The organism is Actinopolyspora biskrensis (assembly GCF_013408175.1).
GTDB classification, from domain to species: Bacteria; Actinomycetota; Actinomycetes; order Mycobacteriales; family Pseudonocardiaceae; genus Actinopolyspora; species Actinopolyspora biskrensis.
The window spans coordinates 401,832-458,159 of the sequence record NZ_JACBYW010000001.1 but is presented as its reverse complement, the minus strand read 5'-3'; the positions used below and the strand labels follow the sequence as shown (position 1 = coordinate 458,159).

Sequence of the window (56,328 nt, the reverse complement as noted above, 5' to 3'; positions counted from 1 at the left end):
TCGGGTCGCCGAGGAAGCACCGGAGGCGGAGGCGGTTCCGGACACGCTGACACCGCAGATTCCCGTGATCCTGGACCTGCTGGCCGCTCTCGGGGTCGACACCGCCGAGGCCGAGGGGTACGAGGCCGACGACGTAATCGCGACGCTGGCGGAGGCGGAACGGGACGACCCGGTGGAGGTGATCACCGGGGACCGCGACCTCTTCCAGCTGGTGCGGAACGAGCCCACCCCCACCCGGGTGGTCTACATGGGAGGCGGGCTCAACAAACTCCAGGACTACGGTCCCGCGGAGCTGGCCGAACGCTACGGCCTGCCGGACGAGGGCACCGGAAGGGCCTACGCGGACATGGCGGTGCTGCGCGGGGACCCCTCGGACGGGCTGGCCGGGGTAGCCGGGATCGGGGAGAAAACCGCGGCGAAACTCGTCTCCCGGTTCGGCTCGCTGGAGGAACTGCTGGAAGCCGCCGCGAACGGCGACACGGGACTGACCCCGCGCGACAGGGAGAAACTCGTCGAGGCGAGCGAGTACCTCGCCGCCGCGCCGAGTGTGGTGCGCGCGGTCACCGACGCACCGGTCGAGCACAGCCTGCCCACGGACATTCGGCGCGACGAGCCCGTCGACGCCGCGAGAGTCTCCGAGCTGCAGCGCGACCGGGGGCTCGGCAGCTCGGTGGACCGGCTCGTCGCGGCACTCGGCTGACCCCTCGGGACACGAGCCGTCCGCCGCGTTCCTTCAGAAGTGCGTGCCGCACCAGGCCCGCTCGAGGGTGGCGAACAAGCGGTCCGCGGGGTCGAGGGCCTTCGGATCGTGCGCTTCGATCAGGTTCGCCTCCGCCAGAGTGGACGGACGTGCCTCACCGAACAGCAGCGAGGCGAGCTCGGCGACGTCGACGCTCAGCTGCGGGTCCCGCTCGGTGGGCTCAGCCCCGTCCGGGCCGACCAGGTAGCAGCCGGCGTTGTCCGGTAACAGCCCGTCCCGCACCTCGAGCACCACCGGTTCGGCCGTGCCGTAGTCGCGTTCCCGGAGCATCGCCGGCACGTCGACGGGACGCACCCACAGTCCGTCGTAGACATCGCGGACCCGGCTCTGGCGGCTGTCCGTCAGCCACCACTCCAGGGGCTCGTCGATCGGACGCTCGATGGCCACCACCTCGTCGGCCAGATCGACCCCGAGCAGGAACCACCACAACGCGGCCGTGGCCGCCGGACCGGCCGCGTGCAGATCCAGCAGGCGCAGAGTCGTGCGCCCGTCCCCGAAGCGGTAGTCGTTGCCGCTGGGCACCCACACGGCGAAACCGTCGTCGATGCCGTTCGGGTCACTGTGGACCGCGATCACCGCGTGGTCCCCGTTCGAGTCCCGTCGGCGGAGATGTGTCAGCCACCAGCTCGGCGGGCGCGCGATCATCCCGGCCCGCACGACTCCGAGGCCGCGGTACAGCCCGGGCAGGATCTCCGCCGCCTCGTCCACACCGACCAGCCTGACCCGGCCACCACCGGGAGCCCGGTCGCGTGGCGCCGCCCGCGCGGTCTCCAGGGCCACGGTTCTGGACCTGGTGGCCACCCCGTAACCGAAACGCCCGTAGATCGCGGTTTCCGAGGCGTGCAGCATGACCGCCGCCTCACCACGCCGGCGGACCTCGTCCAGCTGGGCACGCATGAGCTCGGTGAGCACGCCGCGGCGCGTCAGGTCGGCGCGGACCCCCACGGCGGTCACGGCCGCCGCGGGCAGCTCCGCACCGCCGGGCAGGGCCAGCGAACTGGCGAAGGACATGGTCGTCCCGGCCAGTTGCCCACCGATGTGGTCCCCCCACACCCGGCCGGGCTCGTAGCGCTCGGCCAGGAGCCGCCACCCCTCGTCCGTGACCGTCGGGGCGTTCAACGCCTTCCGGAAGAGGTCGTTCGAAGCGCGGAACTCGGACTCGGTGAGGGGACGGACATCATGTTCGGTCACTCCCCCATGATGCCTACCGCCACCCCGGAATCTCGAACGGTTTCACTTCACCGACCGCAGGTCCCGCTCCGGCGACCCCACGACGGCCTCGAGGCTGCCTCGGATCGGCCGGACTCGATCAGCCGGGACGCTCGACGGCGTAGGTGCCCTCCTCGTCCTGCACCACGACCCGGACCCGCTCGTCGTCCCCACCGGTGGAGACTTCGCAGGTGAAGCTGTGCCCGGGGCGGACGGGTTGGCCGGAAGGGCAGGAGACCGACTCGACGCCCTCCATTCCGTAGGAGTCGCGCACGATCTGACGCACCCCGGCCTGCACCGACCCCGCGTCGAGCACGCTCCGATAGAACCAGCCGGGGGCCACGAAGCCCAGAAACGCCACCACCAGAGCCACCAGCACCGTGAAAGCGGCGAAAAACCACGGCCGGAGCTTTCTTCCTCGACCGGAGGAAGCCGCGTACGTTCCGGGCAGTGCCGCACCCCCGGCGGAGCAGTCCCACGACTCCCCGCCCGGCCAGGCGCCGGAAGTCCCGGGAGCGGTGCCGGCGGTCTCCCTGCCGTCTCCACCACCCGGAGGTCCGTACGCACGGTACGGGTCCCCCTCCCACTGGCTCCCGGACGGCGTCGCCGGGTCCGGCCACCCCTCCGGACTCCGGTGCGGAGGGGTGCCACGAGGATCACTCATTCACCCCTCCGGAGGAAACTCGATCGTGTTGGCTCGGCCGACATCGAGATCCGATCCAACCACAGCCGAGGCGCCGGACGGCAGGTGGGCGGCGCTCGGGGACGCTCGTCGAAGCGGTCTTCCCCCGGGACCTACGACAACCCGAGCGGAAGGCACCGGTCGGGATCAGACGGAACCGGCCGCGACCACCCCGCGCCTGATCCCGCTGAGCGCCTTGTTCGCGGCCGAACCGACCGGATCCTCGCGGCCCACGACCTCGCGGATCTGATCCAGCAGGTCGATCACCTGACGACACCAGCGCACGAAGTCGCCCGCGGACAGCTCGTGCCCGGCCGTGGCCGAAGCGGTCAGCACCTTCTCCAGCGAATCCCCCCTGGCCCAGCGGTAGACCGGCCAGGCGAATCCCGGATCGGGCTCACGGGTGCGATCCAGTTTGTGCCTGCGCTCGTCGTCCTCCAACTCGGCCCACAGCTCCCAGGTGGCCGACAGCGCGTCCGCCACGGCGCCCGGGGGCACCTCCGGAGCCGAGGGGGAGTCACCGCGTGCCTCGTAGACCAGTGAGGAAACCACGGCGGCCAGCTGGGCCGGTTCGAGGGCCCGCCACTTGCCCACCCGCAGGCACTCGGCCACCAACAGGTCCGACTCGCTGTAGATCCTGGACAGGCGCTTGCCGAACTCGGTAACCGGATCGTCCGGCTGATACGGGTCCAGGTAGTGCCGTTCCTCCAACAGGGCCGTGATCCGGTCGAACGACCGAACGAGGGAGTTCGTCGTGGCGGCCACCTTGTTCCTGATCTGTTCGGTCTCCCTGCGCAGCCTTTCGTGCCGCTCGGCCCACCTGGCGTGGCTCTCCCGCTCGGCGCAGCCGTGACAGGGGTGCGAACGCATGGCCCGCCGCAGACTCGCCAGCTCCTGGTCGCTGTTCGTGTCCGCGCCCTTGTTCTTCCCGCGCCGCCCCCCGCTGGTGCTCACGCCGGTCTCGCGCAACGTGTTCGCCAGATTGCGCCGCGACTTCGGCGAACGGACGTCGACGTACTTGGGCAACTTGATCCTGTCCTGGGCCTCGACCGGGTTGGTGAAGTCGGCCACCGACACCCGTCCGGCCCAGCGGTCCTCCGTGACGACCAGCGGACGCGGCTCCTCCATCGGATCAAGGCCGGGATCGATCACCACGGCCAGCCCGGAACGCCGCCCCGATGGAATCACGATCACGTCACCCTTGCGGAGCTTCTCCAGGGACTTGGCGGCCTCGGCCCGCTTGGCCGCCTTGTTCTGCTTCGCGAGCTCCTTCTCCCGCTCGGAAATGCGTCGGCGCAGCTCGAAGTACTCGGCGAAATCACCCTGATCGCAGTGCATCGCCTCGGCATAGCCCTCGAGCGCCTCGGTGTTGCGCTCCACCCGACGGGACTGGCCGACCACCGAACGGTCGGCCTGGAACTGCGCGAAGGACTGCTCCAGCAGCTCCCGAGCCGCTTCGGAGCCGACCCGCCCGACGAGGTTGACCGCCATGTTGTAGCCGGGGCGGAAGGAGGAGTGCAGCGGATAGGTACGTGTCGAGGCGAGCCCCGCGACCTGCTTGGGGTCCATCCCCGGCTGCCACACGACCACGGCATGGCCCTCGACGTCGATACCGCGGCGTCCCGCCCTTCCGGTGAGCTGCGTGTACTCCCCGGGGGTCAGATCGACGTGCGACTCGCCGTTGAACTTGACCAACCGCTCCAGCACGACCGTGCGCGCGGGCATGTTGATCCCGAGGGCGAGAGTTTCCGTGGCGAAAACCGCCTTGACCAGCCCGCGGACGAACAGCTCCTCGACGGTTTCCTTGAAGGCGGGAAGCAGTCCCGCGTGGTGTGCTGCCACTCCACGCTCCAGGGCCTCCCGCCACTCCCAGTACCCGAGCACCTCCAGATCGCTCTCGGGGAGCGTACTGGTGTACTCCTCGATCACCTCGCGGATCTCGGCCAGGTCGTCTTCGGTGGTCAGCCGCAGACCTGCCCGGACGCACTGGGCCACGGCAGCGTCACAGCCCGCACGGCTGAAGATGAACACGATGGCCGGGAGCAGCTCGGCGTCCTCGAGCTGGGTGAGCACGTCCACCCGCGAAGGCTGGAAGAACCTGTTCCCCCGGTGCTGAACCCGCTTCTTGCCGTCCGGCCCGCGGCGCACCTTGCCCGGCGCTCCCCTGCTGCGACCGAGCTCCCCGGTGTGACGCAGCAGCTCGGGGTTGATCTTCAGCTCCCGGTTCTCCGTCTCACCGCCGAACAGGTCGAACATGCTGCTTCCCACCAGCATGTGCTGCCACAGCGGAACCGGGCGGTGCTCGTCGACCACGACGGTGGTGTCCCCGCGCACCTCGACCAGCCACTCGCCGAACTCCTCGGCGTTGCTCACCGTCGCCGACAGGCTCGCGAGCTGCACGTGCTCGGGCAGGTGCAGGATCACTTCCTCCCAGACCGCCCCCCGGAAGCGGTCCGCCAGGTAGTGCACCTCGTCCATCACCACGTAGCCGAGCGTGTCGAGGGTGCTCGAACCGGCGTAGAGCATGTTGCGCAGCACCTCGGTGGTCATCACGACCACCTGCGCGTTGCCGTTGATCGAGGTGTCGCCGGTCAGCAGCCCCACCGAGGCGGAACCGTAACGTTCACAGAAGTCGGTGTACTTCTGGTTGGAAAGCGCCTTGATCGGAGTGGTGTAGAAGCACTTGTGCCCTCCCCCGAGGGCGAGGTTCACCGCGAACTCACCGACTACGGTCTTGCCCGCCCCCGTCGGGGCGCAGACCAGCACCCCGTGCCCGTCCTCCAGGGCCTGGCAGGCGGTCCGCTGGAACGCGTCCAGTTCGAAGGACACGTCCATCGTGAACGCGTTCAGGCGCGGGTGGGCACCGCGGGCACGGTGGTCGTCGGTACGGGCCTTCGCCGGATCCACCGGTGCGGCGCCTGTCTCCGTGGTTTCGGTACGGCTGTCAGCCACACTCCCAGACTTTCATATCCGCCCCGGGAATGTGCCAATCGCGGTGACATTCACCGCACGGGAGGCGCGGGGAGCCCGCACGTCGCGCGCACGGCCTCCCCGCTCCGCGGTCTCGGGGCTCCGATTCGCCGGCCGGACGGGGGCTCCCCGGCGCGGCGGCGCCGAAACGAGCCCCCACGGGCCCCGAGCGGAAACCTCGATCAGGTCGCCTCGTCGTCCCCGTGAGTCGCCGACGACGTACCGGTCGTGCTCAGCTCGGAAGCACGGGGGTCCACGTCCGAGGGAGCGTCGGGGTCCTCCGCCGAGTCCTGCTCACGCTGCTTGCGTTCCTTGGAGCGGTCGTGGGAGTGGCATATCAGCAACGCGACGGAGTACAGGACGCACAGCGCCGCGCCGAGCACCAGCATGGAAATCGGGTCCTGCGGGGTGGCCACGGCGGCGAAGATGAACAGGGCGAACACGCTTCCCCGCCACCAGCCGCGCAGCTGGGCGTAGCTGACCACGCCCGCCCTGTTGAGCATCACCATGACGAGGGGGAGTTCGAAGCTGATACCGAAGAACAACAGCATCAGCAGCACGAAGTTGATGTACTCGCCACCGGTGAGGGCGGTGAAGAACTCGTCCCCACCGAAACCCACCATGAAGGTGAGCCCCTTCGGAACCACGAAGTAGGCCAGCAGCGCTCCCGCGACGAACAGCAGGCTGCCGATACCGACGAAGATCCTGGCGAACTTGCGCTCCTTCGAGTGCAGCCCGGGAGCGATGAAGGCCCAGAACTGGTACAACCAGACCGGACTCAACAACACCGCGCCCAGCGCGAGACCGACCTTGAGCTGAAGCATGAACACTTCGAACGGCCGGGTCTGCATGAGCTGGCACTCGCCGTTCGGGGTCATCCGAGCGCTCTCGGGCAACGAGCAGTACGGCCCGGTGATGAGGTCCCCGAGACTCGGCAGAACGAACAACTGGTTCGAGAACCACCAGAATCCGAATACCCCGCCGATCAGCACCCAGAGCAACGCCACCCCGAGCCGATGACGCAGCTCGTAAAGGTGATCGACGAGGCTCATGGTCCCGTCGGGATTGCGGCGGCGGCTGTACTTGTTCCGATCGCGACCGAATCGTTTACGACTACGACGCGGACTGTCTTCCACCGTCACAGCCCCGGATCAGTTCGTGGCGTCGTTGCGGTACGCGCTCTCGGCCGGGCGCTCACCGTTCACCCGGTCCGCCCCCGGAGCGGCGAAACCGTCACGCTGCGGTTCTCCAGTGGTGAGCTGCTGTGGTTGCTCCTGCTCGGTCTTGGACCGCGAGGCGGTTTCCTCGTCCTGCTTCATGCCACGCGTCTCGGCCTTGAACACCCGGGCAGACTGCCCCAGCGACCTGGCCAGTTGCGGCAGCTTGGTGGCACCGAACAACAGCACCAAGACACCGACGATCAGAACCAGCTCCCACCCACCGGGAAAACTCATGTCCGCACACCTCTCTCAAGCCTGCTGCCACGGAAATACTACGCCCTAGCCGTCTGTTCTCAACAGCTTCGATCCGGTCGACGCCGCCGCAGCGCCACCCCGATACCGGCGACCCTGGCACGCAACAGTCCCGCCCTGTCGGCGAGATCGGTCGTCACCGCGGAACGGACGGCGTGGAACCGCCGCACCGAACGCAGCGTGACCAGCAACGAAGCCGTCAACAACACCAGGGCCAGCACCAGCAGCCCCGCCATGAACGCATAAGGCACGAGCAACACGGTAACCCCCTCAGGTGGACAACAGGTGACCAGAGCGTTCCAGTGCCGCGTACGCACGTTGTCGCACCTCAGTGGCCAGATCCTCGGGAGCCGTCACCCTTCCGCGCCCCCCGAGCCCCAGCACCAGCCGAACAATCCATGCCCGATCGGAGTAACGCAGCACCACCCTGGTCCGGCCGTCCGGGAGATCCGCCCGTTCGTCGACCGGGTAGTACTCGGCGACCCAACGTGCCTCCGGCTGCAGTTCCAGCTCCGCGCTCGGCTGGTCCGGCAGCGGCCGGAACGGACCGGCCGAGAAGTCCGTGCTCCGCGCCTCGGCCGGCGGCCGGGCGTACTCGTCGAGCGACTCGGCCTCGTCCACCCGATCCAGCCGGAACAGCCGAACCCCGCGGGAACGGCGGCACCACGCCTCCAGATACCCCCGTCCCTCGAGCAGCACCAGTCGCATGGGATCGACAGTGCGCTCGGTGATCTCGTCCCTGGACGCCGTGTAGTACCGGATCCGCAGCGCCCTGCGGTGCTTGACCGCCCACTCCACCGTCCCACCGGTATCGGCGGAAACGGGCCCGGGGGAGTCGTTCAGACCGACGACCACCCCGGAGGGGTTAGCCCGCCCGGCCGCGTTCTCCACCTTGGCGAGCGCGCGCCGCACCGCGTCCGTGTCCGCGATGCCGGGGGTCTCCGAAAGCGCACGCAGCGCCACCTGCAGGGACGTGGCCTCCTGACCGGTCAGCCGCAGCGGTTTGCGCATCCCCGCGTCGTAGACGACGGTCACGGTGTCCCCGCTGAACGAGAGGTCGATCAGATCACCGGGTCCGTAGCCGGGGAGTCCGCACATCCAGAGCAGTTCCAGATCGCGCCGCAACTGCTGCTCGCCCACCCCGAAATCGGCCGCCACCTCCGAGACGGCCACGCCGGGCCTGCTCACCAGGTAGGGCACCAACGCCAACAGCCGCGGCAACCGCTCGATCGTGCTATTGCCCACGGTTCTCACCTCCGACGGCGGCCAGGGTGGCCAGATGGGCCTCGCGGACGGCCGTCCGCAGGGATTCCGGCTCCAGCACCGCGACGTCCGGGCCGTACCCCGCGATCCACCCGACGGCCGTTTCCGGGTTGTCCAGCTCGAGGCGAACCTCCTGCCCGGCCACGCCGTCGAGCTCCCGCTCCCCGAGAACCTCGGCGTGGCGCCGTACGCCCTGAGCACGCCCGCGAGCCGTCCAGAGCCGCACCGAGGTCCGGGCAGGCACCGTCGGCTCGGCACCGGTCACCAGATCCAGCAGGTTCACCTCGGGCGGGCAGCACACCTGCCCCTCCTCCCCGAACGAGCGCACGGACCCGCTGATCCGGGACAGGCGGAAACAGCGTGCCGCACCGCGGTCCCTGTCGTGTCCGACCACGTACCAGCGGCCCCGCCAGGCCACCACTCCCCACGGTTCGACCGAGCGCCGTCGCGCCACGTTGTCCACCGGCCTGCGGTAGTCGAAAACCACTGGACGCCCCTGCCGGACGGCCGTCAGCAACGGCACGAACGCCGGTTCGTCGGCGCGGACCTTGGGTTCGATCGGCGCGGGGGCGGCGTCGTCGACATCGACCCCCGCGGCGCGCAACTTGCGCAGGGCACCACGCGCGGCGTTGCCCAGTTCGGGTGATTCCCACAGCCTGGAGGCCAGGGCAACGGCCGCCGCCTCGTCGGGTTCCAGCTCGATGTCGCCCAGCTCGTAGTCGCGGCGAGCTATCCGGTAACCGTCGATCCCGTCGAAGAAGGAGTTGCGTCCCGTCTCGAGCGGAACCCCCAGATCACGCAGCTCGGCCTTGTCCCGCTCGAACTTCCGGTAGAAGGCTTCGTCGCTGGTCGTCTCGGCATAGCCGGGAACGATGTCCCTGATCCGTTCCGCCGTCAGGTACTGACGAGTCGACAGCAGACACAGCACCAGGTTGACCAGGCGTTCGACCCGCGGGATCCCCACCGGGCCAACTCTAGTAGAGCTTTTCCGGTTCGGTCCCCGCAGGTGCTCGCTCGGCGGAGCCCCCGCTGCCCCGTGAGCGGCCACCCCTGCCCCCCGGGGAGCGGTCGACGAAACGCGGGCAGGAGGCCGCTGTCGCTCGGTGCCGGCCTCACAGCGGAGGCTCGTGGCCGGACCAGGGCCGTGCCCCTTCCAGCTGGGCCGCCAGCCGGAAGAGCATTCCCTCCCCCGCGAGGGGGCCGACGAACTGGACCCCCAGGGGAAGCCCTTCGGGGTTCCAGTACAGCGGAACCGACATGGCCGGTCTGCCCGTTATGTTGGCCAGCTGGGTGTACGGAACGTGACGCAGATTCTTCCGCGCGACCCGGTCCACGGCACCGCTGGAACGCAGCAGCCCGCCCAGCCGCAACGCGAGGCCGGCGCGTCCCGCGGCACGCAGCGCCGGTGGAGTGTCCAGCTCCCCCACCCGCACCGGAGGCCCGGCCAGTCCGGGTGTGAGCAGCAGGTCGTGACCGCGGTGGAACTCGGCGAGCTTTCGCGTGTAGTCGTGCCAACCGTCCAACAGCGCGCTGTACTCGGGAGCGCCGACGGCCCGGCCCGCGGCGGCCAGCAGGCGGCTGTCCAGTTCGAAGGCCCGCTCCGGAGCTCCGGCGATCCGTGCGGCCTCGTCGAGGGACACGGCCAGTTTGACCGACCAGGCACGCAGGAAGTCCACGGACAACGCGTCCAGGTCGACGGGTGGCTCCACCGGCTCGACGTGGTGGCCCAGCGACTCCAGCAGTCGCGCCGCGTCGGTCAACGCCTCCACGGCATGGGGGTGCGGACGTCCCAGCGCGGAGCGTGCGGTGAAACCGATCCGCAGCTTTCCCGGTTCGAGCGCTGTCTCGGCGGAGAAGGAACGCGGAGGTTCGGCCGGAGCGTAGGGCCCGGCCGCGCTCCCGCCGGCGACGCTGTCGAGCGCGGCCGCGCTGTCCCGCACGGTCCGCGAGACCACACCGTCCAACGCGGCCCCGTGGAAGTTCTCCGCACGATCGGGCCCCGCGGGCACCAGTCCTCTCCCCGGTTTGAGGCCGAAGACCCCGCAGGAGGCGGCGGGGATCCGAATCGAACCACCACCGTCGCTGGCGGCCGCGACCGGAACGATTCCCGCGGCCACGGCGGCGGCGGCGCCTCCGGAGGACCCTCCGGGGGTCCGGTCCGGGGACCAGGGGTTGCGGGTGGGCCCGAAGGCCTCCGGTTCCGTGACCGGCTTGGCCCCGAACTCCGGGGAGTTGGTCCGGCCGAACGGCACCAGCCCCGCGTCCAACCAACGACGCACCACTTCGGCCGTGTCAGCCCGCGGGACCTCCGCCAGCGCCCTGGTTCCCGCGGAGGAGGGATGCCCGGCCAGCTCCTGCTGCAGGTCCTTGAGCAGGAAGGGGACGCCGGCCAGTTCGCCCCGGCCCGCTCCGGCCGCCAGTCCCCGGGCGGTTTCCTCCGTCGTCCTGGTGACCGCGTTGATCCGGTCGTTGACCCGCGCACAGCGTGCGAGCGCCGCGTCCAGCGGCTCGGATGCCGAGACGGCGCCCTCGCGGACCAGTCCGGCCAAGCCCACACCGTCGTGTTCGCGGTATTCCGAGTAGTCCACGCCGCCCCTTTCGTCCACGCCGTCCGCGCCGAACGCGTCCGGGCGTACCGAACAGGGCGCGGATCACAACGAGTGGATCAGACGTTCCACCCGCTCGTCCACCGCACGGAACGGGTCCTTGCACAGCACGGTGCGCTGTGCCTGGTCGTTGAGTTTGAGGTGCACCCAGTCGACCGTGAAGTCCCTGCCAGCCCCCTGGGCCGCCGCGATGAAGTCACCGCGCAGCTTCGCCCTGGTGCTCTGCGGAGGCGTGTCCTTGGCCGCTTCGATGTCGCCGTCGTTGGTAGCACGGTCCACCAGGTCCTTGCGCTGCAGCATCTCGAACAGACCACGGCTGCGCCGCATGTCGTGGTAGGCGAGGTCGAGCTGGGCTATCCGCGGGCTCGACAGCTCCAGGCCGTGCTTGTCGCGGTAGCGCTCCAGCAGCCGGTGCTTGATGGCCCAGTCCACTTCCCTGTCGATCAGCGAGTAGTCCTGGTACTCCACCGCGTCCAGCGCACGTCCCCACAGGTCCATGATCCGATCGGTCATGGGGTCGGAGCCGCGTTTCGCCACGTAGTCCACCGCGCGGCCGTAGTACTCCCGCTGGATGTCCAGCGCGGAGGCCTCCCTGCCCCCTGCCAGCCGGACCGGCCGACGTCCGGTGAGGTCGTGGCTGATCTCCCTGATGGCCCGGATCGGGTTGTCCAGGCTGAAGTCGTGGAACTGCACGCCCTGCTCGACCATTTCGAGCACCAGGTTCACCACCCCCACCTTCAGCAGGGTCGTGACCTCGGACATGTTCGAGTCCCCGACGATGACGTGCAGTCTGCGGTACCGCTCGGCATCGGCGTGCGGCTCGTCGCGGGTGTTGATGATGGGGCGGGAACGCGTCGTGGCGCTGGAGACGCCCTCCCAGATGTGCTCGGCGCGCTGGGACAGGCAGTAGGTGGCCCCGCGGGGTGTCTGCAGCACCTTGCCCGCACCGCAGATCAACTGGCGCGTGACCAGGAACGGAAGCAGCACGTCCGCGATGCGGGAGAACTCCCCCGAACGACCGACGAGGTAGTTCTCGTGGCAGCCGTAGGAGTTGCCCGCCGAGTCCGTGTTGTTCTTGAACAGGAAGATGTCCCCGCCGATGCCCTCTTCGGCCAGCCTGCGTTCGGCATCGGTCAGCAGATCCTCGAGTATCCGCTCACCGGCCTTGTCGTGGGTGACGAGTTGGACGAGATCGTCGCACTCGGCCGTCGCGTACTCGGGGTGCGAGCCGACGTCGAGATAGAGCCTGGCGCCGTTGCGCAGGAACACGTTCGAGGAACGGCCCCACGACACGACCTTGCGGAACAGGTATCTGGCCACCTCGTCCGGGGAGAGCCTGCGTTGCCCGTGGAACGTACAGGTCACTCCGAACTCGGTCTCGATGCCGAAGATCCTCCGTTGCATGCCTCCACGGTAGGCCTCTTTGTCGAACTCGGCGGTCCGCCGTTCGGGGACGGAAGTCACAGATTCCCCGCGAAATCATCACACAGGGTGCACGTTCCCGGGTTCCGAACCGCGACGCGGACTCCCCGAGCCACGACCGGTCCGAGCCGGTCGTGGCTCCGAAGACCACGGGCCCCCGTCGTGGCCCCGGACGGCACCCGGGACGGCATCAGGTCGCCGAGCTGCCGTTTTCCGCGCCCGGAGTCCCGCTCTCACCGTCAGAGGCGCTCTCGTCCCCGGCTCCCGAGCCCGAAGAGCCGTCCCCTTCGCTCGGAAGCAGCTCGCGCAACGCCGCCCCGGTGATGCGACGGAACGTGCGGTGCGGCCTGGACCGTTCCAGCACGGCCACTTCGAGCTGGGAGACTCCCAGTTCGCGGGATCCCTCACCACCGGCGACCAGCGCGCGCACGGCCTCCCGGATCGCCGGTTCCAGCTCCATGCCGTCGGTGAAGGACTCCTTCAGCGCGGAAGTGACGGTCTCGGCCTGGCCGCCCATCGCCACGTACTGCGGCTCGTCGACGATGGAACCGTCGTAAGTCAGCCGGTAGAGCTGGTCGGCGTCCGGTGTGGCACCCACCTCCGCGACGCAGATCTCCACCTCGAACGGCTTGACCTGCTCGGTGAAGATCGCGCCGAGCGTCTGCGCGTAGGTGTTCGCCAGGGCACGTCCGGTGACGTCACGGCGGTCGTAGGAGTACCCGCGCACATCGGCCATCCTGATACCGGCCATGCGCAGGTTCTCGAACTCGCTGTAGCGCCCCACCGCCGCGAAACCGATGCGGTCGTAGATCTCCGAGATCTTGTGCAGGGTGGTCGAGGGGTTCTCTGCAACGAACAGCACCCCGCCCGCGTACTTGAGCACCACCACACTACGTCCCCGAGCGATGCCCTTTCGGGCCAGCTCGGAGCGTTCGCGCATCAGCTGCTCTGGCGAGGTGTAGAAGGGCATCGTCACGGCTGTGCACTCCTGGCTCGAATCGTGCTGTGCCGAGTCGGCACATGGCGCTTGCTCCGCACACACTGCGGCGAACGACGAGGACGGGTGCCCCGAACCGTGGGTCCGGGGTCACCCGCGGCGATGATTCGGCGGCTCAACCACCCGGGTTCTGCTTACGCCCGGCGACCACCTCTTCGGCGACGGCGGCGGTGCGTTCCTCGGACAGCCGCACGGCTCCTTCCGCCCCGGTGATGGTCACCACCGTCGGGTAGATCCGCCTGGCGACGTCGGGCCCTCCGGTCGCGCTGTCGTCGTCAGCGGCGTCGTAGAGGGATTCCAAGGCGTTGCGCACCGCGGAATCGATGTCGGCCTCCGGGTCGTGGCGCTTCTTCAGCGCGGACTTGGCGAACACCGATCCCGAACCCACCGCGTGGTATCCCGCGCTCTCGTCGTAACGCCCGCCGGTGATGTCGTAGGTGACGATCCTTCCGGCCCGTTCCGGGTCCTCGGAGGCGGTGTCGTATCCGGCGAACAACGGCATGACGGCCAGCCCGGCCATCGCTCCCTCGAGATTGCCACGCAGCATGGTGGCGAGCTTGTTGGCCTTGCCGTCCAGCGAGAGGGAGACCCCCTCGATCTTCTCGTAGTGCTCCAGTTCGACCGCGTACAGCCGCACCATCTCGAGTGCGATGCCCGCGGTCCCGGCTATCCCGACCGCGGAGTAGTCGTCGGTCACGTAGAGCTTGTCCATGTCCCGCTGCGCGATGAGGTTGCCCATGGTGGAACGGCGGTCGCCCGCGAGCAGGACGCCGCCCCGGAAGGTCAGAGCGACGATGGTCGTCCCGTGCGGGGCCTCCGCCGAAACATCGGCGTTGTCGGAAAGCTGTGGCATCAACTCGGGGGCCGCGTCTCGGAGGAACTCCGTGAACGAGGCGGATCCGGGGGTGAAGTACGCGGGGGGCAGGGCCTGACCCGGGTGGCCCCGAGTCGAGCTGGAATCCATGGGCGACATCGTCTCCTGCTCGAAGTAACTGGCGTCACATGGTCGGTCGTGCACACTCTATGCGGTGCGCACGCACGCCGGTCGGCCCTCCGGGCCGACCGGCGTCGTACGGAACGATCTACTGTCCACCCTTCTGGACGTAGGCACGCACGAAGTCCTCGGCGTTCTCCTCCAGGACATCGTCGATCTCGTCCAGGATGGTGTCCACGTCCTCGCCGAGCTTCTCGCGACGCTCCTGCCCGGCGGATTCAGCACCGTTCTCCTCGTTTTCCTCGTTGTCTCCGCCGCCGTGCCGCTCAACCTTTTCCTGGGACATCTCGCCTCCCGGTGGTCTTGTCGAGGATGCCCGTCCGAGCGGGGAGCACCCGCCGAACTCCGATGTCCCGGACGCCTCCGGCGCCCGAACCGAACATCGAAACATCCTGGTGTGAACACTACCTAGTCAACCGGCTGCACGCCCAGATCCGAACGGTGACTTTCCGATCTTTTCCGCACGTGGGAGTCACCCTTTCGGAGGTCATCCTCCGGTGAGCGAGTCCACCAGGTCCTCGGCGCTGCTCGCGGCCTCGAGCAACTCCCCGACGTGGGCCTTGGTCCCGCGCAGCGGTTCCAGGGTCGGAATCCGCACCAGGGAGTCCCGACCCAGGTCGAAGATCACCGAGTCCCACGAGGCCGCGGCCACCTCGTTGGGGTAGTGCTCGAGGCAGCGCCCCCGGAAGTAGGCCCTGGTGTCCTCCGGCGGGTTCGTCACCGCCGAGCGCACCTCCTCCTCGGAGAGGATCCGCTTCATCGAACCGCGGCTGACCAGCCTGTTGTACAGCCCCTTGTCCATCCGCACGTCGGCGTACTGCAGGTCGATCATGTGCAGCCGGGGGGAGCTCCAACCGAGGTTGTCCCTGCTGCGGTAGTTCTCCAGTATCTTCAGCTTGGCCGGCCAGTCGAGGCGGTCGGCGCAGTCCATCGGATCGTTGCCGAGCATGTCGAGGGTCTCGCCCCACGTGCGGACCACGTCCCTGGCCGACTCCCCGCCGTGCGACTCCACGTACGCGGCGGCCCGTTCGTGGTATGCCCGCTGCAGGTCCAGCCCGGTGAACCGACGGCCGTCGGCGAGCTCCACCTTCTGGCTGAGCTCGGGATCGTAACTGATCAGGTGAACTGCCTTGACCGGATCCGCCAGCCTGAGATCGTCGAAGCGGTACCCGTCCTCGATCATGTCCAGGATCAGGGCCGTCGTTCCCAGCTTCAGGTAGGTCGCGGTCTCGGCGAGGTTGGCGTCACCGAGGATGACGTGCAGCCTGCGGTACCTGTCCGCGTCGGCGTGCGGCTCGTCCCTGGTGTTGATGATGCCGCGCTTGAGCGTGGTCTCCAGCCCCACCTCGACCTCGATGTAGTCCGAACGCTGCGAGAGCTGGAACCCGGGCTTCTCACCGACCTGGCCCAGTCCGACCCGCCCCGAACCGCAGACGATCTGCCTGGAGACGAAGAACGGTGTCAGCCCCGCGATGACGGCCGTGAACGGTGTGTCCCGCGAGCACAGGTAGTTCTCGTGCGTGCCGTAGCTGGCGCCCTTGCCGTCGACGTTGTTCTTGTAGAGCTGGACCGGAGAGGTCCCCGGAACGCTGGCGGCGCGGCGCGCCGCCTCCTCCATGACACGTTCGCCCGCCTTGTCCCACAACACCGCGTCCCGCGGGTTGGTGACCTCCGGCGCGGAGTACTCCGGGTGAGCGTGATCGACGTAGAGACGTGCCCCGTTGGTCAGTATGACGTTGGCCGCCCCCAGGTCGTCGCCTTCCGAGCCGTTCGTCTGTGCCGTCGACGCACCCATGTCGAATCCACGCGCGTCACGCAACGGCGACTCGACCTCGTAGTCCCACCGCGCACGACGGGCACGCGGAATGTCGGCCGCCGCCGCGTAGGCGAGCACGATGTGGGTGGAGGTCAACACCGGGTTCGCCGTAGCGTCCCCCGGCACGGTGATCCCGTACTCCACCTCGGTTCCCATGATCCGGCGCATGGTACTCAGCCTACGGGTTCAGCCCGGCGAACGAATCCCTGACGAACCGCCGTGGCCGAACGGAGCAGCCGCGGACGCTGTCACCATCGTGAGCGTGACTACCGGTGACGAACCGGTCGCGATCTACGACCGGAACGGCGGAGTGGTCGGCTCCGCCCCGCGCAGGAGGATGCGCGCCGAGGGGCTGTGGCACGCGGCCGCCTCGGTGCTGGTCCGGTCCACCGACCTGAACGCGGTCTACGTGCACCGCAGGACGGCGGACAAGGACGTCTACCCCGGGATGTACGACTGCTGGGCCGGAGGGGTCGTGGCAGCGGGTGAGCACCCCGACACCACGGCGCGCAGGGAACTGGCCGAAGAGCTCGGCGTCGGTTCCGCCCCTCGTTTCCTGTTCCACACCAGGCACGAGCTGGGCAGCATCCGGTTCCACGCGTTCCTCTACGAGACCTTCTGGGACGGGCCGATCGTCCATCAACCCGCGGAAGTGGCCGAGGGCCGGTGGGTGCCGCTGTCCGAGCTGCGGCGGCACCTGGACGATCCGGACCGACCGCTGGTACCGGACGGGAGGCAGTTCGTCGAGGAGTGGTTCGAGTTCCGCGGTCGCTGACCCCCCGCGGAACGGGCCGGGCCGGCCCGTGCTGCGGGAGGTGCTGCGCGCACTGCCCGGCTGGACGCGAAGCTGAGCGCCGCAGTGCGGAGTGATCCCGCGGAGCAGGGGCGGAACGTTCTTCCTGGAGCGGCTCCGGAGTGACGGTTTCGCGCGAAACGTTCCGAAAGCTGGTGGCACGTCCCTTCGGCGCTCCCGGCACCGGAACACCCAACCGATCAACCGGCACCGCCGTGGGTTCCCGGTCGAGTGCCCGGCTGGGACGGCCCCGACGTCGTGCGGAGAACCGCTGCCCGGTTCCGGGGAGCCCGCCCTCGGGCACCGCCCGAGTTCCCGCCGCGCAACCGCCCGAGCCAAGCATCCCGAACAGCGCGGTCAATGCCAGGGGAGCGCCGACCGCTCCCCCCAGTAGGTCGCCGGATCCCCGGCGGCCGCGGCCAACTCGTCCAGATCGCGCTCTTCCAGCGTCAACGAGCAGGCGGCCAGGTTGCTGCGCAACTGCCCCACGCTGGCCGCGCCGAGCAGCACCGTGTCGGCCCAGGGCTGCGCCAGCACGTGCGCCAGGGCCACCGCATCGGCGCCGGCGCCGTGCCTGCCCGCGACCGCGGCCAACGGTTCCGGTGGGCGCACCGCCAGCCTGCCGTTGGCCAGTGTCTCCTTCACCAGCACCGTCCAACCGCCCTCGTGGGCGTACCGCAGGGCCTTGCCCGCCGAGGGTTCCAGGGAGTTCCAGGTGGACTGCACAGCACCGAACAACTGGCTCCCACCGACGCGCAGTTCCCAGGCCGCCTCGATCGCGTCGGCCTGAGCGGCTCCACTGGTGGATATCCCCAGTCGAACCCCGCTGTCCCTGAGCCGCGCCAGTTCCCGCTGCAGGTCGGCGTCCTCGAACAGCGGGCTGTCCCTGGTCAGGGAGTGCACCTGGTACAGCCGGAGATGCCTGCCGAGCAGCTCGCGCGTGGCGGGCCACTGCTGTCTGAACCGCTCCAGCGAGTGCTCCTTGGTCTCGTGCACTTCTGTTTCGAGCCGCCATTCGGCGACGTAGACGTAGCCCCACTTGCTGGAGACGACCACGTCCTCGTGGCCGCGGTCGCGCAACCACTCGGCCAGGAACCGCTCGGCGCTGCCGTAGGAGCGCGCGGTGTCCACCCGCCGGATCCCCTCCGCGTAGGCGGCGTCCAGCACTTGCCTGGTCCGCTCGCGCATCGCGTCCACCGTGCGCGAGCCGGGCAGCACGTCGGTTCGTCCGACGTTGATGTAGGCGGGCCTGCCCAACGCGGCCAGCCCGACACCGAGGCGTTCCAGTCGCCCGTTCGCAGCACCCGTCATGCGCCGTAACCTAACTTCCGTACGTCGATGGCGACACCGGACAAGCGGAGGGGCGCCGCCCGTTCGGACGACGCCCCTCTCGAACTTCCCGCCCGAACCGGCTCGGAAACCGATCCGGTGCTCGGGCGAACGACGGTTACAGGTACTGACCGGTGTTGGTGGCGGTGTCTATGGCACGTCCCGACTCCTGGTTCTTGCCGCTGACCAGCGTCCGGATGTAAACGATCCGCTCCCCCTTCTTACCGGAGATGCGCGCCCAGTCGTCCGGGTTGGTCGTGTTGGGCAGGTCCTCGTTCTCGGCGAACTCGTCGACGATCGCGTCCTGCAGGTTCTGGATCCGTATCCCGGACTGGCCGGTCTCGATCGCCGATTTGATGGCCGCCTTCTTCGCCCGGTCCACGATGTTCTGGATCATCGCCCCGGAGTTGAAGTCCTTGAAGTACAGGACCTCCTTGTCCCCGTTGGCGTAGGTGACCTCGAGGAAGCGATTCTCGTCGGTCTCGGCGTACATCCGCTCGACCGTGGTCTGGATCATCGCGTCCATGCAGGTCGGCTGATCACCGCCGAACTCGCGCAGATCGTCCTCGTGGATGGGCAGCTCGCTGGTCAGGTACTTGGCGAAGATGTCCTTGGCCGATTCGGCGTCCGGACGCTCGATCTTGATCTTCACGTCCAGCCGTCCCGGACGCAGGATGGCGGGATCGATCATGTCCTCCCGGTTGGAGGCACCGATCACGATGACGTTCTCCAGGCCCTCGACACCGTCGATCTCGCTGAGCAGCTGGGGAACGATCGTGGTCTCCACGTCCGAGGAGACTCCGCTGCCCCTCGTCCGGAAGATCGAGTCCATCTCGTCGAAGAACACGATCACCGGCGTGCCTTCGGAGGCCTTCTCCCTGGCACGCTGGAAGATCAGCCGGATGTGCCGCTCGGTCTCGCCCACGAACTTGTTCAGCAGCTCGGGACCCTTGATGTTGAGGAAGTAGGACTTCGCCTGACCGTCCTCGTCACCCCGGTTCGCGGCGACCTTCTTGGCCAGTGAATTGGCGACCGCCTTGGCGATCAGGGTCTTGCCGCACCCGGGCGGCCCGTACAGCAGCACTCCCTTGGGCGGGGAGAGCTTGTACTGCACGTACAGCTCCGAGTGCAGGAACGGGAGCTCCACGGCGTCCCTGATCTCCTCGATCTGACCGCCGAGACCACCGATGTCCTCGTACTGGACGTCGGGAACCTCCTCGAGCGTGAGGTCCTCGACGTCGGCCTTGGGCACCGTGTCGTAGGCGTATCCGACCTTGCTGTCCACCAGCACCGAGTCACCGGACTTGAGTCCGGATTCGACCATCGGAGGGGTGAGCCAAACCACCCGCTCGTCGTCGCTGTGACCGGTGACCAGTGCACGCCGAGGCTGGTCGACGTCCACGGAAGGCAGCACCTCGCGAAAAGTGCACACCTCGCCGGTACGTTCGAAAGTTCCGGCCTCGACCACCGTCAACGCCTCGTTGAGGCGAACCGACTGGCCGAGTTGCAGCTCCTCCACATTCACGTTCGGCGATACGGCGACGCGCATTTTCCGTCCCGAGGTGAACACGTCGGCCGTGTTGTCCTCGTAGCTGGCGAGGAAGACCCCGTACCCGCTCGGTGGCTGGGCGAGTCGGTCGACTTCCTCGCGCAGGGCGGTCAACTGGCTGCGCGCTTCTTTGAGAGTCTCGGTGAGTTTGGCGTTCCGTTCAGTGAGTTGACTCACTCTCTCGGATGCCTCGGCCAGCCGCTGCTCCAACAACCGCACCTGCTGAGGGGACTCGTTGAGCCTGCTGCGGAGCGAGGCGACCTCGTCCTCCAACTCGCGGATCTGGTCGTTCGTTTCCGCGTTGCTGCGGGCACCCTGCCCAACACCCTCTTCGGGTCGGCTGTCGGGACGGTCGTGCTGCATATCGGCACCCTCCTCCCGTGTTCGTACCACCACGGTACCGGCGATCAACGACAACGCGAGGTCATCGAATCCCGCTAGACGGCCCAGAGTGCCACAGAAGACGGCCACGCCACATGAACCACGCCACTCCGGAACCGCTTTCCTTCCAGCGGAGCGTCCGCCGGCGACCACGATACGTTTTGTCCCGTTGGTCCGTTCGGGAGAGCACAGCGGCGGCGGAACGCCCCGGGGGGACGGCGCACACACCTGCTGTCGTCACACACCCGTTCACACCCCACCGGGCGGACATCCGTGTGGTATCCGATCCGTGACCCGGGTTCGCCCCTCGGACGCCGACCCCGCCCACATAACGGGACTCCTGGGCGGAGTTCCTCCCGCATTCCGGACAAGCCCGTGCGGCCGGACCGAACCCGACAGCTCCCGACACCCCACTGACACGAGAAGTGCTCACAACGGCCGTGCGAGTCGCACAGGACCGGTTTCGCGGGCCGAATTCACCGACTACCCACGTTCACGGGCGGAGGTTCTGTTCTACTTGACGATCGATCGCCTCCACCAGTCACGTCCCCGTTCGGAGGAACCGATGTCCCACCCGCCACAGCACCCCGCGCCTGGCGGGCGCCCTCGGCCCCCCGGCGACGAAAGCACGACCGGCCGAACCGGATCCATCGGGGACGTCGGCGCCCCGGGCCCCTGGGGACGCTTCCCCGGCGAGTCCGCGCACGGGGAGCCGCCGCGGGAGGGCTCGCGCGCGGGAGGAGGAGCGGAAGAAGGGGCCCGGAGCTGGACCAACCCCGCTCTCGGTCCACACGCGCACCTGACCCGTCCCGACGCCCTTCCCGAGGTCGACCCGCCGCCCCGCAAATCGCGTCGCTCGTGGATGTACGCGCTGCTGGCCGCGGTCCCGGTCGCTGCACTGCTGGCCGGCTACTTCCTGTTGTTCGCGACCGACCGAGGTGCCCCGCGGGAGACCGCCACGCGGGTGGTGGACAAAATCAACTCGGGACGTTTCGCCGCGCTCGACGGCGAGCTGTGCGATTCGAACGCTCCGGAACTGCGGCGCCAGCTCGATCAGCTCAGCACGGGCCGGTTCGAGCTGAGCCTGGGGGAGGTCGACGCCGACGGTGACACGGCCACGGCCAGGGTGCGCGGAACCTACACCGTCGCCGGGGCGTCCCAACGCGTCGATCAGCCCCTGGGGCTGCGACTGGAGAACGGCAAGTGGAAGGTCTGCGATCTCGCCCCGTAGCGGATCGCGCACGAGACGCGGCAGGACCGCCGAAACGAGGAACGGATGACATACCCGCAGCAGCCCGGTCAGAACGATCCCCGGGGGCAGCAGCAGTGGGGCGCGCAGAATCCCTACGGGCAGCCCGGTTCCCAGGGGCAGCAGTGGGGACAGCCCCAGCAGCCGTACGGCCAGCACCCGGGGGGTGACCCGCAGCAGCAGTGGGGCCAGCAGTACGGCCAGCCCCAGCAACCGTACGGTCAGCCGGACCCCTACGGGCAACAACCGGGCGGCCAGTACCCCGCATCCGGGCCGCAGCAGGCATGGCCGCAGCAGGGCTGGGGGCAGCCGCAGCCCGGGCAGCAGTGGGGCCAGATGCCCCCGGGACACCCCGGTCCGCCCATGGCGGGACCACCCAACAAGAAGTCCAAGCTGCCCTGGATCCTCGGAGGCACCGGCGGCGGCCTCCTGATCATCGGCGGCATCGTCGCCCTCGTGCTCGTCCTCACCGGCGGGAACACCCCGGAAGAGGTCGCCAACCGCTACATGAGCCTCTACAAGGAGCAAATATCGAATCCTCAGAACCCCCCGCTCGAAAAGTACAAGGAAATCGCGTGCAGCGACATGCAGAAAGATCTGGACGAGTCCATCGAAAATCAGAAAGAGAGCGATGCTGATCTCCCCCAGGAAACTCTGGACAAGATAAAGAAGACCACCATCGAACTCAAGGAGGTCAACCACACCGAAGAAAGCGGTTCCTTCACTCTGGAATTCAACCACCCCGAGGAAAGCGATTCCCAAACCACCGAGTTCGAACTCAAGAAAGAAGACGACGGCTGGAAGGTGTGCGGACCTGTCCAGAACAGCTCGAACTGATCACGGCCGATCACCGGAACCGGACGAAACACGTCAGCGTCCCCGGACGAAACACGACAGCGGAGTCCCGCCCCGCTCGACCGTCGCAAACACCGAACTCCTCGGAGAGGTTCGATGAACTACCCGCAGCAACCAGGGCACAACGATCCCTGGGGCCAGCAACCAGCCCAGCCGAACCCCTACGGACAACCGGGCGGGCAGTACCCGCAGAGCGGGCAGCAACCGGCCTGGGGCCAGCAGCCCGGCGGCCCACAACAACCCTGGGACCAGCAGCAGGCCTGGGGGCAACAACAGCAGCAGGCCTGGGCTCAGCAACAGCAGCAACCGTGGGGCCAACAACCCGGCCAACCCTGGCCACAACAGGCCTACCCCGGCCAGCAGCACCCCTACGGACAGCCCGGCGCACCTCCCCCCACCGGCAACAAGTCCAAACTCCCCTGGATCCTCGGCGGCACCGGCGGCGGAATCCTCGTGATAGGCGCGATCACGGCGCTGATCGTGGGACTGAGCTCGGGACCGGGGGACCCCGAGGAGACCGCCCGGAAGTACGTCGACTCGTTCAACGAGAAGAACGCGAGCCGGATCGCGAACCTGTCCTGCTCGAAATCCGGAAAGAACCCGCTCGAGCAGGGCATGAGCCAGTACGGCGCGTCCGGCATCGATACCAGTGAGCTGCTCGACAAGATGCAGTTCGACGTGAGCCTGGAGAACGTGACCAGGGAGTCCGACGAAAGGGCCGTCGCCGAGATCAGCGGAGAAGCAACCATGGAGCTGACCGCCCTCGGGGAAACCCGGTCCCAGTCGATTCCCATGGACCTCAGCGTGAACATGACCGTGGAGGACGGGTCCTGGAAGATGTGCGGGATGCAGGAATCCGGTCCCACGGGCTCAACGGGCTGAACCGACCGGCGGTTCTTCGCCCGACGAGGCGAGCGCTTGAGTCACCCACCCCAACGTTCCCTCAACGATCCGGCCCGCGCCGGGGAGAATCAGCGGTCCGCAGCAGGCCGTCCGGGACCGGCAACCGGGCGGCCCCGGACGTCGCCGGCCTCCGGGCCCGGCCGGCGGACCGGACTCGCTAGCCGCGGCTGGGCCTGCGGTGCACCCTCAGTGGCGTCACCCCGTCGGCCAGCCTTCGGGTGACCAGCAAAAACGCCGTGTGCGCCACCATGCGGTGCTCCGGGCGCACCGCCATTCCCACCGCGTGCCACGGGCGGAGCAGGGTTTCCCAGGACTGCGGCTCGGTCCAGCCCTGCTGCTCCCGCAGCGCCTCGGTGACGGTGGAGAGCTGCGTCGTGGTCGCCACGTACACGGCCAGCACACCGCCGGGGACGAGAGCACCGTGCACGGCCTCCAGCGCCTCCCAGGGCGAGACCATGTCCAGCACGACGCGGTCCACCTCGCCGCCGGAGTACTCGGTCACGTCGCCCACGTGCAGGGTCCAGTTGTCGGGCCGGTCCCCGAAGAAGTGCCGCACGTTGCGCTCGGCGTAGTCGGCGTGGTCGGCGCGGACCTCCCACGACTCCACGCTTCCCTCGTTGCCCACGGCACGCAGCAGGGAGCAGGTCAACGCACCCGATCCGGCACCCGCCTCGAGCACCCGGGCCCCCGGGCGGATGTCGCCCCACATCAGGATCTGCGCGGCGTCCTTGGGGTAGATGACCTGGGCGCCACGCGGCATCGACAGCACGTAGTCGGACAGCAGTGGACGCACGGCCAGGTAGGACGTGCCCCCGGCCGAGGTGACCACCGACCCCTCGGGCAGGCCGATCAGGGCGTCGTGCGAAAGCACACCGTGCTGGGTGTGGTACTCGCCTCCCGCCTGGAGCACGATCGTTTTGCGTCGTCCCTTCGGGTCGGTCAGTTGAACTCGATCCCCCGGCCCGAACGGCCCGCTGACGCTGCTCACCTGTGCCTTACCTCCCTTGACTTCCTCTCCGCCCCGGGGACGGAGATTCCTGTCGGGCTCGCGCCCGATGGTTCCTGCTTCGTTGCCGAGTGCCGAAGGGAGGGCCCTTGCGGACTCACACCGGCTCCACGGGCTTCGCCGGGCTACGGCCCGGCTACCGCTTTCCTCCCCGGCCCGAAGGCCGGGCTGCCACCGATCGAAGACCTGGTGAATGTGTACTGCTGTCCCGTGCGGACACGGCAGGCCATCATCCCAGACGCCGCGCGGGGCCCGAGGAGCAGTCAGGGGTTCGTCCCGCGTCGCCTGGCCGCCGCGCGCAGCTCGGACCGCCGCAGCACCCCGCACGGTTTGCCGTCCTGGTCCACCACGAGGAACTGGCCCACCGAAACACTGCCGACGCGGTGCAGCACCGCCTCGGGCGATTCGCTGTCCAGCAGCACCGTTTCGGGTCTGATCTCCTCGGCCGCGCGTTCGGCCGGTTCCCGCGGGGAGGTCTCGGACAGCCGCACCGCCTTGTCCCCGTCCAGCAGTCCGACAGCGACCCCGTCGGCCCGGACCAGCACCACCCCGCGCCCGGCGGCGGCCAGCAGCGCGTCTCCCACCGGGCTCTCCGCGGGCAGCTGCAGAACCGGCCGCAGCAGATCGCGCAGCTCCATCCCCCGGGGCCAGCGCTCACGCCGTCCGGCGAAGTACTCCGATGCGGCCCCCGCGATCACGAACCACGCCATGAGCACGCAGACGGCCAGGCGCAACCAGCGTCCCTGCGCCTCGGTGAGCATCCCGGCCAGTGCCCAGCAGAGCAGCCCCACCGCCACGGCTCCGGCCCCGACGACGGCTGCGACGGTGCCGCGGTGCCGGTCCTCGGTCAGCTTCCAGGTGGCCGCGCGCACCATGCGGCCGCCGTCGAGCGGCAGGCCGGGCAGCAGGTTGAAAACCCCCACCGCCAGATTGGCCACGCAGGTCTGCGCGACGAGCAGCCACACGGCCCCGTGCGGTTGCAGCGCGAACCACCCCACGCCGGTGCACGCGGCGAGGGCGAGCGAAACGGCGGGCCCGGCGGCCGCGATCAGTCCCTCCCGGAACGGGGTGGGCGGGGTCCGCGCGATCTCGGAGATCCCGCCGAGAAGAAACAGTCGGACCCTGCGCACCGGCAGTCCCAGCCGCAGGGCCACCAGGCAGTGTCCGAGCTCGTGCAGCAGGACCGAACCCGCGAGGAAAACGGTGAAAGCGGCGGCGACCAGGGCGCTGGTCCAGACACCGGATCCGGGCAGCAGTCGCCCGACCAGCGGTGTGTAGAGCAGCACGATCACGGCCGCCCCCAACCACCAGGACGGGGACAGCAGCACGGGAACTCCGGAGACCCGGCATAGCTGCAGTCCCGCCGTGCCGGTTCCGGTGCGCTCGCCTCCCGCTGTGGTGGCCATGCGGAAAGCCTAGAACGAAGCGCGCGGGCCGTTTCGATCCCACCGGCACGATTCCGGCGTGTCGGTCGTCTCGGCTCCCGCGGCGCGTTCCCGCACGGACCGCCGCCCGGGCGGGGAGCTCGCACCGCGATCCTGTGGACGGCGCCGCTCCGGCGAACCTCAACGACCGCTCCGACGAAGTCCTACTATGGTGCTCGTCCATGGCGCAATCGGCCCGGAGTGACCACCCCACCAATCCCTCCCCCGCGGAACAGCCGCAGCAGGACCGCCCGCGCCGCCTCGCCCTGTCGCCGTCCCGAGCCGGCGACTTCAAGCAGTGCCCGTTGCTGTACCGCTTCCGGGCGGTGGACCGGCTGCCCGAAACTCCGACGAGAGCCCAGGCGCGGGGCACGGTCGTGCACAGCGTCCTGGAACGGCTGTTCGAGCTGCCCGCCGACCAGCGGGACCGCGACACCGCCGCCGAGCTGCTGGCCCCGGCCTGGCGCGAGCTCAGCGCCGAACAGCCCGAGCTGGCCGAGCTGTTCACCGGTGAACCGGAGCTGAACGACTGGCTGAAGTCCGCGGGTGAACTGCTGGAGTCGTACTTCGAGCTGGAGGACCCGCAGCGCATCGAGCCGGAGTCCTGCGAGCAGCGCGTGGAGACCGAGCTGGAGAGCGGGCTCGTGCTGCGCGGGTTCATCGACCGGGTGGACGTGGCTCCCACGGGCGAGGTGCGGCTGGTCGACTACAAGACCGGTTCCGCGCCGCGACAGCTCAACGAGGCCAAGGCCCTGTTCCAGATGAAATTCTACGCCCTGGCGCTGTGGCGCAGCCGCGGGGAACTGCCCCGGCAGCTGCTGCTGATGTACCTGGCCGACCGGCAGTCACTGGCCTACACGCCGGACGAGGCGGAGCTGAACAGGTTCGAACGCACCTTGGAGGCGATCTGGCAGGCCATCCTCCGGGCGGGACGCACCGGCGATTTCCGGCCGAGTCCCTCCCGGCTGTGCGGATTCTGCGACTTCAAACCCATCTGCCCCGCGCACGGCGGCACGGCTCCGCCGTACCCCGGTTGGCCCGGGACGCGGGAGGACGCCGAGACTCCGTCCACTCCGGACGGATGAACCGAACTTCCGTGGCATCATCGTCGCCCGAGGCGGAAGAGTCCCGCTCCAGGAAGGAAGACCCCGTGGACAGCACCCACACCGACGAGGTGTTCTACGAACCGCTCGGCCAGGGCCGGTACCGCGCGACCGAGCACACCGTGGGGCCGTGGTCGGACAAGGCGCAGCACCTCGGTCCGGTCGCCGCACTGCTCGTCCGCGAGATCGAGCACCACGCACCGGAGGCGGGGAGCGGGATCCGACGGGTGGCCGTCGACGTGCTCGGGCCCGTGCCGGTCGACGAGGTCACGGTGCGGACCGAGACGCTCCGCCCCGGACGTTCCGTCGAACTGATCTCCGCGGAGATCTCGGCCGGGGACCGGGTGGCCGCCACGGCACGTGCCTGGCGGATGCGGCGGTCCGACACGGCCGATGTGGCCGCTGACCACGCTCCCCGCCCGAGCGCGCCGGAGTCGTGCGGCCCCATGCCGCTACCCGGGGGGTGGTCCGGCGGATACGCGAAGGCGCTCGACTGGCGGATGGACACGCTCGCACGGGAGGACGCCGACGGAGTCGCTGTCTGGGGCAGGCAGCGGATGCCGTTGATCGCGGGGGAGGAGCCGAGCCCGCTGCAGCGCCTGTTCGCCGTCGCCGACTGCGCCAGCGGCGTGTCCAGCGCCCTCCCGTTCGAGCGGTGGGCGTTCGCCAACACCGACCTGACGGTCCACCTGACGCGGGAACCGGTCGGCGAGTGGATCGGGCTGGACGCGCGCATGGCGCTCGGCGCGGACGGGGCCGGGCTGACCCAGACCGTCCTGCACGACACCGAGGGCCCGGTGGGGCGCTGCGCTCAGGCACTTCTCCCGACCAGGCTCTGAACGGGACCCGCCGAGTCCGGTGCGCCCGTTCGGCCGTGGCAGCTCGCCGGGGTTTCGGCGCGGGCAGCGCCGAAACACACCATCCGAGCGGCTCGCACCGCCGCGGGATCAGTCCTCGTACGGGTCGTAGTTCGCGGCGCTGCCGTTGTTCGCGGGAGCCTGGGCCGGGTCGACCAGGGCGAACCTGGCTCCCGTGGGGTCACGGAGCACGGCCGCCCTTCCCAGCCGGGAGTCGTACGGGTCCACCCGCACTCGTGCGTGCGTCTCGACGGCACGGCGCACCGCCTCGTCGGTGCCGACCTTCGCCGCCACCCCGAGGTAGAGCAGCCAGTGGGGGTGCGTCTCCGCGTCGATGTGCTCGCGGATCATGCTCACCCTGGCCAGCACCGACTCCTCGCCCAGGTACCAGACCGAGTAGTCGAGTTGGTTCTCCGTGCCGAACTGGGATGAGGTGTAACCGAACAGCTCCTGGAAGAACAGATCGGCCGTCTGGGCCTTGATGGTCACCAGCTCGGCCCACATGAGCGTCCCCGGCAGCCCGACGTCGAACTGCCAGGAGGACTCCGGCTCGAGCAACCCGAACTCGGCTTCCGAAGGCCCCTCCAGGACCACCTTGGTTCCGATACCGCCGAGTTTGCTGGGCGGTACGGTGACGGTGGCTCCTTTCTCCTCGGCCTGCTCACAGGCCGCTCGGCAGTCACTCGTGGCCAGGAACAGCCGCCACTTCGCGGTTTCCGGGGCGTCAGCCGCGCGCAGGCTGGCCACCGGAAAGCCGTCGTGCAGCGCCACCAGGTGGTGACCGTTCTCCGAGTCGCGTCGTTGCTCGTACTCCCATCCGAACAATCCCGCGTAGAACTCACGTGCGCTGTCGAGGTCGGAGGTCACCAACTCGATCCAGCAGGGCGTTCCCGCGTACAGTTGCCATTTCGGCGGCGCCGAGTCCACAGGGACCACACCCATAAGGTCCTCCCCGAGCGGTTTCGCGATCTTTCGCAAACGCATTATCCGCCGAAAAGAACTCGCCGTGTGGCGTTTCGGTCACGATCCGATCACTCTGCGAGCCCCGCGCTCGGAGCACGACCGGGCCCCGCCGCGGCAGCCCGGAACCCGCTCAAAGGTAGCGGTAGACGTCCTGCGGGGACAGTCCGCGCGCGAGCAGGATCACCTGCAGCCGGTAGAGCAGCTGGGAGGCCTCCTCCGCGAGCTGCTCGTCCGACTCGTGCTCGGCGGCCAGCCACACCTCGCCCGCCTCTTCCAGAACCTTCTTCCCCTGGAAGTGGACGCCTGCGTCGAGAGCGGCGACCGTGGAGGATCCCTCGGGGCGGGTACGGGCACGTTGTTCGAGCTCGCTGAACAGCTCGTCGAAGGTCTTCACGACCCGTGATCCTTGCATCCCGCTCCCACCGGGAAGACACCGGCCGCCGGGCCGGTGCTCCGGCTCGTCTCAGCTTCGCGCGAACAGCGCGGCCAGCTCGTCGAGATCGACCCCTTCGAGGGAGTCCCGCAGCACGCAGCCCGAATCAGGGGCGAGCGGCACCTCGCAGGCGACCCCGAGGACCGTGCAGCCCGCCGCCACCGCGGAGGCGACCCCGGTGGGCGAGTCCTCGACCGCGACGCAGTGCGCCGGATCCACGCCGAGTTCCCCGCAGGCCCGCAGGTACGGCTCCGGGTCCGGTTTGTTGCGACCGTCCACCTCGTCTCCGCAAACGGTCACGTCGAAGGTGTCCGGCCCGATGGTGCGCAGTGCTATGTCGGTCAACGACCTGATGGTCGAGGTCACCAACGCCGTCGGGATCCCGTTGGAGGTCACGGCGCGCAGCGCGCTCTCGGCGCCGGGGCGCCAGCTCAGGTCGGACGCGAGCATCTCGGACATGCGGGCGATGACGCGTTCCGCGGCGGCGGCGATATCGGTCGGCTCCGTGGACATGCCCAGGTCGGTCAGCAGCAGGCTCATGCTGCGGGCCATGTTCGAGCCGACCATTCGAGCCCTGGCCGCGTCGCTGATCTCGGCGCCGTTGGCGGCGGCGAAATCGTCCATCGCGATCGTCCATAGCTTCTCGGAGTCGACGAGGGTGCCGTCCATGTCGAACAACACGGCCGCGGGAAGGACCTGCGAGTCCGCCCGCGACGACCGCGCGTCGCGAATGCTGGTATCGGACATCGGCCGGGCCTAACCGTACGCTCTTTCCGAGGCACGCCGTCCGGAGACCGCGTTCAGCGCGCGAAGATCGTTCGACATGGTTCCAGCCTAGTGGTTCGCTCACCGTGCGCAGCGTGTGGTGTGAGCAGGGCCACGAGCCACTGCGGAGCGGCCGGGACGGTCGGTTCCGGCCCAAGCTCCTCCCCGGCCGGAGCGCAGCAGCCGCGCAATCGCCGGCGGCCTCCGCTGCTAGGCTTTGATCGCGGGGGAGTTCCTCGGGAGGGCGACCATGAGCCAGCACCGGCGGCGTTCCACGATCGCGCGCCGAATCTCCTTCGTCGGAGCGTGCGTGTGCATGCTCCTCGCCATGCTGACCAGTCGCCTGGCCGTCGCCGACGGCTTCACCGGGCAATTCCCGTGGGCCGGGCACTGGGTCACCTCCGTCGCGCTCGGCGCGGTCTCGTTCGCGCTCGGCTTCTTCTACTTCGGCCGCCGGAGCGGCGACACCGAGTAGTCCGTTCCGGTTGAGCGCGCCGCCGTGGTCACGACCGCTGCGGCCAGCGGGCTCCGTTCTCCCAGTAGGTGCGGATGCTCTCCAGCGGGCGCCCCTTGGTCTCCGGAGCGAAGCGCAGCACGAACAGCCAGGAGAACGCCGCCAGCGCGAGGAAGATCACGAAGGTGCTCACGCCGCCTATCCCCTGCATCAGCGGCAGGAACAGCTGGGCCACGACCAGGTTCGCGACCAGGTTGGACGCCAGCAGCAACGAGGCGCCGAGGGTGCGCAAGCGGGCGGGGAAGCTTTCCGAGGCGAAGACCCACACCATCGAACCGAACCCGAAGTTGTACCCGGCCGTGAACAGCAGGATCGCCACGAATCCCCACACCGAGCCGGTGCTGAGCGACCCGGTGGCGAACACGGTGATCATCATGACGCCGGCGAGCATCATCGCGGCGATCCCACCGAGCAGCAGCGGGCGACGCCCGATCCGGTCCACCGCGAACAGCGAACCGACCGTGGCCACCAGCGCTGCCGCCTGCACGACGGCGGGCAGGCCCAGGATCGTCGCGTAGCCCTCGAAACCCATCTCCTCGAAGATGATCGGGCTGTAGTAGGTGATCGCGTTGATACCGGTGATCTGCACGAGGAAACCGATCATCAGGACGAACATCGTGGCCGTCGAGTAAGGCTTGCGGAACATCTCGCTGAGGTGCCCACCGCGTTCCGCGGATATGTCGGCGCTGATCTCGGCCAGCTCCCGGTCCGCGTCAGCGGCCGGATCGACCTGTCGCAGCGTCGCGCGAGCTTCCTCGTGCCGTCCCTTCATCAGGTACCAGCGGGGCGTGTCGGGTAACCGGATCAGCAGGAACAGGATGAGTATCGAGGGCACGGCCGAGAGGGCGAGCATGAGACGCCAGTTGCCGGAGGAGGCCAGGGCCCAGTCGACGAGGTAGGCCAGCAGGATGCCGCTGACGGTGGCGACCTGATAACCGACCACCAGGGCGCCGCGGATGGCTGCCGGCGCCGACTCCGCCAGGAAGATCGGGGTCACCACCAGTGACAATCCGATGCTGACGCCGAGGAAGAACCGGGAGATGTCCAGCCAGAGGATCTCGGTGGTCAGACCCGACCAGGTGGCGAACACGGCGTACCCCAGCACGACCAGCAGCATCGACTTCTGGCGGCCGATGGCCGTGGCCAGTTTGCCGCCGATGAGCGCACCGACGATGTTGCCGGCCACCAGGACCGTGGTGACCGTGCCCTGCATGGCGGGCGAGAGGGCCATCTCCTCGGTGATGAACAGCAACGCACCGGAGATGTTGCCGATGTCGTAGCCGTAGATGACCCCGAGCGTGGCCGCGGCCACGGCGATCTTCCAACCCATGGACGAGGTCACGCGGGACCTCGCCGCTTCGGTGGAGGGACTGTCGGACATGAACCCGTTTCCTCTCACTGGTCGGTGATGCGGTCGCTACGCGGTTCCGAGGTCACCGGCGTTGTCGTGCCGCTGAGCACCGCGAGCAGGCGCAGCGTCTCGTGAGTGATCGCCTCGCGCCCCGCGCCGAGGTATCGGCGCGGATCGACGCCGTCGGGGTGAGTCGCCAGGGAGTCCCGCACCGCCGCGGTGAACTCCTTGTTGAGCTGGGTGGCGATGTTGATCTTGCCCATTCCCGACCGGACCGCGGCGCACAAGTCGTCGTCGGCCACCCCCGAGGACCCGTGCAGCACCAGCGGGACGGTCAGCGCCGCGTGCAACCGTTCGATCAGGGCGAAGTCCAGCTCCGCGTCGCGGGTGAGCATGGCGTGGGAGGTCCCCACGGCCACCGCCAGGGCGTCGACACCGGTGTCGCGCACGAACCGCGCTGCCTCCCCGGGGTCGGTGCGCGCCCCGGGGACGTGCACCCCGCCCTTGCCGCCGACCTCCCCGAGTTCGGCCTCGACCCACACGCCGTTGTCGTGGCAGTACCGTGCGACGCGCTCCGTCTCCCGGACGTTGTCGTCGTAGTCCAGGGTGGACGCGTCGAACATGACCGAGGAGAATCCGAGCGTCACGGCGCTTTCCACCAGCTCCGCGGTTTCCGCGTGGTCGAGGTGCACCGCGACGGGGGTGCGCGCCGTCCGCGCGGTCGCCAGCATCGCCGCCCCGACCGGCTCCAGGGCACCGTGGTAGCGGACCGCGTTCTGGCTGACCTGCAGGATGACCGGGCAGTGCGACCGCTCGGCCGCGGCGACGACAGCAGCCGCGTGTTCCAGCTGGATCACGTTGAACGCCGGGCAGCACTGTCCCGACTCGCGCGCCGCGGTGACGAGGTCACCCGTGGGAACCAGCGCCATGGAACTCCTCCTGTCCGTCTACAGTGCTCACTCTTGCGGCACGGAGTTCGCCGCGGTAGTGGCTCTCGTCGATGTCGCCCGCCACCGGTGCGGCAACGGCCGATGTGGACGCGGCGACGGCCTCGCGCAACCTGTCGGGCCACCGCGTTCCGTTCCGCAGCCCGGCCGCCAGCGCGGCCACCACCGCGTCGCCCGCCCCGGTCGGGTTCCCGGGGACCGTCCTCGACGGGCTCGCGCGCCAGCTCCCCGCACCGGTCACGGCGAGCAACCCGTCGCTCCCCAGCGAGACCACGACGTCGCGCGCACCCAGCTCCCGCAGCGCCGTAGCGCCCTCCACGGGATCGGCCGTCGAGGTCAGTTCGGCGAGTTCCTCGGCATTGGGCTTGACGATGTCGGGACCGCCCGTCACTCCGGCGCGCAGCGCGTCCCCGGACGTGTCCAGCACGGTCGGCACCCCCTGCTCCGCGAGCATCGCGACGAGCTGGGCGTACTCGCTGCCCGCGACCCCGGGAGGCAGGCTGCCCGCGAACACCACCACGCTCGCCGACGCGCCCACCCGGCGCACGAGTTCGCTCAGCTCCGCCCACTCCTGGGAGCGCACCGTCGGACCGGGCTCGTTGAGCAGTGTGGCCTGACCGTCCTCACCAGACACGAGCGTCACCGTGCGGCGCGACTCCCCGGCGATCTCGACGAGATCACGGGGCAGCTCCGCGGCCTCGAGATCACCCCGGACGAGTGCACCCGTGGTTCCACCGACCGCCGCCACGACACGCGTCTCGTGCCCCAACCGGCGCAGTACCCGGGCCACGTTGACGCCCTTGCCACCGGCCCGCTGGCGCACCGATCGAACGCGGTGCGCGTGGTTCGGAACCAGCCGGTCGAGACCGTAGGTCACGTCAAGGGCCGGGTTCGCCGTCACCGTCACGATCACGACCGCACCTCCCCGTCTTCCGTGCCGTCCCACCCGGCTTGATTCAGGTGGTCTCCAGCACGACCGAACGGTTCAGGTGACGCGGCCGGTCCGGGTCGAGACCACGACGGAACGCGAGGGCGACCGCGAGCCGCTGAGCGGCCACGAGCTCGACCATCGGGTCCGCGCTGGTGGGCACGAACGCCGCCCCCGTTGCCCGCACCTCGTCGGCGAGTCCGTCAGGCGCGGCACCGAACATCCAGGTCGCGCGACCGTGCTCGGCGATGCTGATCGGACCGTGCCGGTACTCCAGTGCCGGGTAGGACTCGGTCCACCCGTTGGCGGCCTCGCGGATCTTGAGCGCGGCCTCGTGAGCGAGCCCCACGGTCCATCCGCGTCCCAGGAAGCTGATCTGCTCCGCGTCCAGCAGGGCGCTTTCCGGTGTCTCGGCGAGGAGCTGCTCGGCCTGCTCGACCACGCCGGTGAGGTCCTCGCCGTTGTGCGCCCGCAGCAAGGCCAGCGCGGTGGTCGCGAAGCGGGTCTGAACGACGGAGCGCTCGTCGCAGAACGACAAGTCGACCACGTGTCCGGCTCCTCCCGCGACCGCATCCGGGACTCCTGTCAGGACAGCAGTGGCCACGTGACCGTCCAGATCGCCGAGGACCCGCAGCACCTCGGTGGTCGTGCCGGACCGGGTGATGGCGACGACGCGGTCGTAGTCGCGGGTGCGCGGAAACTCCGAGGCCGCGAAGGCGTCGGTCACGCCCGCGCCCGAGAGCTCCCGGAGGGCGGCGTAGGACTGCGCCATGAACCAGGAAGTCCCGCAGCCGAGGACGGCAACCCGCTCACCGGCTTCGGGAAGGCCCTCGGCAGCGGTCGCCGCGATTCGCTCGGCCTGCCGCCAGCACTCCGGTTGGGTGGCGATCTCCGCCTGCACGAACGATTCCGCCATCACGCGTCCTTCCCCTGCCGTCGACTACCGGGTGAGGCGGCACGATCACACCGGCGCCTCGATCAGAGGAAACAGTAGGGTGCTCGAAATTGCAATGTCAATCGAAACTTTGAGCAACTTCAAGCATAAAGTCGGGCGAACCTGCGGAGTGCCCCGTCACACGACCTGGACCTGCGTGCCCTCGCCCCGGAAGGCGCTCACCAGCTCGTCCGTGGCCCCCTCGTTGGTGATCAGCGTGTGCACGCCACTGCTCCGGCAGATGCGCGCGAACGCGCGGTGCCCGAGCTTCGAGCTGTCGGCGACGACGGCGACGTGGGCGGCTCGCGAGGCCATGAGCTGGTTGATGCTGGCCTCACCCTCGTGATGGGCGTAGGCCCCCAGCGTGGGATCGATCGCGTCCACACCGAGGAACAGGAGGTCCAGCGTGATCTCGTCGAGAACACGGGTGCCCAGCGGACCGGCCAGTTCGAACGAGTGCTGCCGTGCCACTCCCCCGGTGACCACGATCTTGATGTGCGGGCGCACGACCAGCTCGTTGGCGATGTTGAGCGCGTTGGTCACCACCGTCAGCGACGGGCTCTCACCGCGTTCCGGCAGGTCCGTTCGGGTTGCGATCGCCCGCGCGACCTCGGTGGTGGTCGTGCCGCCGTTGAGACCGACGACCATGCCCGGTCGCACCAGTCGCGCGGCCGCGGCACTGATCCGCTGCTTCTCGGGGGCGTGCCGGGCGCTCTTGTGGCGCAGCGGGAGGTCGTAGGCGACGTTGGAGGCCACCGCCCCGCCACGGGTCCGCGACAGCAGTTGCTGCTCGGCGAGCTGGTCCAGATCACGGCGGACGGTCGCCGCCGAGACGTCCAGTTCCGCGGCCATCTCGTCGACGTCGACGCGTTCACGCTGACCGACGAGGTCGAGCAGTGTGCTGAGCCGCTCGTGCCGATTCACCTGACTCTCCCTTCCCGGTGGCCCCACCCGCGGAGAGCAACGTGCTCCCGCGCTCAGCGGACCGGCGTCGCCCGTGGACTCCTGTGGACGCTGCCGCCGAATTCGTCTGTTCGGACGATAGCAATACGGCAACACTCTGTGTGAAAGTGCTTTAACTAACGAGATATCAATCATTATCAATCAGGAGTCTGCTATGTCCGATGACGAAACCAGCAACGGGCCGCTCTCGCGGCGAGCGATGCTGCGCACCAGCGCCGCGACGGCCGCCGGTATCGGACTGACGGGTCTCGGCACGGCGCAGGCGACCTCGGCCTCCCCCGACGGGGAGGACACGGCTCCCGCGCGCAAGGGCAGGTCGATGATGGGGGTGCCCTTCGAAGCCCACGAGACCGTGCGGATGGGCATCATCGGGCTGGGCAACCGGGGCAGTGCCATGCTCACGCAGATCCTGGCCGTGCCCGGCGTCCGGGTCACCGCGCTGTGCGACGTGGATGTTCCCGCTGTCCGCCGCGCCGCCAAGGGGATCACCGACCACGGCGATCCCGCCCCGGCGCGGTACACCCGTGGCGAGAACGACTTCGAGAACCTGTGCGCCCGGGAGGACGTGGACTTCGTCTACGTCGCCACCCCCTGGGAGTGGCACGTTCCGATGGCATCGGCGGCCATGCGCGGCGGCAAGCACGTGGGGGTGGAGTGTCCGATCGCGCCCTCGATCAAGGACCTGTGGGAACTCGTCGACACCTCCGAACGCACCCGCAGGCACTGCATCCAGCTGGAGAACTGCTGCTACGGCCGCAACGAGATGCGCGTGCTTCGCATGGTCCACGAGGAGAAGTTCGGCACGCTGCTCCACGGCGCGGGTGGATACATCCACGACCTGCGCGAACTGCTGTTCTCCGACAGCTACTACGCCGACGAGTGGCGGCGGGCGTGGCACGCCGAGCGCGACGGAGACCTCTACCCCACGCACGGCCTCGGCCCGGTGGCCTCCTACATGGACATCAATCGCGGCGACCGGCTGGTACGTCTGACCTCGATGGGCTCCCCCGCGGCGAGTCTGTCCGAGTACCGGGCGCGCAACGTCCCCGAGACCGACGAGGCGTGGCACGAGGACTACGTCAAGGGTGACGTCACCATGAGCCTGATCCAGACGGAGCGGGGGCGCGTCATCCACCTCGTGCACGACGTCTCGAGCCCGCACCCCTACAGCAGGCTCAACCACCTCGGCGGCAGCAGGGGCGTGTTCGAGGACTACCCGACCCGCATCTACCTGGAACCGGACATGAGCGGGCACGAGTGGGGCGACTTCGCCGACTACTCCTCCTACGACCACTGGTTGTGGAAGGAGGTCGATCCCGGACCGGGCGGGGGCCACGGCGGCATGGACTACATCATGCTCTACCGGCTCGCGCAGACGATGAAGCTCGGCCTGCCGCCGGACATCGACGTCTACGACTCGGCTACCTGGAGCGCGCCGTTCGCCCTGAGCGCCGCATCGATCACCGAAGGCGGCGCGCCCATGGAGTTTCCGGACTTCACACGCGGCGAGTGGAAGACACCGCATCCGGGGGTCGACTCCGTGCGGCCCGCCTCCTGACCCAGGAGTCCTCGAGAGGAGCGCTGCCCCGAAACGCCGACCGCCGGTGCCCGTCGCCCGTTCCCGTGGTGCCCGCCGGTGTGCGGTCCACCGAGGGGACGGCCGGCGGACACCCACAGATCACTGATGAGACGCGAACATGACCGATGACCAGCACAGCACGGACGGCCACGCTGATCTCGTCGTAGCCGTCGACGTCGGCGGAACGGGGATGGCCGCCGAGGTCCTGGACCAGGAGAGGACCACGCACGCCTCCGCGACGGCCGCGACACCGCGGGGCGACGGCGCCGCGGCCACGCGGGCCGTTGTCGCTTTGATCGAGAAGGTGCTCTCCGCGCTGCCCGCGTCAGCCCGTCCGGCGGTACGCGGAATCGGGTTGGCGATTCCCGGTCTGGTCGACACCGTGCGGGGTGTCGCCCTGTACAGCGCCAACGTCGGCTGGCACAACACGCCGGTGCGTGATCGGGTTCAAGCAGCTCTCGGACTGCCGGTAGTGCTCCATCACGACGTGACTGCCGCCGGTGAGGCCGAAGCTCGTTTCGGAGCGGGACGTGGTGTGTCCGATCTGCTCGTCGTCGTCATCGGCACCGGCATCGCCGCGGTCGTCATCGGGGGGAACCGCGTGGTGCACGGCGGGGCGGGCCAGGCAGGCGAACTCGGTCACGTCGTCGTGCGCCCCGACGGCCCGCTCTGCGGCTGCGGTCAGCGAGGGTGTTTGGAGGCCCTCGCATCGGCCTCCGGCATCGCGCGCTCCTACACGACCGCCACCGGACGCGCGGTGACCGGGGCCGCGGACGTGTGGGCACGGCTCGGCCGGGACGCTGCCGCCGACCGCGTGTGGCAGGACGCGACCAGCGCCCTCGCCGACGGAGTGCTCACCGCGTGCACCCTGCTCGCGCCCGACCTCGTCGTCTTCGGAGGAGGACTCGCCGAAGCCGGGCAAGACCTCCTGGCCCCAGTGCACCAGCAGCTCACCGAACGCGCGAGAGTCGCGAGCGTGCCGTCCTTCGCACGCACCGAGCTCGGCCGGCGAGCCGGGGTCATCGGCGCGGCAGCGAACGCCCGGGACCACTGGAACTCCACCGGCGCTTCCACGAGCACCACCTGACGCGCGGGGCACCGCTCGACGAGTTCTTCCGGGCGGGCCGATTACCGGGGTGGGATTCCCACGGCATCGTCCTCCGCCCTTTCGAGGGACACTGCGTTACGGGCACCTGCCGTAAGCTCGGCAAGGAAGGGAGAGGTGATGGTCGACAAAAGCGACTGGAAGATCCAAGGGAATGTCTCGCGCGATGCTCAGGTCTTCCGCGAGGTCCTCGACGAGGAGGATCGCCCGGTGTTCGAACGGGAGTTCCGAGGCGCCCTCTGGGAAGTCGCCCGGGACTTCGACACGTCCCACATCGACAACGTGCTCATCCGGTGGTGGGGGCGTGCCGTTGACGCGGCGCAGCCGATCACGGACGAGGAGCGAGACGCCATCGCACGAGCCGAGCGCGGCGACTTCTCCAAGGTCTGGCAGCACGACACGGACGGTACGTCTTGGCAGGAAGACGAGAACGGAATCATCTGGCGCAAAGAAGAGAACGGGGCGATCCACCGCGAAGCCCCTTCAGGACTCAAGGAACATCACTGATGGCCAAATACCGGGTGATCTGGTCGGAAATCGCCGATGACGCTTACAACAAACTTCCCGCCACCAGAAAGAAGAAGGTCGATCAGGTCAACGCACGACTCGCGCAAGAACCGAAGTCGATCAGCGGGTACGATCCGAAAACGGATCGCTGGACGACCACGGCCGACAACGGGCTGATCATGATCACGTTCATTCTCAGCGAGAACGTGCTTCAGGTGAACGTGCTACGGATGCAGGATCTCTAAGCAGCGCTCCACGTTCGGAGAACAAGAGCGCTGTGGGCAACCCGGTGAGTGGTACCGACATCCACACGACCACGTGCTGAGGTCCTGAAATGCGGAAACGCCCCCCGACAGCACCAGGGGTCGTTTCACACCGTGAGCGGATCAGGCGAACCGGTCGGTTTTCACCGCGTCGAGGAACGCCTGCCACTGCTTCCGGTTGGTAGTGAAATACCCGGCCGAGCGGTCCTTGGTGTCGCGAACCCCAGCAACGGTCGGTGTGACGGTGACCTCAACGCAGTTACCACCACTGTTCGACCGCGACGACTTTCGCCACGTCGCGCGCGAGAGATCCACTGTGCCAACCTCCTAGGTCTGTGCCGTGTGCGCCTCCCGAATGCTACGTATCAACTCCAACGAGGTTGGCGCTGGTAGGGCTGTAGACCTCAGCTCATCCCCGACATACTTCAGAGCCTCCACGTCGTTGGGATCGTCCACGGTGTGCCCTCCCAACGGAGTGTCGAGAAATCCGACAGCCTCATTGTTGTCGAACGACAGCAACGCGAACGCGCCGGAAGGGCTGGCGTGCGCCCCGGCGCTGTAGGGGAGCACCTGAACAATCACGTTCGAAAGCTCACACCAGCGCATCACTTGATCCAACTGCTCAGCCATGACGGCGGGACCGCCGACTTCGCGGCGTAGGGCCGCCTCGTTGACAACCGCTCGAAGGCGTAGCGGGTTCAACTCCGTGAGCCGTTTCTGACGTTCCGCTCTGGCCTGCACCCGCCGTGAGATATCCACGGGGTTCGTCGTGTAGCGGCCCGCTCGGTGGATCTCGTAGGCGTACGCCTCCGTCTGTAGTAGGCCAGGGATCAGGTCGAGCTCGAAGTTGACCGCTTCGGTGGCGAAGCTCTCGAAGTCCACGAACGGCTCGAACCAGCTCGGTACTCGGTAGCTCTCCCACCAACCACGCTGCTCGGCTTGTTGACGCGTCTCGTCCAACTGGTTCCGAACGTCTTGGTCCGCTTCGTAGAGGTCGAGCAAGGTCACGAGCTCATGACGCTTGATCTTGGAGCGTCCCGCTTCGAGATGACGAACTTTCGACGCTGAGCAGCCGAGAACACTACCTGCGTCTTCCACATCGAATCCTGCCGACTGACGGAGCTTCGTAAGCCATGAGCCGAGCTGACGACGTCTCGCAGATGACATGCCCACAGCGTAGCCACGACAGAAGCAGGAAGATCGTCACCCATTCAGACGAACGCATCTCTGACACCGTCAGGGGCATATTTTGACACTGTCAGGATGTTGTCGTGTTGGAAGCATGAGCCAGGCAAGAAACAGCAGCGAATGAGTCAGGGTCGCGCAGTGCAAGCACCTCGCGGTCGGACCGAGGAGTCGGTCGTGCGTCGGTCGAAGGTGGGGCTGTTCTGCCCGGGGCAGTGCGATCGCGCCGAAGCTCCCCGACCCGTGATCGACGGATGAGCCACATCCGATCGTTCTGTGACGACTGCTCCAACGAATATCCGTGGCGCGATCGTGACCAACCCAGCTGGAAAGGATGAGCAGGCGTGAAAACGAGCGAGAGACGGCACTACTGGCTACCGGGGGGCGTGCTCATCGACACCCCCGGCGTGCACAACGACGTCGAGCGCGGGGAATACGCATTAGCGCACGGGGGCTCGGTCGACGCGCTGGTACTGACCACCACCGGTCAGCTCTACCTCTACCTCGACCCCTACACCCCCACCCAATGCCCGGAGCACGTGCGCGCAGGCCGCGAACCCGGTCTGACTGTCGTCCCCTGTTGGTAAGAAGATCCATCATGCTCGAGAACATTCGCGGCCAGTTACAGCAGATCATCGACACCGCCCCCGCCGACGAGTTGCAGGCAGCGCAGAACACGCTCGACGAGCTACTCGGGCAGCTGCACCAGGTCGCCGGAACCAGCACCAACCACGACGTGCGGCAGGCACTCCAGCTTCTCGGAATCGCAGTCGAGAAAGCAGGCGAAGCAGCGCAGGCAACGATACAGGCTGCCGAACACGTCCGGTCCTTTTCCGCTGTCCTGTAGGAGCCCGGCATGTCCGAGGTGCAAGAGGTGGGCAACACCCTCGGCGGGATGTTCGGACGCATCCCGCCCGAACAACTCCACCAGATCAAAGCCTGGATCGAGGAATACGCCCTGCCCACCCTGACCGAAGTCGGCGAAGGCAGCTCGTCGCCCGACTTGACCGAAGCGGTAGCGCTGCTCGAACGAACACGCGAGCTCATCGACGACGTGCTCGCCCTGAGCGAGACCACCCGAACCCACCTGATCAACTACCTCGCCGGACTCGGCCTCAACACCGACCAATCCCCGCTCAGCCTGCCGCACCCCTCGACGGGCTCAAGAATCGTCGACAAAGCGTCGATGACATCGGAGTGTGTCGTCAGAGCCCGCGATCGACTACCCGTGCGTGGTCGCCGTGAGCCCACCACCGGCTTGTTCGTCGACCCGGACGGCAACGAAATCGACCGCCGCAGCGGCGGAGCCGGGCGGTCCCCGTGGCAAGGAGGTGCGGAATCGTGGCAACGCGATCAGCACGAGAGGGAGGAGACACAACAGCAGCGCGAACAACGCTTGGAGAGCGAACTCGCTGACCGTGCAGGTGCCCTCCTGATTACCAGCGACCACTATCCCGAGCTGCCGCGCGACATCGGCCGTCCCGACGTCAGTACGCACGTCGAGACGAAGGCCGCTCAGATCATGCGAGAGCGCGGCAACACCAACGGCGTCCTGGTCGTCAACAACGAAATTTGCCGCGAGCCCTACGGGTGCGAGTTCGCCGTACCAGCCATCCTTCCACGTGGCTACACCCTGTACGTCTGGGAGCCCGGTACCGACCAGCCTCACGTCTTCCACGGAAAGGCGATACCATGACGACCATAACCAACGTCGTGACGGCGATCGTTGAGAACCGGCGACACTATGCTCAGACCGACAGCGAAATCACCGAGCTGATCCGCACGATCGTCGATGACGATCATGGCGACTGGCCCAGCTTGATCTACGTGTGCGACCGACCACTCACCGCCGACAACAGCGAACTCCCCGGACACCAACTACGCGTCATGGTGGAGCCAGGCACCGGATACGGCGCGCTGAATTGGTTCCAAGAGGGCTCGGACGGGGACGCCCGAGACTCGTTCAACCCTCACGCGCCGGACGATGCTCCTCGAATACTGTTCTCCCCACACAGCGGCACGGAATTTCGCCAGAACGCTGCCCTACCGATCGATCTGATACGCACCGCGATCGACGAATTCATCCACACCGGCCAGCGCCCCACCTGCGTCCACTGGCAGCTCGCCGAGTGGTACTGACATCCACACGACCACGCGCCGAAGCCCCGACCCCGTGAAGCTCGGGACACACGGCATGTGGTGTGAACAGGGCCACGAGCCGCTACGGACACGGCAGCGGCGCCGACACCGCGATTTCGCGGTCGTCGCGTCCGACACGATCGGAGCAGGATAGTACCCTCGGCCTGTGTCCGTACCTGCCCCACCCGCCGGTTTCACCCTCGAGGACAGCATCGTCATCTGCGCCTTCGAGGGCTGGAACGATGGCGGCGACGCCGCCAGCACCGCCATAGAGCATCTCCAGCTCGTGTGGGACGCGACCAGCTGGGCCGAGATCGACCCGGATCCGTACTACGATTTCCAGGTTTCCCGTCCTACCGTGAAGCTGGTGGACGGTGTGACCCGCGAGGTCACCTGGCCGACGACCCGCATGTCGGTGTGCCGTCCGCCCGGCCTGGGCAAGGACGTGGTGCTGATCCACGGTATGGAACCGAACATGCGCTGGCGCTCCTTCTGCTCCGAGCTGCTCGCCCACGTCGAGCAGGCGGGCGCGAACACCGTGATCAGTCTCGGCGCGCTGCTCGCGGACGCTCCGCACACCCGTCCGATCCCGGTCACCGGAACGGCCTACGACACCGAGTCCGCCAACCGGTTCGGCCTGGAGCACTCACGCTACGAGGGCCCCACCGGCATCGTGGGTATCTTCCAGGACGCCTGCGTACGCGACGGGATCCCGGCCATCTCGTTCTGGGCCGCGGTCCCGCACTACGTTTCGCAGCCGCCCTCGCCCAAGGCGACCCTGGCACTGCTGCACCGCGTCGAGGAGGTTCTCGACCTGGAGGTTCCGCTGAACAACCTCCCCGAACAGGCCGAGGAGTGGGAGAACACGGTCAGCGAGATGACCGAGGAGGACGAGGACGTGCGCAACTACGTCCGGGCCCTGGAAGAACGCGGCGACGCGGAGAACTCGCTGACCGAGACCAGCGGTGAGGACATCGCCGCCGAGTTCGAGCGCTACCTGCGCAGGCGAGGTCCGGGCGGACAGGGCGGCAAGGGGAGTTCGGGCCCCGCTCAGGGCTGAACCGTCTCGGACGGTCCCGCCGGACGGCGTCGAGAGACGCCGCCCGGCGGTGCGTCAACCCCGGGCGACCTCACGCAGGTACTGCTCGGCGAGTTCCGGATCGAGGAACCAGTTCCCGAAATCGGCCGGATCGTCGAAGGCGTTGACGAACCGCTGGCGGATCGCCGGGGTGTCGGCGGCCTGCCTGAAGAGGTTCATCACGTGTTCCGGCGGGGGCTGCAGCATCGCGTTCGTCCAGGTCGTCACCGGCTCCACGACCGACCAGTAACGTTCGAAAGTCCGCTCCATCCATTCCCGGTCGAAGGGGCGGTCGCCCCGTTCGAGGATGCTGTACAGGTAGGACGCCGCGCACTTGCTCGCGTTGTTGGACCCCTGACCGGTTATGGGATCGTTGGCCACCACCACATCGGCCATGCCGAGCACGATCCCTCCCGAGGGGAGCTCCCCGACGGGACGACGCACCACCGGCGGATACCCACCGGACAGCGTTCCCTGGGAATCGGTCAGCTCCGCGTGCTTGAACCGTTCGTACTCCCAGGGGAAGTACTGTCGCATCAGCTCGAGCATCCGCTTCCAGTGCTCCCCCGCTGCCGGGCGATCGGACCAGCAGTCCAACGGGCCGCCCGGTAATCCTTCGAAGAAGGGGATCTCGCAGGGACCGCTCAGCGTGAGCCCGGGGATGACGAACAGCTCTCCCACCCCGGGGACCACATTGAAGCGCACCGCGTCCATGTCCGGGTGTTCCGGGCGGCGCCCCGCTCCGTGCACGTAGCTGACCGACAGCACGCGCTGCGGAGTGCTGTAAGGGGAACGGTTCGGATCGCGGCCGAAGAGCTGTACCAGCTCGCCTTTGCCCGCGGCGATGAGGACGAGTTCGTAGTGCCTGGTCAACGAATCGAGATCGGAAGTGGTCACCCCGTGGAAAATGACCTTCCCGCCGCGGTCCTCGAACAGCTCCAGCCATCCGGCCATCTTGATCCGCTGGTCCACCGACTGGGCGTGGTTGTCCAACCTGCCCACCCAGTCCAGCTCCCGGTCACCCTCAGGACCCGCGATCGATACGCCCACTCCCCGGATCTCGGGGGCCTGGTCCTCCCAGAGGTTGAGCTTGTAGTCCCGTTCGTACTGCAGAGCGGTGTGGAACATGGCCTGCGTGGACATCACACGCCCGCCGCGGATCTCCTCCGGCGTCCGCGCGGACATCACAGTGACGTCGTATCCGTGCTCGAGCAGGCTCAGCCCGGTCTGCAACCCCGCCTGTCCGGCTCCCACGATGAGGATCTTGCGCATCGCGTTCTCCTTTTCACCTGCCGACACCTTCCCGCCGCGGCGGCGGACACGATCATGCGGCGCCGTGCGTCACGTTCAACCGCATCGTGTGCGTTACCAAAGCACGCAGTGTATCCACAGTGGACACTGAATCACGTGCGTCACAGGCGATCAAGGGGATGTCCGGAGCCAGCGCGAGGGCGTCACGCACCTCTTCCAGGTCGTGGGTCAGCTTCCCGTCGAACAGGTTGACCGCGACGATGAAGGGGATGTCCGAGTCGTGCTCGAAGTAGTTGATCGCGGCGAATGACTCCGAGAGCCGTCGGGTGTCCACCAGAACCACGGCACCGAGCGCACCCCTGGCCAGGTCGTCCCAGAGGAACCAGAAACGGGACTGCCCGGGAGTTCCGAACAAGTAGAGCATGAGGTCCTGGTGCAGCTGGATGCGCCCGAAATCCATCGCGACCGTGGTGGTCGTCTTGTCCCCCGTCGGATCGATCTCGTCGATCCCTTCACTGGCCTCGGTCATCCAGGCCTCGGTGTTCAACGGGGCGATCTCGGACACCGCCGAGACGAACGTGGTCTTGCCGACTCCGAAGCCACCCGCGACCACGATCTTCGCCGAGAGCATCAACTCGGCGTGGTCATGCGGAGAGCTTGTTGAGGCCATCGAGAATCCTCTCGAGGATGTTGTGGTCGTAGCTGTAGGCCTGTCCGGTCGGGTGAATGAAAATCACCCCATCCGCCGCCAAGTCACTGACCAGCACTCGGATGACGCCGAGTGGAATATCCAGTGTGGCCGACAGCTCGGCGAGGGATACCGGACTGCGAGCGTGCTCGTAAACCGCACGGGATTCGGGGAGCAGCTTCTCCGCGCGATCCCGGTCGTATTCGGTGACCGAGATCATCGTCTCCACGAGAAGCTGATGCCGCGAGCGGGTCCGCCCACCCGTGAGGGCGTAGGGGCGTACCCGGCTGCTGCGACTTTCCCGCTGGGTCTGTGAGTGTGTGGCCATGGAGATTTCCTTAAACGATCAGTCACGCGGTCGCTTGGCGGTGACCACACGTCGTAGATCGGCCCGAACCTCGGGGGTCAACGCGTGTCCCGTGTTCTCCACGAACTGGGTCATCTCGTAGGCGACCACACGCATCTGGGCCTCCGAGGAAGTGAGCACGGCCAGTCCCGCCCCACTCCCGATCCCCATGAACAGGAAGTATCCGTGGTGAAGCCTGATGATGATCTGTTCGCAACCGCCCTTGTCGAACAGTGCCGAACCGTTCTGGGCAAGGCTGAGCAAACCGCTGGAGATGGCGGCCAGCTGCTCGGCCTCGTCATTGGTGACCGAGGAGGACCCCGCCAGCGGAAGACCATCCGCCGACAGGATCAACGCGTGGGTGACGCCGTGAACACGGCGTACGAAATCGTCGACTAACCAGTCGAAGTTCGGGGGCTGGGCGTCGTCTTCTGCAGCCGTCACTGCTGTGACCTCTCGGCGTCGTCGTTGTCGTCCTGCTGGTCCTTCCTGGCCTCGTGCTCACCCTCGGCGAAGGCACCCAGGTCCGCCAGCAATTGCTCATGACTCTCTCGCATGTCCACACCGGTGTCCTTTGTGGACGGCGTGGGGGAATCGTGTCGGGCGGTCGACGACCCCTTCAGGCTCTGCGAAACTCTGCGCGGCAATCCGTTCACGGTGGTGGACGACTCCGTTCCCGGCTGTTGAGCAGCAGCCTGCTCCTCGGACGGCCACACGGGTTCGGCCGTCACCGACGAGGCGACCGCTCGCTTGCTCGCCTCGGCCGGAGACGCTCCGGAACTCCGCTGCGCGGAGGGCTCCGGAGGACTCGTGCCCGCGTCCGGAGCACTGTCCGCTGCGGCCTGCTGCTTCTCCCGCATGGGCCTGCGCGCCGGACCGCGTCCTTCCGGTAAGGACTCCTCGTGCACCAGAGTGGACGGTAGCAGCACCGAAGCCGTGGTCCCGTGCGGAGCGCGACGGGACAACCACACCCGGATGCCGTGCCTGCCGGACAGACGCCGCACCACGGCCAGTCCCATGTGCCGCACCGCGTCGCGGTCGAGCACCGGCGCGCTCGCCAGCCGCTCGTTGAGCGCCGAGAGCCTGGCCGCGGGCAGACCGATCCCGGAGTCCTCGACCCGCACCATTATGCTTCCTCGCTCGGTCAGGTGAGCGCTGACGGTCACCGCCGAGTTCGGCGGGGAATGCGTCGTCGCATTGTCCAGCAGCTCCGCCAACAACCTGCTGATGTCGTCGGCGGCCAGCCCCACCACGCCGAGTTCGGTTATCTTGCCGAGCTCCACTCGGCTGTAGTGCTCGATGGCCGACATCCCGGCACGGATGACGTCGACCAGCGAAGCGGACTCCGGACGTGTTCCGCCCGCGTCCCTGCCGGCCAGGACCCGCAGGTTCTCCCCGTTGCGACGCAACCGTGTCGCCAGGTGGTCGAGCCGGTAGAGCCGGTCCAGCGATTCCGGGTCGTCCTCCTCGGACTCCATTTGCTCGAGCTGCTCGAGCAGCGAGTCCACGAGGTTCAGGTCGCGCAGGGCCACACTGGAACAGACTCCGGCCAGCACATCCTGCGCTCCGGGCTCACGCGGGGAAACGGGCCCGATGATCTGCGCCACGGTCTCGCGGGAACGCTGCAACAGCTGTTTGGTCGAACCCTCCAGCCGTTGTCTGGCCGCTCTGTCGCGCAACGACTTGCGCGAACGTTCGAGCATCTCCCATACCCGACTCACCATCCCACCTCGCAACCAAAGCGCGTATCACCGATCCGGGCTTCGTGCGGACTCATGCCACGAGATCCAATCAGACCGATCACGGGGAGTCTACGATGCCCCTGCCTCGAACATGAATGGTGAGTGGCGACCGAATGATTCGTTTCCGCGGAGTTCACCGCACCCGGGGACATCGCCGTGTGTCGGTATGAATTCGTTCGCCCGGACATTAATGCAACCCATTCGCCCGAATCAAGAGCGGGAGCGCTCCACCGCCGGACGAAACATCACCGTATGTACACAATGGACACAACAACGGGGAGGTGCGACGCCGCGAACGACACCGTACGTGATCGAACACTCCGGTGGCCAGCTCCCGCAGGCGGCCGAAAACACCCGAACGCGACGGGGCGGAACACTCGCCGAACGCATTCCCGGGGAGCACGCGGAACAACGTCCGGGACGAAGGCAGACACCGGCCGAACGATCAATTCGCCCCCGCGGCGCCGGCGGGGCGAACCCCCGCTCGGTGGCGCTTTCCGAGATGTCGACGACCGGCGTGGTGCTTTCGGCGCGGGCAGCGCCGAGAACACCCCACCACGCGACCGGACCGACCGCGGGTTCTCCCGCGTCACGCTCTCGCGAGGAAGGCCCGACGTGGCGCAGGTCGTCACCCGCTGCCGGGCCTCGGCTGAGCGGGAGTCCGCGAGGGGCCGCCACCCGAGCCCCCACCAAGGGGAGAGCGGAGACCCCGATCGGACGAAATCGCCGCTACAAAGCCACACCCAGCAGCGCGTCCACCGCGTTCCGGACCACCGAGGGCGCCCCTTCCTCGAAGGAGCCGTTCTCGCCGAGGGCCCGGTCGACCCACTCGTCGACGGCGCGCAGTGCCCCCTCCGCGTCCAGATCGTCGCTGAGGCGCTCCCGCATGCGGTCCAGGGTCTCCGCCGGCTCCGGCCCCCGTTCGAGGGACACGGCCTGACGCCAGCGTGCCAGCCTGGCGGCCCCGCTGGTGAGCAGATCGGCGTTCCAGGAACGGTTCTCCCGGTAGTGGCCGCCCAGCAGGGCCAGCCTGATCGCCATCGGGTCGACCCTGTCCCCGCGCAGGCGGGAGACGAACACCAGGTTGCCCTTGGACTTGGACATCTTCTGCCCGTCCAGCCCCACCATTCCGGCGTGGGAGTAGTGCTGTGCGAACGGGTGCTGTTCCGTCAGCGCCTCGGCGTGGGCCGCGCTGAACTCGTGGTGCGGGAAAGCCAGATCGGACCCGCCGCCCTGCAGGTCGAAGCCGATGCCCAGTCGGTTGAGCGCGATCACCGAGCACTCCAGGTGCCACCCCGGCCTGCCCGCCCCGAGCTCCTCCGCGTCCCAGGAGGGCTCGTTCGGCCGCGCCATCCGCCACAGCAGCGCGTCCAGCGGGTGCTTCTTGCCCGGCCGGTCCGGGTCACCGCCCCGCTCGGGGAACACCTCGGCCATCTCGTCCGCGCTGTACCGCGACTCGTATCCGAGCCGGCCCGTGGCGTCGTGCCGGAAGTAGACGTCCGGGTACTCGTCGTCGACCCGGTAGGCCGCGCCCGAGGCGAGCAGCTTGGTCACGGCCTGTTCGATCTCCGGTATCGATTCGACCGCACCGACGAAGTCCCGCGGGGGAAGCACCCGCAGCGCGGCCATGTCCTCCCGGAACAGGGCGGTCTCCCGCATCCCGAGCACGATCCAGTCCTCGTTGTCGTGCTCGGCGCGTTCCAGCAGCGGATCGTCGATATCGGTGACGTTCTGCACGTAGTGCACGTCGTGACCGTTGTCCAGCCACATGCGGTGCACCAGGTCGTAAGCGATGTACGTGGCCGCGTGCCCCAGGTGCGTGGCGTCGTAGGGGGTTATGCCGCACACGTACATCCCCACCCGTGGTCCCGCACCGACAGGTCTGATCTCACCGGTCGCGGTGTCGAACAAACGTAACGGGTGAGCCCTGCCGGGCAGGCTGGGAACGGAAACCGAGGACCAGGGTTGCATGTGTCCGACCCTAGCCGTTGTGCCACGAGGAGCCGTCGCGGGCCACGAGGTGCGAGCCCCGCACCACACCCCGCGCTGCTCCGTCCGGATGGTTCTCCGCGACCGGGAACAGCCGGTCCCGCGTTCATCCCCCGGAACGGTTCGGGGAGCGCTCACCGAGGCAGGATCCGGGTCTCGCCAACGGCCAGATCCCACAGCAGCTCCCCGCTGCCTCCCGCGGCGAACCACGCTCCGCGCAACCGCTCCAACGGCTGGAGAACGGGCTCCCCCGTCAGGGGGAAGGTGGCCCAGTGCATCCCGGCCAGCCTGCCCGCCCCGGTGTCCGCTGCAGCGGCCACGGCATCCTCCGGGGTCAGGTGCACCGAGCGCATCAACCACGGAGGGTGGTACGCGCCTATGGGCAACATCGCCAGCTCGATGTTCGGAAACCTGCGTCCTATCTCCGCGAAGAACGATCCGTAACCGGTGTCCCCCGCGTGGTACAGGCTTCGACCGTCCGGCGCCGTGACGATCCAACCACCCCACAGGCTCCGGCAGAAGTCCCACACCCCGCGTCTGCTCCAGTGACGAGCCGGGACGAAGTCGAAGCGGAGCGGACCGAGCGCGGTGGAATCCCACCAGTCGAGCTCCCGGACGTCGGTGAACCCGCGCCGGGTGAACCAGTTCCCCAGCCCCAGCGGAACGAGCACGGGCGTGCTCCGGGGAAACCGGGCCAGCGTCGACGCGTCCAGATGGTCGTAGTGGTTGTGGCTGATCAGCACCGCGTCCACGGGGAGCAGCTCCTCGAAGGCGAGCCCCGGCGGGCTCAGCCTCGGCGGGACTCCCGGGATGAGCGTGGACCACACCGGATCGGTGACCACCCGGCACCCCGCGGCCCGCAGCAGGAAGGTGGCGTGCCCGATCCAGGTCACGGCGACGTCGTGCGGTTCGACCCCGGGCAGCGGTCCACCGTGCAGCGGGACGAGCCTGCGATCCAGCACCGTCCCCCGCTGCTTCTCCTTCCACATGAAACGCAGCACGTCACGCACGTTCGGCAACGGGCCGTCCAACCGATCCGCGAAGGAGCGACGACGCTGGAACCGGATCACCATGTGGCCGCCTCCGAACTGCCCGGGAGACCGGAACGCGGTTACGGCGTGCAGGACACGAGACTCCCACGCACCGGCCCGCGTTCGTAACGCTCCGTCGAGTGACAACGCGCTGCGGGGCTTCCGGAAGTTCGAGCGCCCCGCGAGGTTTCCGAGAGACCGGCCCGCCGGGCTCCCTCACCGAGGCTTTCCGGTCCCGTCGAGGACCGGAGCGTGCCCTCGGCGCAGGCAGCACCGAAACACCACCTGAGCAGTCGGCCGGCGAACCACGATCAGAAGGGGGGCCAGGGAATCGCGGGCCACTCACCGGACGGTGCGGGCAGCACGCCCTGCTGCAGCAGCCGGTCGATCCTGTCGGCCACCGCCTGGATCTCCTTGGGGGTTATGTACTCGGCCAGCCCGGCGGCGAACGACCCGTCCAGCCTCGCACGCAACCGCGTGAGCCGCTCCACCGAGGATTCGTCCAGCTCACGTCCCAGCCAGCCCCACAGCACCGTGCGCAGCTTGTCGTCCGCGTTGAGACTCACCCCGTGGTCGATGCCGAGCACCTCACCCCGCGGGGTGCGGAGCACGTGCCCGCCCTTGCGGTCGGCGTTGTTGAGCACCACGTCGAGAACGGCCAGCCGACGCAGGTCCGCGTGATCGGCGTGCGCCAGCACCAGCGGGGCGCCCCGCTCGTCCTGGGCGTGCAGCACGGTCAGCCAGTCGTGGGGAACGTCCTCCGGGGAGAGCACGTCCACGAGCCCGGAGTCCTCCTGCTCGGTGTTCACCCAGAGCTGCAACATGCCGGCCCCGTAGGGGCCGTCGGCACGCCAGAGCGTCGGGGGAACCAGGTTCCACCCGATCTCCTCGGAAAGCAGGTACGCGGCGACCTCACGCCCGGCCAGCGTGCCGTCCGGGAAGTCCCACAACGGCCGCTCGCCGCGCACTGGCTTGTAAACGCAGTCCGCGCTCAGTCCGTCGTGCTCGACGGAGCAGAGCAGAGTCGCGTTGGATGCCTCGACCAGTCGCCCCCGAACCTCGATCCGCCCGTTGGCCAGCAGCTCGGCGGCGACATCGTCGGAGAGCACGGTCGACTACTCCTCCTCGGAACGTCGATAACCGTTCTGCCTCGGGCAGATGTGGCCGTTCGGGTCGAGCGGCTCCGAGCACAACGGACACGGCTTACGTCCGGCTTCGATCACTCGCTGGGCACGTTCCGCGAAGGCACGAGCGTGCGCGGCGCTGAGGAACACCCGAACGGCATCGGGCCCCTCCTCGGTGTCGTCGAGCACCACCGACTCGTCCACCTCTTCTTCGGTGACGGCCAGCAACTCCACCACCACCGCTTCGGTCTCCGCGTCCCAGCCGAGCCCCATGGTGCCGACCCGGAACTCCTCCTCCACGGGGACCTCGAGCGGACCGGAGTCGACGAGCTCGTCCGGCGGTTCGGTGGGCAGCTCGGTGTCGAACCGGCGCTGCACCTCTTCCAGCAGCGCATCGATGCGTTCGGTCAGCACCGAGACCTGCTGCTTCTCCAGCTGAACGCTCACTGTCCGCAAGTCCTCGGTGGCCTGCAGATAGAAGGTGCGCTCGCCGGGCTCTCCGACCGTTCCGACGATGAAACGATCGGGCTGACGGAATACGTGGATGACACGAGCCATGACACCCTCGACACTAAGTCACCGTCGCTCGGATCATGCAGCCCCGCCCCCATGATGCTCGGCGAAATCTTGCCTGGTAAAGAGCTTCTCGAACAGGGGAATCCGGCCCCACCGGGGATTTCGAGCTCCCGCGCGGCGTGTTCGCCTCCGGCGAACACCTCGCCCCGAAGCGTATCGGAGTCACCATCGGTAACCAAAATTGACCAAAAGTGTTCACCCGGCGAACAACATTCTCCCGCCACCTCGCGACGCCGCATCATGGAGCACATGTCGATCAGCACATCGGAGAACACCCGTCCACGCGGACTCCGGCCGGGGGACACGGTCGCCGTGGTGGCTCCGGCCGGGCCCGTCCCCGCCGAACAGCTGCGGGCCGGAGTGGCCGGACTCGAGTCCTGGGGGCTGCGGGTCCTGCTCGGCGAGCACGTCCTGGACCGCCACCCCCGGCTGGACTACCTGGCCGGGCTGGACGGGGACCGCGCCGCCGACCTGCGCTGGGCGTGGTGCCACCCGGAGGTCTCCGCCGTCCTCTGCGCGCGCGGTGGCTACGGAACGATGCGGATGCTCGACGAGCTCGACCGGGACGCCCTCGCCCGAGCGCCGCGGAAACTGCTGGTCGGTTCCAGCGACGTGACGGCGCTGCACGAAGCCTTTTCCCGCGAGCTCGACGTGGTCACCCTGTTCGGCCCGATGGTCGCCACCTCCGCGTTCACGGAGGACGCCACCGCGCGGGAGCGGTTGCGCGGGATCCTGTTCGAACCGCAGGAGTCGCTCTCCCTGCGGGGCGCCGGGGTGGAACCGCTGCGCGGCGGCCGTGCCACGGGGGTGCTTCACGGGGGCAACCTCAGCGTGCTCGCCGGAACGCTCGGTTCCGCCGCCCCGCCCCGGCGGCCGAACCCGGGGATAGCGCTGCTGGAGGACGTCACCGAGGAGCCCTACCAGCTCGACCGCTACCTCACCCAGCTGCGCCGGGCGGGCTGGTTCGACCACGTGGCCGGTGTGGCGCTCGGCTCCTGGCGCGCGTGCGGCTCACTGGAACGCGTCCGGACGACTATGGCGGACCTCCTCGGCGACCTGGGGGTTCCCGTGGCTTGGGAACTGGGGTTCGGGCACCGGGACGGTCAGCTCAGCGTTCCGCTCGGGGTCACCGCCGAGCTGGACGCCGACGCCTGCGAACTCACCCTAGCCGGCCCGGCCCTGTGCTGAGCCGCTGTCCGACGCCCCACCAAGGGAGGGCTCCGAGGGCCCGCCCGGTAGCTCCGCGCCGCCCGCCCGAGCGGCGAACCTCGATCAGGCATCGATCCCGCCCCACCGGGTGTCCCCCTCCGGGGCGATCGTGCAACGATCCGGATCCGAGAATGCGCGTACGTCCGATCACACACGAAGCGCTGGTCACCGAACTGGCCGACCGGCTGCTGCACGTAACCGGCCCGCTCGGGTCCCTGGTCGCGCTCGACGGCCATCCGCTGACCGGCACGCGCGAGCTCGCGGACTCACTGGCGGAAGAGTTGCGCACCCGCGGGCGTCGCGCCGTGCGCGTCAGCACGTGGGACTACCTGCGTCCCGCTTCGCTGCGCTTGGAACGGGGCCGCACCGACCCCGAGGTCTTCCTGCACGACTGGTTCGACTTCGAGGGGCTGTCCCGGGAGGTGCTCGCCCCGCTCGCGGCCGGAGGCGACGGTCACGTGCTCACCGCGCTCTGGGACCCGGACAGCGACCGCTCTCCCCGCGAACCCCGCACCGAGGTGGGCGAGAACGGCACGGTGCTGGTCGAGGGGCCCTTTCTGCTGGGTAAACGGCTCGACTTCGACTTCGCCGTACACCTGTGGATGTCCGAGAAGGTACTGCGGCGGAAAGTGCCCGCCGAGGACGAGTGGCAGCTTCCGGCCTTTTCCGAGTACGCGCACGAGATCCGCCCCGAGAGGACGGCCGACCGGCTGATCCGGGCGGACCGTCCGGAACGGCCCGCCGTCGTGGACGCCCTGGACTGAGACGACTCGTAACGAAGCTTCGCTTGCGCGGTCGGGCAGCCGTCACGTGAGTCGGCGCCTCGCTGCGTTGGAGGGCACCTCGAGCAGCGGCGACCGGACGAGCAGTCGCCCGAGCCGCGCGGGCACTTCGCGGGGGTTGTGGCCGACCGGGGCGGAAGGCCGCGCTCAGGTGACCGTGCGCGTGAGCACGGGGACGGCCGCGAGCAGGGCTTTCGTGTACTCGTGCTCGGGAGAGGTCAGCACCTGTTCGACGGGCCCCCGCTCGACCACCTCCCCGGCTCGCATCACGGCCACGCGGTCCGCGATGCTCCAGGCGAGCCCCAGATCGTGCGTTATCACCAGAGTGGACAGACCACGTTCCCTCCGGAGTCCGAGCAGCAGCTCGAGGACCTCACCCCGGACGGTGGCGTCCAGCGAGGCGACCGGCTCGTCGGCCACCAGCACCCTGGGGTCGAGCACCAGGGCTCCCGCGATCACCACCCGTTGGCGCTGGCCACCGGAGAGTTCGTGCGGGAAACGGCCGAGGAACTCCTCCGCAGGACGCAGCTCGGCCGCTTCGAGGGCGGCCCGAACACGTTCTCCCTCGTTCACGACGTCCCCGTGCACCCGAAGCCCCTCGGCGACGGCCTCGTAGACGGTGTGGCGCGGATTGAGCGCCCCGGTCGGATCCTGCAGCACCAGCTGAACCCGCCTGCGGAAGGCCCGCAGCCCACCACCCGTGTGCGCCAGCGGGGCACCCAGATAGCTCACACCGCCCGCGTCGGGACGTCGCAGCCCGAGCAGTGTGCGGGCCAGGGTCGTCTTGCCCGAACCGGACTGTCCCACCAGGGCGACTATCTCGTCCTCGCACACGTCCAGGTCGACACCGCTGACCGCCCTCGTACGGATCCGCGCACCGTCGGTGAAGCTCACGCTGACCCCGCGGGCGCTGAGCAGCGCACCGTTCGAGGCGGCCCCACCTCTCGGCGTGTCGGCACCGCCCGAGCGCTCCCCCTCCCCGACCCGCCGGGAGGAGACGTCGCCGACGATCGGGAACGCGGTCGCCAACGCACGGGTGTGCCGGTGCTCGGGGCTGGTGACGAGCCGCTCGGCCCGTCCCCGCTCCACGAGCTCCCCCTGGTACATCACGGCCAAACGCCCGCAGGTGTTCGCCAGCACCGAGAGGTCGTGGCTGATCACCAGCAGGGCGACGTCGCGCCGGGCCACCGAGTTCCGCAACAACGTCAGAACCTGGGACTGTACCACCACGTCGAGAGCTGTGGTCGGCTCGTCCGCGATGATCAGGCTCGGCTCGCAGGCCAGCGCCATCGCGATCATCACCCGTTGGCGCTGCCCTCCCGAGAGCTCGTGCGGATAGGCGTCGCGGCGCTCGACGGGAAGCTCCACCTGCTCCAGCAACTCGGCCACCCGCGCGCGCAGCACCGCGGTGGGGACCCGCTCGGCGGAGTGCAACCGGATGGGCTCGGCGATCTGGTCACCCACGGTGCGCACCGGGTTGAGCGCGTGCATGGCCCCCTGGAACACCACCGAGGCTCCGGCCCAGCGCACGGCCCGCAACCCGCCCCAGGTCAGCTTCCCCACATCACGCCCGCCCAGCAGGACCTCGCCCTCCACGCGCGCCGAGCGCGGCAACAACCGCAGCACCGACAGGGCGAGCGTGGTCTTCCCGCAGCCGGACTCCCCGGCCAGCCCGAGCGTCTGCCCGGCTTCCAGGCTCAGGCTCACGTCCGTGACGGCCCGCCGCAGTCCCCCGCCCGCGCGGTAGGAGATCGAGACGTCGCGCATGTCGAGAACCGGAGTCATTCGGCCCCACCCCGCAATCTCGGGTTCAGCACGGTCTCCAGGGCACGGCCGCACAGGGTGAAAGCGAGCACGACCACCGCGATGCCGATCCCGGGAGGAAGCAGGTACCACCACGCCCCTGCCGTCACCGCCCCGGTGTCCATCGCGGACTTGAGCATCGCGCCCCAGGAGATCCGGCTCGGGTCGCCCAGCCCGAGGAAGGAGAGCGTCGACTCGGCTATGATCGCGCTGGCCACCGTCAACGTGGTCGTGGCGAACACGAGCGGAAGCACCGAGGGCAGCACGTGCTTCACGAGCACGTGCCCGTGCCCACCGCCGAGCGCCCTGGCCCGTTCGACGTAGGGACGTGTCTCCACGGTCAGCGTTTGAGCCCGCACCAGTCGGGCGGTCTGCGGCCACGAGGTGACCCCGATGGCCAGCACTATGGTGAACAGCCCCCTGGACAGCACCGTCGACAGCGCTATGGCCAGCACCAGCGCCGGAAGCACCAGGAAGAAATCGGTCAACCGCA

Annotated in this window: 58 protein-coding genes (2 of these 58 running past the window's edge); 19 read left to right on the top strand and 39 right to left on the bottom strand. The window is 68.5% G+C overall.

All coding sequences use genetic code 11. The features are described from left to right. Positions 1-700, top strand: partial view of a 5'-3' exonuclease gene (locus FHR84_RS02105; protein WP_343075129.1) — the 3' portion only. It extends 233 nt beyond the left edge of the window; the window shows 700 of its 933 coding nt (coding positions 234-933); the start codon falls outside the window, past its left edge; it ends in the stop codon at positions 698-700. A 33-nt stretch (positions 701-733) separates the two neighbouring features. Here the strand turns inward: FHR84_RS02105 and FHR84_RS02100 are convergent, their stop codons facing one another. The 14 genes from FHR84_RS02100 to dop form a co-directional block, all read right to left on the bottom strand. Next, on the bottom strand, positions 734-1,951 hold the full coding sequence (locus FHR84_RS02100) for a GNAT family N-acetyltransferase (protein ID WP_179533706.1): 1,218 nt from the start codon (positions 1,949-1,951) through the stop codon (positions 734-736). A gap of 118 nt (positions 1,952-2,069) precedes the next feature. After that, on the bottom strand, positions 2,070-2,633 hold the full coding sequence (locus tag FHR84_RS02095; protein ID WP_179533705.1) for a DUF4333 domain-containing protein: 564 nt from the start codon (positions 2,631-2,633) through the stop codon (positions 2,070-2,072). A gap of 165 nt (positions 2,634-2,798) precedes the next feature. Then, positions 2,799-5,603, bottom strand: a complete 2,805-nt coding sequence (locus FHR84_RS02090) for a DEAD/DEAH box helicase (protein WP_425489832.1) — start codon at positions 5,601-5,603, stop codon at positions 2,799-2,801. 200 nt (positions 5,604-5,803) lie between these two features. After that, entirely contained in the window at positions 5,804-6,673 is an 870-nt protein-coding gene (gene tatC / locus FHR84_RS02085; protein ID WP_179533704.1) for a twin-arginine translocase subunit TatC, read from the bottom strand. 99 nt (positions 6,674-6,772) lie between these two features. Next, positions 6,773-7,075, bottom strand: a complete 303-nt coding sequence (tatA, locus tag FHR84_RS02080) for a Sec-independent protein translocase subunit TatA (RefSeq protein WP_179533703.1) — start codon at positions 7,073-7,075, stop codon at positions 6,773-6,775. Positions 7,076-7,134: 59 nt separating this feature from the next. Beyond that, entirely contained in the window at positions 7,135-7,344 is a 210-nt protein-coding gene (locus tag FHR84_RS02075) for a bacteriophage holin (RefSeq protein ID WP_343075128.1), read from the bottom strand. Between the two features lie 19 nt (positions 7,345-7,363). Next, positions 7,364-8,338 carry a WYL domain-containing protein gene (locus FHR84_RS02070; protein ID WP_179533702.1) on the bottom strand — a complete coding sequence of 325 codons (975 nt, stop codon included), beginning with the start codon at positions 8,336-8,338 and terminating at the stop codon, positions 7,364-7,366. Next, positions 8,328-9,320, bottom strand: coding sequence for a WYL domain-containing protein (locus FHR84_RS02065; protein ID WP_179533701.1), 993 nt, complete (start codon positions 9,318-9,320; stop codon positions 8,328-8,330). The genes FHR84_RS02070 and FHR84_RS02065 overlap by 11 nt, the downstream gene beginning before the upstream one ends. 148 nt (positions 9,321-9,468) lie before the next feature. Continuing rightward, the gene (locus tag FHR84_RS02060; RefSeq protein ID WP_179533700.1) at positions 9,469-10,944 is read right to left on the bottom strand and encodes an amidase family protein; all 1,476 of its coding nucleotides are present in this window, start codon (positions 10,942-10,944) and stop codon (positions 9,469-9,471) included. A 63-nt stretch (positions 10,945-11,007) separates the two neighbouring features. Then, the gene (gene pafA / locus FHR84_RS02055; protein WP_142077425.1) at positions 11,008-12,366 is read right to left on the bottom strand and encodes a Pup--protein ligase; all 1,359 of its coding nucleotides are present in this window, start codon (positions 12,364-12,366) and stop codon (positions 11,008-11,010) included. Between the two features lie 208 nt (positions 12,367-12,574). After that, positions 12,575-13,360 (bottom strand): proteasome subunit alpha, encoded by a 786-nt coding sequence (prcA, locus tag FHR84_RS02050; protein WP_179533699.1) that lies wholly within the window; start codon positions 13,358-13,360, stop codon positions 12,575-12,577. Positions 13,361-13,496: 136 nt separating this feature from the next. After that, positions 13,497-14,345 (bottom strand): proteasome subunit beta, encoded by an 849-nt coding sequence (prcB, locus tag FHR84_RS02045; RefSeq protein WP_179533698.1) that lies wholly within the window; start codon positions 14,343-14,345, stop codon positions 13,497-13,499. 118 nt (positions 14,346-14,463) lie between these two features. Continuing rightward, complete coding sequence (locus tag FHR84_RS02040) at positions 14,464-14,661, bottom strand: ubiquitin-like protein Pup (RefSeq protein WP_092520649.1); 198 nt, start codon at positions 14,659-14,661, stop codon at positions 14,464-14,466. Between the two features lie 201 nt (positions 14,662-14,862). Next, entirely contained in the window at positions 14,863-16,359 is a 1,497-nt protein-coding gene (gene dop / locus FHR84_RS02035; protein ID WP_179533697.1) for a depupylase/deamidase Dop, read from the bottom strand. Positions 16,360-16,453: 94 nt separating this feature from the next. Between dop and FHR84_RS02030 the strand changes: the two genes are divergently transcribed. After that, complete coding sequence (locus FHR84_RS02030) at positions 16,454-16,966, top strand: NUDIX domain-containing protein (protein ID WP_179533696.1); 513 nt, start codon at positions 16,454-16,456, stop codon at positions 16,964-16,966. A gap of 375 nt (positions 16,967-17,341) precedes the next feature. Here FHR84_RS02030 and FHR84_RS02025 read toward each other — a convergent pair whose 3' ends face one another. Both FHR84_RS02025 and arc read right to left on the bottom strand, forming a co-directional pair. Then, positions 17,342-18,295 (bottom strand): aldo/keto reductase, encoded by a 954-nt coding sequence (locus FHR84_RS02025; RefSeq protein WP_179533695.1) that lies wholly within the window; start codon positions 18,293-18,295, stop codon positions 17,342-17,344. A 136-nt stretch (positions 18,296-18,431) separates the two neighbouring features. Next, a complete protein-coding gene (gene arc, locus FHR84_RS02020; RefSeq protein ID WP_179533694.1) occupies positions 18,432-20,225 on the bottom strand; it encodes a proteasome ATPase in 1,794 nt (597 codons plus the stop codon). A gap of 583 nt (positions 20,226-20,808) precedes the next feature. On the opposite strand from arc, the gene FHR84_RS02015 reads away from it, so the two are divergent. The 3 genes from FHR84_RS02015 (at position 20,809) to FHR84_RS02005 (ending at position 23,229) form a co-directional block, all read left to right on the top strand. Then, complete coding sequence (locus FHR84_RS02015) at positions 20,809-21,474, top strand: Rv0361 family membrane protein (RefSeq protein ID WP_179533693.1); 666 nt, start codon at positions 20,809-20,811, stop codon at positions 21,472-21,474. Positions 21,475-21,519: 45 nt separating this feature from the next. After that, positions 21,520-22,329: an Rv0361 family membrane protein gene (locus tag FHR84_RS02010; protein WP_179533692.1), complete on the top strand. Its 810-nt coding sequence runs from the start codon at positions 21,520-21,522 to the stop codon at positions 22,327-22,329. A 114-nt stretch (positions 22,330-22,443) separates the two neighbouring features. Further along, the gene (locus FHR84_RS02005) at positions 22,444-23,229 is read left to right on the top strand and encodes a hypothetical protein (RefSeq protein ID WP_179533691.1); all 786 of its coding nucleotides are present in this window, start codon (positions 22,444-22,446) and stop codon (positions 23,227-23,229) included. Positions 23,230-23,407: 178 nt separating this feature from the next. Here the strand turns inward: FHR84_RS02005 and FHR84_RS02000 are convergent, their stop codons facing one another. Both FHR84_RS02000 and FHR84_RS01995 read right to left on the bottom strand, forming a co-directional pair. After that, positions 23,408-24,238, bottom strand: coding sequence for a tRNA (adenine-N1)-methyltransferase (locus tag FHR84_RS02000; protein ID WP_179533690.1), 831 nt, complete (start codon positions 24,236-24,238; stop codon positions 23,408-23,410). A 281-nt stretch (positions 24,239-24,519) separates the two neighbouring features. Beyond that, positions 24,520-25,662: a site-2 protease family protein gene (locus tag FHR84_RS01995; protein ID WP_179533689.1), complete on the bottom strand. Its 1,143-nt coding sequence runs from the start codon at positions 25,660-25,662 to the stop codon at positions 24,520-24,522. Between the two features lie 200 nt (positions 25,663-25,862). On the opposite strand from FHR84_RS01995, the gene FHR84_RS01990 reads away from it, so the two are divergent. Next, the gene (locus FHR84_RS01990) at positions 25,863-26,765 is read left to right on the top strand and encodes a RecB family exonuclease (RefSeq protein WP_179533688.1); all 903 of its coding nucleotides are present in this window, start codon (positions 25,863-25,865) and stop codon (positions 26,763-26,765) included. Between the two features lie 65 nt (positions 26,766-26,830). Then, on the top strand, positions 26,831-27,622 hold the full coding sequence (locus tag FHR84_RS01985) for an acyl-CoA thioesterase domain-containing protein (RefSeq protein ID WP_179533687.1): 792 nt from the start codon (positions 26,831-26,833) through the stop codon (positions 27,620-27,622). A 108-nt stretch (positions 27,623-27,730) separates the two neighbouring features. Here the strand turns inward: FHR84_RS01985 and FHR84_RS01980 are convergent, their stop codons facing one another. The 3 genes from FHR84_RS01980 to FHR84_RS01970 all read right to left on the bottom strand — a co-directional run bounded on the left by FHR84_RS01980 (position 27,731) and on the right by FHR84_RS01970 (position 29,783). Then, on the bottom strand, positions 27,731-28,582 hold the full coding sequence (locus tag FHR84_RS01980) for a VOC family protein (RefSeq protein ID WP_179533686.1): 852 nt from the start codon (positions 28,580-28,582) through the stop codon (positions 27,731-27,733). 151 nt (positions 28,583-28,733) lie between these two features. After that, entirely contained in the window at positions 28,734-29,015 is a 282-nt protein-coding gene (locus FHR84_RS01975) for a phosphoribosyl-ATP diphosphatase (RefSeq protein ID WP_179533685.1), read from the bottom strand. A gap of 51 nt (positions 29,016-29,066) precedes the next feature. Further along, positions 29,067-29,783 carry an HAD family hydrolase gene (locus FHR84_RS01970; RefSeq protein WP_246300089.1) on the bottom strand — a complete coding sequence of 239 codons (717 nt, stop codon included), beginning with the start codon at positions 29,781-29,783 and terminating at the stop codon, positions 29,067-29,069. A 268-nt stretch (positions 29,784-30,051) separates the two neighbouring features. On the opposite strand from FHR84_RS01970, the gene FHR84_RS01965 reads away from it, so the two are divergent. Continuing rightward, positions 30,052-30,276 (top strand): hypothetical protein, encoded by a 225-nt coding sequence (locus FHR84_RS01965; protein WP_179533684.1) that lies wholly within the window; start codon positions 30,052-30,054, stop codon positions 30,274-30,276. Positions 30,277-30,304: 28 nt separating this feature from the next. Here the strand turns inward: FHR84_RS01965 and FHR84_RS01960 are convergent, their stop codons facing one another. The 5 genes from FHR84_RS01960 to FHR84_RS01940 form a co-directional block, all read right to left on the bottom strand. Next, the gene (locus FHR84_RS01960) at positions 30,305-31,696 is read right to left on the bottom strand and encodes a sugar porter family MFS transporter (protein WP_179533683.1); all 1,392 of its coding nucleotides are present in this window, start codon (positions 31,694-31,696) and stop codon (positions 30,305-30,307) included. A gap of 14 nt (positions 31,697-31,710) precedes the next feature. Beyond that, positions 31,711-32,595 carry a class II fructose-bisphosphate aldolase gene (locus FHR84_RS01955; protein WP_179533682.1) on the bottom strand — a complete coding sequence of 295 codons (885 nt, stop codon included), beginning with the start codon at positions 32,593-32,595 and terminating at the stop codon, positions 31,711-31,713. Further along, a complete protein-coding gene (locus FHR84_RS01950) occupies positions 32,573-33,526 on the bottom strand; it encodes a hexose kinase (RefSeq protein ID WP_179533681.1) in 954 nt (317 codons plus the stop codon). The genes FHR84_RS01955 and FHR84_RS01950 overlap by 23 nt, the downstream gene beginning before the upstream one ends. 43 nt (positions 33,527-33,569) lie before the next feature. Beyond that, positions 33,570-34,457 carry an SIS domain-containing protein gene (locus FHR84_RS01945; protein WP_179533680.1) on the bottom strand — a complete coding sequence of 296 codons (888 nt, stop codon included), beginning with the start codon at positions 34,455-34,457 and terminating at the stop codon, positions 33,570-33,572. 156 nt (positions 34,458-34,613) lie between these two features. Beyond that, positions 34,614-35,399 (bottom strand): DeoR family transcriptional regulator, encoded by a 786-nt coding sequence (locus FHR84_RS01940; RefSeq protein ID WP_179533679.1) that lies wholly within the window; start codon positions 35,397-35,399, stop codon positions 34,614-34,616. 193 nt (positions 35,400-35,592) lie between these two features. On the opposite strand from FHR84_RS01940, the gene FHR84_RS01935 reads away from it, so the two are divergent. From FHR84_RS01935 to FHR84_RS01920, 4 genes are all read left to right on the top strand, one after another. Continuing rightward, on the top strand, positions 35,593-36,996 hold the full coding sequence (locus FHR84_RS01935; RefSeq protein ID WP_179533678.1) for a Gfo/Idh/MocA family protein: 1,404 nt from the start codon (positions 35,593-35,595) through the stop codon (positions 36,994-36,996). A gap of 139 nt (positions 36,997-37,135) precedes the next feature. Continuing rightward, entirely contained in the window at positions 37,136-38,104 is a 969-nt protein-coding gene (locus tag FHR84_RS01930; RefSeq protein ID WP_179533677.1) for an ROK family protein, read from the top strand. 138 nt (positions 38,105-38,242) lie between these two features. Next, a complete protein-coding gene (locus tag FHR84_RS01925; protein ID WP_179533676.1) occupies positions 38,243-38,629 on the top strand; it encodes a DUF6247 family protein in 387 nt (128 codons plus the stop codon). Then, on the top strand, positions 38,629-38,874 hold the full coding sequence (locus tag FHR84_RS01920; protein WP_179533675.1) for a hypothetical protein: 246 nt from the start codon (positions 38,629-38,631) through the stop codon (positions 38,872-38,874). The genes FHR84_RS01925 and FHR84_RS01920 overlap by 1 nt, the downstream gene beginning before the upstream one ends. A 141-nt stretch (positions 38,875-39,015) precedes the next feature. On the opposite strand, the gene FHR84_RS01915 is transcribed toward FHR84_RS01920, so the two are convergent. Together FHR84_RS01915 and FHR84_RS01910 are read right to left on the bottom strand one after the other, a co-directional pair. Then, positions 39,016-39,207: a DUF397 domain-containing protein gene (locus FHR84_RS01915; protein ID WP_017975864.1), complete on the bottom strand. Its 192-nt coding sequence runs from the start codon at positions 39,205-39,207 to the stop codon at positions 39,016-39,018. Between the two features lie 12 nt (positions 39,208-39,219). Next, complete coding sequence (locus tag FHR84_RS01910; RefSeq protein WP_179533674.1) at positions 39,220-40,059, bottom strand: helix-turn-helix domain-containing protein; 840 nt, start codon at positions 40,057-40,059, stop codon at positions 39,220-39,222. 362 nt (positions 40,060-40,421) lie between these two features. On the opposite strand from FHR84_RS01910, the gene FHR84_RS01905 reads away from it, so the two are divergent. The 5 genes from FHR84_RS01905 (at position 40,422) to FHR84_RS01885 (ending at position 43,276) form a co-directional block, all read left to right on the top strand. Further along, entirely contained in the window at positions 40,422-40,664 is a 243-nt protein-coding gene (locus FHR84_RS01905; RefSeq protein ID WP_179533673.1) for a hypothetical protein, read from the top strand. A gap of 11 nt (positions 40,665-40,675) precedes the next feature. Beyond that, a complete protein-coding gene (locus FHR84_RS01900) occupies positions 40,676-40,924 on the top strand; it encodes a hypothetical protein (RefSeq protein WP_179533672.1) in 249 nt (82 codons plus the stop codon). Positions 40,925-40,933: 9 nt separating this feature from the next. Continuing rightward, positions 40,934-41,773 carry a DddA-like double-stranded DNA deaminase toxin gene (locus FHR84_RS01895; RefSeq protein ID WP_179533671.1) on the top strand — a complete coding sequence of 280 codons (840 nt, stop codon included), beginning with the start codon at positions 40,934-40,936 and terminating at the stop codon, positions 41,771-41,773. Next, positions 41,770-42,216: an Imm1 family immunity protein gene (locus FHR84_RS01890; RefSeq protein ID WP_179533670.1), complete on the top strand. Its 447-nt coding sequence runs from the start codon at positions 41,770-41,772 to the stop codon at positions 42,214-42,216. The genes FHR84_RS01895 and FHR84_RS01890 overlap by 4 nt, the downstream gene beginning before the upstream one ends. 166 nt (positions 42,217-42,382) lie before the next feature. Then, positions 42,383-43,276, top strand: coding sequence for a PAC2 family protein (locus FHR84_RS01885; RefSeq protein ID WP_179533669.1), 894 nt, complete (start codon positions 42,383-42,385; stop codon positions 43,274-43,276). A 54-nt stretch (positions 43,277-43,330) separates the two neighbouring features. Here FHR84_RS01885 and FHR84_RS01880 read toward each other — a convergent pair whose 3' ends face one another. From FHR84_RS01880 to FHR84_RS01840, 9 genes are all read right to left on the bottom strand, one after another. Further along, the gene (locus tag FHR84_RS01880; protein ID WP_179533668.1) at positions 43,331-44,566 is read right to left on the bottom strand and encodes a styrene monooxygenase/indole monooxygenase family protein; all 1,236 of its coding nucleotides are present in this window, start codon (positions 44,564-44,566) and stop codon (positions 43,331-43,333) included. Positions 44,567-44,618: 52 nt separating this feature from the next. Further along, entirely contained in the window at positions 44,619-45,215 is a 597-nt protein-coding gene (locus tag FHR84_RS01875; protein ID WP_343075127.1) for a GTP-binding protein, read from the bottom strand. Then, positions 45,190-45,561 (bottom strand): DUF742 domain-containing protein, encoded by a 372-nt coding sequence (locus tag FHR84_RS01870; RefSeq protein WP_179533667.1) that lies wholly within the window; start codon positions 45,559-45,561, stop codon positions 45,190-45,192. Before FHR84_RS01870 ends, FHR84_RS01875 begins: the two co-directional genes overlap by 26 nt. An 18-nt stretch (positions 45,562-45,579) precedes the next feature. Further along, complete coding sequence (locus FHR84_RS01865) at positions 45,580-46,023, bottom strand: roadblock/LC7 domain-containing protein (RefSeq protein ID WP_092520603.1); 444 nt, start codon at positions 46,021-46,023, stop codon at positions 45,580-45,582. After that, a complete protein-coding gene (locus tag FHR84_RS01860) occupies positions 46,020-47,303 on the bottom strand; it encodes an ATP-binding protein (protein ID WP_179533666.1) in 1,284 nt (427 codons plus the stop codon). The genes FHR84_RS01865 and FHR84_RS01860 overlap by 4 nt, the downstream gene beginning before the upstream one ends. A gap of 747 nt (positions 47,304-48,050) precedes the next feature. After that, positions 48,051-49,292 carry a cysteine--1-D-myo-inosityl 2-amino-2-deoxy-alpha-D-glucopyranoside ligase gene (mshC, locus tag FHR84_RS01855; protein ID WP_179533665.1) on the bottom strand — a complete coding sequence of 414 codons (1,242 nt, stop codon included), beginning with the start codon at positions 49,290-49,292 and terminating at the stop codon, positions 48,051-48,053. A gap of 152 nt (positions 49,293-49,444) precedes the next feature. Then, positions 49,445-50,383: an MBL fold metallo-hydrolase gene (locus FHR84_RS01850; protein ID WP_179533664.1), complete on the bottom strand. Its 939-nt coding sequence runs from the start codon at positions 50,381-50,383 to the stop codon at positions 49,445-49,447. A gap of 269 nt (positions 50,384-50,652) precedes the next feature. Continuing rightward, positions 50,653-51,450, bottom strand: coding sequence for an SCO1664 family protein (locus FHR84_RS01845; protein WP_179533663.1), 798 nt, complete (start codon positions 51,448-51,450; stop codon positions 50,653-50,655). A gap of 6 nt (positions 51,451-51,456) precedes the next feature. Next, positions 51,457-52,023 (bottom strand): DUF3090 domain-containing protein, encoded by a 567-nt coding sequence (locus FHR84_RS01840; RefSeq protein WP_017975876.1) that lies wholly within the window; start codon positions 52,021-52,023, stop codon positions 51,457-51,459. A 267-nt stretch (positions 52,024-52,290) separates the two neighbouring features. Here FHR84_RS01840 and FHR84_RS01835 point away from each other — a divergent pair, with 267 nt between their 5' ends. Then, entirely contained in the window at positions 52,291-53,229 is a 939-nt protein-coding gene (locus FHR84_RS01835; RefSeq protein WP_179533662.1) for a S66 peptidase family protein, read from the top strand. Positions 53,230-53,381: 152 nt separating this feature from the next. After that, on the top strand, positions 53,382-54,014 hold the full coding sequence (locus FHR84_RS01830) for a nucleoside/nucleotide kinase family protein (RefSeq protein WP_179533661.1): 633 nt from the start codon (positions 53,382-53,384) through the stop codon (positions 54,012-54,014). A gap of 165 nt (positions 54,015-54,179) precedes the next feature. Here FHR84_RS01830 and nikE read toward each other — a convergent pair whose 3' ends face one another. Next, complete coding sequence (nikE, locus tag FHR84_RS01825) at positions 54,180-55,817, bottom strand: nickel ABC transporter ATP-binding protein NikE (protein ID WP_179533660.1); 1,638 nt, start codon at positions 55,815-55,817, stop codon at positions 54,180-54,182. Next, positions 55,814-56,328 carry the 3' portion of an ABC transporter permease gene (locus FHR84_RS01820; protein ID WP_179533659.1) on the bottom strand. Its footprint extends 388 nt past the window's final position, so 515 of the gene's 903 nt are visible here — the last part of the coding sequence; its start codon lies beyond the right edge, outside the window — the gene reads right to left on this strand; it ends in the stop codon at positions 55,814-55,816. The genes nikE and FHR84_RS01820 overlap by 4 nt, the downstream gene beginning before the upstream one ends.

Bases quoted from the DNA above. Each gene is read 5' to 3' on its own strand.
- FHR84_RS02095 (WP_179533705.1), bottom strand. From the start codon at position 2,633: ATGAGTGATCCTCGTGGCACCCCTCCGCACCGGAGTCCGGAGGGGTGG.
- tatC (WP_179533704.1), bottom strand. From the start codon at position 6,673: ATGAGCCTCGTCGATCACCTTTACGAGCTGCGTCATCGGCTCGGGGTG.
- tatA (WP_179533703.1), bottom strand. From the start codon at position 7,075: ATGAGTTTTCCCGGTGGGTGGGAGCTGGTTCTGATCGTCGGTGTCTTG.
- pafA (WP_142077425.1), bottom strand. From the start codon at position 12,366: ATGCAACGGAGGATCTTCGGCATCGAGACCGAGTTCGGAGTGACCTGT.
- prcB (WP_179533698.1), bottom strand. From the start codon at position 14,345: ATGGATTCCAGCTCGACTCGGGGCCACCCGGGTCAGGCCCTGCCCCCC.
- FHR84_RS02040 (WP_092520649.1), bottom strand. From the start codon at position 14,661: ATGTCCCAGGAAAAGGTTGAGCGGCACGGCGGCGGAGACAACGAGGAA.
- dop (WP_179533697.1), bottom strand. From the start codon at position 16,359: ATGCGCCGGATCATGGGAACCGAGGTGGAGTACGGGATCACCGTGCCG.
- FHR84_RS02025 (WP_179533695.1), bottom strand. From the start codon at position 18,295: ATGACGGGTGCTGCGAACGGGCGACTGGAACGCCTCGGTGTCGGGCTG.
- arc (WP_179533694.1), bottom strand. From the start codon at position 20,225: ATGCAGCACGACCGTCCCGACAGCCGACCCGAAGAGGGTGTTGGGCAG.
- FHR84_RS02015 (WP_179533693.1), top strand. From the start codon at position 20,809: ATGTCCCACCCGCCACAGCACCCCGCGCCTGGCGGGCGCCCTCGGCCC.
- FHR84_RS02010 (WP_179533692.1), top strand. From the start codon at position 21,520: ATGACATACCCGCAGCAGCCCGGTCAGAACGATCCCCGGGGGCAGCAG.
- FHR84_RS02005 (WP_179533691.1), top strand. From the start codon at position 22,444: ATGAACTACCCGCAGCAACCAGGGCACAACGATCCCTGGGGCCAGCAA.
- FHR84_RS01995 (WP_179533689.1), bottom strand. From the start codon at position 25,662: ATGGCCACCACAGCGGGAGGCGAGCGCACCGGAACCGGCACGGCGGGA.
- FHR84_RS01990 (WP_179533688.1), top strand. From the start codon at position 25,863: ATGGCGCAATCGGCCCGGAGTGACCACCCCACCAATCCCTCCCCCGCG.
- FHR84_RS01980 (WP_179533686.1), bottom strand. From the start codon at position 28,582: ATGGGTGTGGTCCCTGTGGACTCGGCGCCGCCGAAATGGCAACTGTAC.
- FHR84_RS01975 (WP_179533685.1), bottom strand. From the start codon at position 29,015: ATGCAAGGATCACGGGTCGTGAAGACCTTCGACGAGCTGTTCAGCGAG.
- FHR84_RS01970 (WP_246300089.1), bottom strand. From the start codon at position 29,783: ATGTCCGATACCAGCATTCGCGACGCGCGGTCGTCGCGGGCGGACTCG.
- FHR84_RS01965 (WP_179533684.1), top strand. From the start codon at position 30,052: ATGAGCCAGCACCGGCGGCGTTCCACGATCGCGCGCCGAATCTCCTTC.
- FHR84_RS01960 (WP_179533683.1), bottom strand. From the start codon at position 31,696: ATGTCCGACAGTCCCTCCACCGAAGCGGCGAGGTCCCGCGTGACCTCG.
- FHR84_RS01955 (WP_179533682.1), bottom strand. From the start codon at position 32,595: ATGGCGCTGGTTCCCACGGGTGACCTCGTCACCGCGGCGCGCGAGTCG.
- FHR84_RS01945 (WP_179533680.1), bottom strand. From the start codon at position 34,457: ATGGCGGAATCGTTCGTGCAGGCGGAGATCGCCACCCAACCGGAGTGC.
- FHR84_RS01935 (WP_179533678.1), top strand. From the start codon at position 35,593: ATGTCCGATGACGAAACCAGCAACGGGCCGCTCTCGCGGCGAGCGATG.
- FHR84_RS01930 (WP_179533677.1), top strand. From the start codon at position 37,136: ATGACCGATGACCAGCACAGCACGGACGGCCACGCTGATCTCGTCGTA.
- FHR84_RS01925 (WP_179533676.1), top strand. From the start codon at position 38,243: ATGGTCGACAAAAGCGACTGGAAGATCCAAGGGAATGTCTCGCGCGAT.
- FHR84_RS01920 (WP_179533675.1), top strand. From the start codon at position 38,629: ATGGCCAAATACCGGGTGATCTGGTCGGAAATCGCCGATGACGCTTAC.
- FHR84_RS01910 (WP_179533674.1), bottom strand. From the start codon at position 40,059: ATGTCATCTGCGAGACGTCGTCAGCTCGGCTCATGGCTTACGAAGCTC.
- FHR84_RS01900 (WP_179533672.1), top strand. From the start codon at position 40,676: ATGCTCGAGAACATTCGCGGCCAGTTACAGCAGATCATCGACACCGCC.
- FHR84_RS01895 (WP_179533671.1), top strand. From the start codon at position 40,934: ATGTCCGAGGTGCAAGAGGTGGGCAACACCCTCGGCGGGATGTTCGGA.
- FHR84_RS01890 (WP_179533670.1), top strand. From the start codon at position 41,770: ATGACGACCATAACCAACGTCGTGACGGCGATCGTTGAGAACCGGCGA.
- FHR84_RS01880 (WP_179533668.1), bottom strand. From the start codon at position 44,566: ATGCGCAAGATCCTCATCGTGGGAGCCGGACAGGCGGGGTTGCAGACC.
- FHR84_RS01875 (WP_343075127.1), bottom strand. From the start codon at position 45,215: ATGGCCTCAACAAGCTCTCCGCATGACCACGCCGAGTTGATGCTCTCG.
- FHR84_RS01870 (WP_179533667.1), bottom strand. From the start codon at position 45,561: ATGGCCACACACTCACAGACCCAGCGGGAAAGTCGCAGCAGCCGGGTA.
- FHR84_RS01860 (WP_179533666.1), bottom strand. From the start codon at position 47,303: ATGGTGAGTCGGGTATGGGAGATGCTCGAACGTTCGCGCAAGTCGTTG.
- mshC (WP_179533665.1), bottom strand. From the start codon at position 49,292: ATGCAACCCTGGTCCTCGGTTTCCGTTCCCAGCCTGCCCGGCAGGGCT.
- FHR84_RS01850 (WP_179533664.1), bottom strand. From the start codon at position 50,383: ATGGTGATCCGGTTCCAGCGTCGTCGCTCCTTCGCGGATCGGTTGGAC.
- FHR84_RS01840 (WP_017975876.1), bottom strand. From the start codon at position 52,023: ATGGCTCGTGTCATCCACGTATTCCGTCAGCCCGATCGTTTCATCGTC.
- FHR84_RS01835 (WP_179533662.1), top strand. From the start codon at position 52,291: ATGTCGATCAGCACATCGGAGAACACCCGTCCACGCGGACTCCGGCCG.
- FHR84_RS01830 (WP_179533661.1), top strand. From the start codon at position 53,382: ATGCGCGTACGTCCGATCACACACGAAGCGCTGGTCACCGAACTGGCC.
- nikE (WP_179533660.1), bottom strand. From the start codon at position 55,817: ATGACTCCGGTTCTCGACATGCGCGACGTCTCGATCTCCTACCGCGCG.